Raw genomic sequence first — 57671 nt, 5'->3', positions numbered from 1 at the left:
CTGACTTCTATGAACAGTATCCTCATGAATTTTGGCCGCTGTTTAAAGAAATTTTTCATGTTAAAATGCTGCATCAGTATAAAGCAAATACGGGCCATCGCTTTATTGCTGAACTAGAAGAAGCCAAAACCGTGCATGTAATTACGCAAAATATTGATGGCTTGCACCAAGATGCAGGAAGCACGAACGTTTTTGAAATTCATGGGTCCATTAAGAGAGCTCATTGTCCGAGCTGTAAAAAAGAGTATGACTTAGCGTACTTAAATCAGTCAGCTCTCCCGCAATGTGCAGCGTGTGAGCGCCTTTTAAAGCCAAATGTTGTTCTCTTTGGAGATGCCATTCATCAGTTCGATGAAGCAGTTACAGCAGCGCTGTCATCTGATTTATTCATCGTGCTTGGTTCATCGCTTGAAGTAGCACCGATTAATCAGATTCCGCTGCTTGTGAGCCGGTACAATCGTACAAACATGGTGATGATTAATAAAGAACCTACGCATTATGATTATTTGTTTGATTTGGTTATCTATGGTTCCATTGGACAAGTGGTCGCAAATTTATAAGCGTCTATGCATGGACATAGCGCTTTTTTAGCATTTAGTGATAAAGTGAAGGGATGTATCATATGGTGTAGTACATCATCCATTCGCTAATGGATAGAAGGGATGTTTGCGCATATGAGTGGAGGCTTGAGAGTTTGTCTCTTCATTGTTGGTATTGCACTCAAAGTGACAGCTGTTTTGACTTTGATTTTTGAAATGAATCTTGTCCCTATTCACGGAAGGAGTCTCACTTATTATGCTGAAGCAATAGGTATGAAACTCCCCATTATCTGTTTTGTCCTTGGTTTTTTTTGTGTAGCAGCAAGCTTTTATTTACCTGCTAAAAATCGCCGCACCAGTAAATAGCAAGGGCAGGAGACTAACTAAAACGTTTGACTGCAAAGTTTTTAACATTTAAAATAAAGTCAATAAGTTTAAAAAGAAATAGGATAATTATTCCTTAATCTTTTTAGATATACGGAAATAGAGGTGATTGGATGGGGCAGTGTACCACGTTGGCGAAGTAGCATTATATGCACCAGTGTCAAAGCGTACAATACAGTATTATACAAACCAACATTTGCTTCACGCATATCGCTCTTTATCACATAATCGCTCTTTTAAGACGTTAGCAGACTTTAACTTTATAAAGATTGGAAACTACTAAATTTTTTATAAATGAATGGAAGAGAGAATCAGCGCTGAAGCAACATCATGAAATGAAGCGATGTGAGCCATTGCTTCACATCTAGAACAGCTGAATAAAGAATGACCTGCTACATGAACGAGTGAAACGTGAGATAAGGAAGAAAGACTGGCAGTTTTGCTCCATATAAAAATGTTTATACATTTATCATGTGATTCCTCCTTATATACACTTTTCCAAGTGATCAGTACAGGGATAGAGTTCTTTATCCAAATTTTTTATTTTTTAGGAGGTGAGTCCTTACTCGTTTTTAAACGAGCTAAGGAACTTGATTGGACATATTTAACTTGATTTTACTAGCGGTACTGATTGCATTAACTGCTTTTTTCGTTGCTACCGAGTTTGCGATTATTCGCGTGAGGAGTTCCAAAGTGGATCAGCTTATAGCAGAAGGGAGCAGCAATGCAAAAGCTGCGAAGCAAGTTATTTCAAATTTAGATGAATACTTATCTGCGTGTCAGCTTGGTATTACGATTACTGCGCTGGGAATTGGTTGGTTAGGAGAGCCTACACTTTCGCATCTCCTCTCCCCATTACTTGATCAACTAGGGATAAGCGGAGCTTTAACAAAAGTACTATCTGTTGCGATTTCTTTTGCGGTTGTTACATTTATAAATGTTGTGGTCGGAGAGCTTGCTCCGAAAACATTTGCAATTCAAAAAGCAGAGAAAGTCACTTTATTATTTGTTCGTCCGCTTATACTCTTTTATAAAGTAACCTATCCTTTCATTTGGCTATTAAACAGTTCTTCTCGTTTAATAACAGGGTTATTTGGTCTAAAGCCTGCTTCAGAAAATGAGCTTGCACACAGTGAAGAAGAGCTTCGCATCTTGTTATCAGAAAGCTATAAAAGCGGTGAAATCAATCAATCGGAGTTTAAATATGTAAGTAAAATTTTTGACTTTGATGATCGCGTTGCCAAGGAGATTATGGTGCCGCGTACGGAAGTCGTTTCGATTGACCAGGAAGATACGGTCGAATACATCCTTGAGATGGTCCAAGAAGAACGGTTTACCCGCTATCCGGTCATCGATGGAGATAAAGACCATATTATTGGAATGGTCAATATGAAAGAGATTTTAACCGAGATTGTCATGAACAACAGCAAGGAAAAAATAGATTTAAAACAGTATATCCGTCCTGTTATTGAAGTAATTGAATCGATTCCTATTCATGATTTATTGCTTAAGATGCAGCGTGAACGCATCCATATGGCTATTTTAATTGATGAATACGGTGGAACAGCAGGGATTGTAACAGTAGAGGATATTTTAGAGGAAATTGTCGGTGAAATTCGTGATGAATTTGATGCGGATGAACTTCCATTAATTCAGAAAGTCAAACCCGATCATTATATTGTAGATGGAAAATTATTAGTAAGTGAGCTTAACGAGCTGCTTGGCACAACAATTGATGATACGGATGTTGATACAATTGGAGGCTGGGTCTTGACGGAAAAATATGACGTCAAGCAAGGAGAAAGCCTTAGCTTTGATCAGTATGACTTTACCGTTACAAAAATGGAAGGCCATCACATTCAATATATTGATGTGATCAAAAAACGTCAGGTGCATCAAAGCACAGATGAAGCGGTTAATGTGGCGGACATGAACCAGTCACAGGCTTTATCTTCATAATAAGAAGGCGCATTGCGAAAGAGCAGTGCGTCTTTTTGTTATAGAAAAGTGTGCAGAGAAGATGACAAAGTCATATGATGGAACTATGGGATAATATTACCGCTATGAATCTTGAAATCAATTTGCTTTAATAAAAGTATGAAAACTCTATCAAAACTTTTATTAGTAACATTGTTGTCTGTCACTCTAGCTTTTGGTCTTAATAACACTGCGCAAGCAGCAACCGTACATACCGTTCAATCGGGAGATACGATGTGGAAAATAGCAGTAAAATATCAGGTTGGCGTTTCCGAGCTGATTGAAGCGAATTCTGCTATTAAAAATCCTAATTCAATCTACCCGGGACAAAAAATTACCATACCAACAGATAAAGCGGGAAGTTCATACGAAGAGCAAGTGGTTCAGCTAGTGAATCAAGAACGCGCTAAAGCAGGGCTTAAGCCTTTAAAATCTAATTGGGAAGTAGCTCGCGTTGCTCGCTATAAATCGCAGGATATGATTGATAAAAACTATTTCAGTCATACATCGCCTACATATGGAAGTCCGTTCGACATGATGAAGAAATTTGGTATTACATACAGTACAGCAGGTGAAAATATCGCTGCTGGACAAGCAACTCCAAAAGAAGTGGTTAACGCATGGATGAATAGCGAAGGTCACCGTAAAAACATACTATCGAGTCAATTTACCGAAATCGGAGTAGGTTACGCTAAAGGCGGAAGCTACGGCCATTACTGGACTCAAATGTTCATTTCAAACTAAAAAAGAAAGGAAAAAAAGCTGACTACTAAGTCAGCTTTTTTTTAGCTTCGAGCACTTTCTAGAAATTCTTTTGGATTGCCAGAAAGCTTTCCGTCCTGCTCAACGATGAGTGTGCGCGTAGGGAAAGCAAATTCTACGCCTTCTTCTTCAAGAATGTCCATAATTTCGAAGTTTATATTTTCTTTTACATCTAAATAATCAGCAAAAACGGTTGTATTTGTAAAGAAATACAGATAGATATTTAGACTAGATTCATAGAAGCCGTCAAAATTTACAAGAATCGTTTCATTGTGAATTTCTTCGTGTTCAGTCAGCATCTTTTTAATTCTTGCCACTACGGTTTCTAACTTTTCTTTTGGTGTATTATAATTCAAATTTAAATGAAAGGCAATTTGACGTTTCCCCATTTTAGCCCAGTTAATAATAGGTTCATTAGAAAGAGTAGCATTTGGAACCGTTACGACTGCTTGAGCGAACGTTCGAACTTTGGTGCTTCGAAACGTAATATCTTCTACAACGCCTTCAACACTAGGTGTTTTAATCCAATCTCCAATGGTAAAAGGCTTTTCGGTAATAATTACAATTCCGCCGAATAAATTACTAACGGTGTCTTTTGCGGCTAGGGCAAAAGCAAGACCACCTAATCCAAGACCCGCTACAAAGCCGTTTACGTTAAAACCCCATTCTTCTGCGATGATGGAGATAGAAAGCATAACCACAACGATGCGGATGAACTTTTCAATAAAAGGAATAATGATTCGATCCACTTGGATATCAAAATTTTTGGCAAACGTTGCAAAAAATAAATTGGTAGAAGCAGCTAAATTATACAAGCCCCATCCTGCAAGGCCAACAGAAGCTGAACGAACTAAATGTCTTTCCGTGTCGGCTGTTAAAACATCAAAGGGAAGATAGGGAAGAGCAAGCTTGAAACCAATAATCACAAAAATCCAGCGCAGCGGCTTTTCAAAAGCTTCTAAAACGCTCGTAATTAAATTGATTTTTTTATTTTTGACAAAACCAATAATAAACTTAAACAAATAAGTCGTGAAAAGCTTGCGAAGAATTAAAAAGATCAAAAAGATCCCAATCGCAATCACGATTTTTTTCCAATCATCTAACGATGACAGAGACTTCAAAAAATCCATACAATCCTCCTAGTTACCAAAACTGTGCTACAGTCCATTTATATCCGTCAATTGAAAGCATTTCTATGTAGAGTGTTCTTTACCCTAAATTCATGCTTTTTAAAAGCTTCTTCCCTATTAAAATAGCACAAAAATACCTGTAAATCTATTTAAGTGATAATTATGAATATATCTCTTTTTAGTAAAAGAGACAGGCAATAGTCTGAAAATAAGTTGTATAATAAATAGGTGATATTATAAACGTTAATTTATCTTATTATTTATTTAAAACGTGCGTTGGAGGGAGAAGCTTTGTTAAGTCAATTAAATAGAATGCTAGAAAAATTGATGCCGTTTATTACGCCTGTCAGCTTGCTCATAGGAGTTCTTATCGGTTCGTCCTTAAGTCAGTATACCTTCTTAATTCCATGGCTTTTCGCATTAATGACGTTTGCCGGAAGTTTGAATTCAAACTTTCACCAGTTAAATGCCACGATACACCGTCCATTTCCAATCATTATGGCCCTGTTTGTTTTACATATTTTTATGCCGGCGTGGGCTTGGAGCGTTGGCCAAGTGATTTTTCCACATGATGTATTTACAAGCACGGGTCTTTTGCTAGCAGCGATTATTCCAACAGGAGTGACTAGTTTTATATGGGTCTCGATTTACAAAGGAAGCATTCCTCTTGCGCTATCCATTATTTTAATTGATACTCTTTTAGCCCCGCTTATCGTTCCTTATACGCTTTTATTGGTGGTTGGAGACACCGTGCATTTGGAAGCGCTAAAGTTAGTCAAAGATTTATGTTTTATGATTGTCCTTCCATCTTTGTTAGGCATGTGCTTAAATCAATATACAAAAGGAACAATTAAGCAGACATTAGGACCAAAGCTGGCGCCTGTTTCGAAAATAGGGTTAAGTGTGATGGTTATGATAAATGGGGGAGTGATTGCACCTTATTTAAAACATATTGATAAAAAACTGCTGTTTATTATCGTGATTGTCTTTTTAATGAGTTCAGCTGGTTATTTCTTCAGCTGGATGATTGGCAAATGGCTAAGGTGGGACCGAGCAAAAGTTGTGACGCTTACGTTTTGCGGAGGCATGAGAAATATTAGCGCCGGAGCCGTGTTAGCCGTATCTTATTTTCCAGCTCCCGTTGCTGTACCGGTTGTGCTGGGGATGTTATTTCAGCAGGTATTAGCTGCTTTATCGGGGCGTTTAGTTCAAAACTATTACGAGAAAAAAGACGCTGAATTTGTTTCATTAAAATAAATGGAAGAAGCAAGGGAGGAACCATAGTAATCATAAAGTAAGCACTCTGTTTTAATGACGAGGGATAAGGTGCTTTTACGCTTGCTGCGTTCAAGATAACGAGATGATTAGAAAAAGGAACGGTGTGGCATACTAGAAACAAAAAGGTCGGATATTTTTGCTTATCAATATAGCGCTGGCGTTTGTTTTACCTTGGATTTTTGGAACACTCTATTTACATCCTAAAAATCGTCGTTTACTGCCTTTAGTAGGAACTGCTTTTTGCGTTTTAGCAATCGTTATTAATGAATTAGGGAGCTATTATGGTTTTTGGAAACTCCGCACTTCTTTAGAAAATGAAGCATTAGAAGCGCTGCCTTTTAATTTAGGCGTCTATCCTGTATTGGCCAGCTATATGATTTTTTTAATCCAGCGAATTGGAAAGCCTCATTTTTTTGTTTTTCTTATTGCGCTGTTTACAACATTTTTGGAAGGAACGTATGTGCATATGGAAAGAGTTACATACGGAAACGGATGGAATCTCGGCTGGACATTTTTTTCCTACTGGATTCCGTACGGCGTGATTTATTTATACTATAGGTATTTGGTTAGTCTTAGACTGCTTCACTAGAAGAAAGAAAAAGAAGTAAATTTGCACAATAAAAAAAGCCGTGAATATTCACGGCTTTTTTTATTAGATTGCTTCTTTCGAGCTAGATTTATCTTTTGAATGATCCCATGCATCAATATTATCAAGTCCAGAAATGCTGTCTTGGTAGAAGACAGGGTCTTTTCCAGCTTTCTTTTGAGCAAGATAATCTTTCAGTGCTGCAAAAGAAATTTTCGAGAGCAAGAGAATCGCGATTAAGTTAACCACTACCATCAAGCCCATAAACAGGTCTGCTAAATCCCATACAAGCTGAATTTGAGAAATAGAACCGAACACAATCATTGCAAGTACAGCAACACGATAAGTCATCAGCCAAGCTTTATTTGTGTTCAAGAACTCAATATTTGTTTCTCCGTAGTAGTAGTTACCAATTAATGTACTAAAAGCAAATAGGAAAATCATAATTGCAAGAGCACCTGTTGCCCAAGAACCAATGTGAGTGCTTAAAGCAGCTTGTGTTAACTCAATACCGCTTAAATTTTTATTTGTATAAGTACCTGAAAGCAAAATGATAAAGGCAGTACTACTACAAATAATAAGCGTATCTGTTAATACACCAAATGCTTGAATCAACCCTTGTTTTACCGGGTGGCTTGTTGTTGCAGCTGCGGCTGCATTCGGCGCACTACCCATACCCGCTTCGTTTGAGAATAATCCGCGTTTAATTCCTTGCATAAGAGCTGCTCCAAGAGAACCGCCGGCAATTTGATCGAAACCAAATGCATTTTTAACGATTAACGCAATAAGAGAAGGCATTTCTTGAATGTTCATGATAATAATGAAAAGTGCTACTGCAATATAGGCAACAGCTAGTACCACAACAATGTATTCTGACATTTTTGCAATACGCTTAACTCCGCCAAAAATAATGGCAGCGAAAGCCACTGTCATAATAATTCCTAACACTAAACGATTTGTTCCGAACGCATTTTCAAACGCAAGAGTAATCGTGTTTGATTGTACAGCATTAAAAATTAAGCCGAATGATAAAGTGATTAAGACAGCAAACAGTCCGCCCATCCAGCGCTTCTTTAACCCTTTTTCCATATAGTAAGCCGGTCCGCCTCGGAAGCCGCCGTCTTTGTCTTTTACTTTGTATATTTGTGCTAATGTACTTTCGATAAATGCTGAAGCTGAACCGATAACGGCAAGCACCCACATCCAAAATACAGCACCAGGTCCCCCTAAAGCGATCGCAATCGCAATACCTGTAATGTTCCCCGTACCAACGCGGGCTGCCATACTGATACAAAACGCTTGGAATGGCGAAATTCCGTCTTTAGAAGAGCTATCCGCACCTTCTTTTAATACACGAACCATTTCTTTTAATAACCGAATTTGTAAAAACTTTGACCTGAATGTAAAAAACAAACCAAATGCAATCAGCATCGCAATCAGTAAGTAGGACCAAAGAAATTCGTTGATTGAACTAACAAAACCTTGAACTACTTCTTGCATAGTTTCACCTCTTCATGAATTATAGTAGAATAATAATAAAAAACGTGAATTTATAGAATTTTCCCTCTATTTAGATAGATCTCCCTATTTCCCCGCTGTTTTTCTTCATTATCCTTGTCGAATCTTGTTGCTAAATCTGAACCTTATATATATATAAAATAATAATTTTGGTCTTTTGTCAACTAACCTCACATGGAAAAATAGGGTGATATGACAAATGAAGCGGGTATGAAAAGGCGATAACAGCAGGATGAAAGAAATTTCAGTTTGTTTTACTTAATTGTTGCTAGAAAATAAAAGTTTTAGGCCAAGTACGCCAAAAACCGTTCCTTTTACATATTTTAATGTGTGCTGAAAGATACGGCTTTTTTTGACTTTTTTCCCAAGGCCAGAAGCAAATAGCGCAATAAGTGAAAAGATGATGAGCGTTTCGGCGATAAAGATGATACCAAACAAAATCATTTGCAAACTTACATGTCCAAGAGACGAATTAACAAACTGCGGTAAGAACGTAATGAAGAAAATAGCTACTTTTGGATTGGTTAAGTTGCTAACAAATCCTTTTCTAAAGTGATGGTGCTGCTGAACGTTTTCTGTTAATTCCAACGGACCGCTTTTCTCGCGAAACGATTGGTAGGCTAAAAACAGCAGGTACAGAACACCTACAACCTTTAGAATCGTAAAGGCAATAATTGATTTTTGAAAGATAATTGATAGCCCCACTGCGGCTAAAAGAGTATGTACAAATGTTCCCGTAATAGATCCTAATACGGTTTTGATGCCTGCTTTGACGCCTGAAGCAATACTTTGTGTCATTACGAAAATCATGTCTTGTCCTGGTATTAAGACAATGATAAGTGACACGGCTATGTAAGGTATAAGCCAAGAAAATGTCATGATGATTCCCTCCCAACAGAATTTTAACCATTTCGACAAAAAGTTCTCAAGAGTGTGTGCTAATGAATTAATAGATTAATGGAGTAAAGTTAAGAAGGTGTAAAAGCGTAAAAAGAGGTTATTCTCCTTAATAAAAATCAATAAAAGGTGTAGGAAAAAAATAGGTGGTGTTGTATAATAATTCGATATACTTAATTTTTATAGAAAGAGGGTAAAAATTTATGAAGTACTGTTTAGCACAGCCGGAGGACGCTGCTACAGTTCACGATCTTATGCTACAAGCCTTCTCCGTCTATCGCGATTCTGTCCCACCATCCAGTGCTCTTGATGAAACAATCGAATCTATTATGCAATCGTTAAAGCACGAAAAAGAAGCTGTCATTTTATACGTCGAAAATAAGCCGGTAGCGATGGCGCGTTTTACGCTAGAAGAAACGAGCTTATATTTTTACCGGTTGTCTGTTATTCCTGCTTTTCAAGGAAAAGGAATGGCTAAACAGCTTATTCAATGGTTAGAGATATATGCCAAAGAGTGTGGCAAGGAAAGTTTATCATGCAAGGTGAGAATGAGCGTTTCTCGTAATATAGCTTTGTATGAATCAATCGGCTTTTACATAGAGGAAAAAGAAATCGTACATAGAGACGGAGTGAATATTCCCGTAGTAAATATGAAAAAAGAGATTTTAAAAGGAGTCATGGCATGAATAAATCAACTCTTCCTTTACCGCCTCCTGTCTTTCTTTTAATCGGTGTATTAGCCGTTTCTTTTTCTTCTATTTTAATTAAATGGTCGGACGCGCCTGCTTCTATTTTAGGAATGTATAGACTGCTGTTTACGGTCCTTTTATTTTTACCGTTTTTACCATGGAGGAAAATGAAAATTCTTTTTAAAAACAGCACGGTAAAAGAATGGCTAATGCTAGCTGTATCAGGCGTGTTTTTAGGGCTTCACTTTCTGTTTTGGATGGAGTCTTTTTCACATACAACAGTTGCTAGTGCTATGATTTTGACTGCGCTTGAGCCGGTCTTCGTAGTGATAGGAGCTTATTTTTTATTTAAAGAAAAAACAAGCAAAGTAGGAATCATCAGCATTTTAATTGCTGTTAGCGGCTCGGTAATTATTGCATCGGGAGATATCGGAGTATCTAAAACGGCTCTTTACGGAGACTTACTTTCTATTTTAGGTACAGTAGCTGTTTCTGTTCATATGCTTGCGGGGCAAGAATTATGCAGGAAAATGCCTTCAATCATCTATAGCTTCGCCGTTTTTTTAATCGGTGGCCTGGTTCTATTTGTCTACAATATTTGTACAAACGTATCGCTGACTCATTATGACCCAAAAGATTGGTGGATTTTTTTGCTTTTAGCGCTTATTCCTAATATTTTTGGTCATGCCTTATTTAACTGGCTGTTAAAGTACGTAGGTGCTACGACAATTTCAATGGCTATTTTAGGAGAGCCAATTGGTGCCATCATTCTCGCTTATTCCTTGCTTGGAGAAATGACAACTGTTTCTCAGCTAGTAGGAGGGATGATTGTGATGATTAGTGTGATGATCTTCTTAAAGTACAAAGCAGAAGAGCCAGAAAAAGTCATGGCTCTTCAAGAAAAGTCCAATATCAGCTAATTGGATAGGCAAGCAGCACCGAGTATGATACAGTTTATTTATCATTATTTATCATTATTTACCATTTGATAAAGAGGCTTTTATTAAACTACATAAAGCGGGTGTAAATATGCTGAAAAAACTAACGGACCATGTTTATTACTTTCCTCATTCTCAAGAAACGGATCGGCCGGTGCTCGGGCTTATATGCGGGGAGAAGTATAGTTTCATCGTAGATGCCGGGAATTCTCCTGGTCATGCATCATTATTTTTAGAAGAAGTTGGAAAAATGGGCGTCCCTCCAATCAAAGGAGTAGCTATTACGCATTGGCACTGGGATCATACATTTGGCATTCATGCCATGAACAAGTATACAATCAGCCATCATCTAACGAAGAAAAAGCTGGCTTATTTAAAGACACTGCGCTGGGACGATGATGCCTTGGATAAACGTGTTCGGGAAGGTGAAGAAATCGAATTTTGCCGGGACATGATAAAGAAAGAAATGCCTAGTCGAGAGACGTTAATTTTACAGGAGCCGGACGTAACGTTTCATCATCATATGGAAGTTGACCTAGGTGGAATCACTTGTTGCATTCAGCATATTGGCGGAGTACACGCGCAGGACTCGTCCATTGTCTACATACCCCAAGAAAAAGTCCTGTTTTTAGGTGATTGTCTATGTCCAGATTTTTATAGCGGTGACTGGAGTTATGATAAAGAAGACTTTGAGCGGATTCAAAGAGAGCTTGAAAAATATGATGCGCAGTATTATCTCTCATCTCATTTTGACCCTGAAACTCCTGAGGAACTTTGGCGAGATTTAAACCAATTGAGTGCGATTGGAGAAATTGTAGGAAATGAAGTCGATTTAGAAAAAGCATGTTTTCAGTTTGAATGTGAAACGTATAAGAAGCCAACAAATGAGCAAAAAGAGAGAATACAGTATTTTGTTAATGGAAATGTCAAACGCAAAAGCAGAGAACTGTTTTGATAGTTTATGCCTAATGATAAATAAGCCCGCCTGTTCATACTATGTTATGAGCAGGCGGGCTTATTCAATTGGTTGTGCAGTGATATAAGTTTTAAGTTATGATAGTAAAATAAATAACTTGACGAAATAAAGTTATAAAAATATAATGAGTTACATAAAGTAAGTTGATTAAAAAATGATATATTCAAAAGGAGAAATAATCATGAACTTTCACCGTGCACCTCATGTATTTGTTGGGAAAGTAAATTTAAAAGTAGAAAATTTAGAGCGTTCACTTGCTTTTTATCAGCAAATAATCGGGTTTAAACTTTTAGGGAGAAAAGAGAACAAAGCTCTGTTAACAGCTGATGGACGCACGGCGCTGTTATCGATTGAACAGCCGGAAAACGTTACAGCAAAACAGCCTCGTACAACAGGCTTATATCATTTTGCTCTATTGTTGCCCACTCGTTCTGATTTAGGAAGTATACTGCAGCATTTGTTAAATAGCGGTTATCCGCTTCAAGGGGCGTCTGATCATCTAGTGAGCGAAGCGCTGTACTTGGCAGATCCAGATGGAAACGGCATAGAGATTTATCGAGATCGTCCGTCAAGTACATGGGAATGGAATGACAGTGAAGTAGTAATGGCTACAAAACCTTTAGATGCAGAAGCGATATTAGCTGAAGGAAACGGTAAACCATGGACAGGATTACCTTCTGCTACCTTAATGGGACATATTCATCTTCACGTTTCTGAATTAGAGCAAACGGAAAACTTTTATCGAAATGGATTAGGTTTTGAGGTTGTGAGCAATTACCATAATCAAGCATTGTTTATTTCAACTGGGCGCTATCATCATCACATCGGACTAAACGTTTGGAATGGAATTGGAGCGCCTAGTCCTCTTGAAAGCAGCGTTGGTTTAGCGTCATTTACACTTGTTTTTCCAGCTGAAGAAGAAAGGGAGCAGGCAATAAATAAGCTTCGTGAAATCGGAGCAGCTGTGTCTAAAGAAAACCAAGATTTCATCACAAAAGATCCATCAGGCAATATAATTAGATTAGTCCTTTAACATAAAAGCTGCCGCAATTGGCAGCTTTTATTTATCGCAATGTTCGTCAAAATAGGAAAGAAATGTACACTTTTTTCTCAAATAGTAAGATGATAATGGCGAAAACGGTGTTATTTTCAGGGAAATAAACGAAGAGTCTTACGTTTAAAAAAGTTTGTAAACAAGCGGGCGTGGGAATAAAATACATATCAAGCATCATTTCTTATCGTTATTGAATTTTTATATAAAGTCTTTTCATATAAAACCTTGAAAGAAGGGAGCGGAAACCTGTGAGATATAAAGTGAAACATTGGCTTAGATTAACTTCAGACGAGCGCTATCTTGTATTGTTTGCTACTGCTGCTTTGCAAAAAGAAAAGCGATAAAAGAGTTGTTAATAGTAAGGAAAGTAGCTTTATATGCTAACGAAAAGGTAATAAAAGGCCTGAAAATAATATATTTATTTTCAGGCCTTTTATTGTTTTCAAACCTTTTTTAAGTCAACTGTTGAGAGATAGCTTCAGCCGTTTGTTTGCCGTTTGTTATACACGCTGCAATGCCTACTCCATAGTAAGAACAGCCAGCTAATGTAATAGCGGGGTGCTTGTCATGGAATTTTTGAGTCAAGCTGCGTACAAGTTCACCGTGTTTAAGGTGATAGGTAGGCATCAATTTATCCCAATTGGTTACGTCGCTTTCAATAGGCTCCTCTTTGATTCCTAAGCTGTTTTCAATGTCCTTTTGTGCCACTGCTAGCAGCTCTTCTTTTGACATCGTCCGCAGGCTGTCAAAGTGGTGACTCGTACTTTTATAAAACAGGCGAACTAACAAATTCCCTCGCTTAGAAGTGTGAGCCCATTTTTTGCTCGTCCACGTGCAGGCATTGGCGATTAAGTTGCTTGATTGAGAGGCAATAAACCCGGTGCCTTCAGCGGGAAGGTATTCGTCTGGAACGTCATAGCCGATGTATACGCTAATGAGAGAAGAATCTTTTAACTGCTCAAAGTCTTCGTTTAATTCGGGATCGTTCAACAGGTGCTGAGCAGCCGTGTGCGGTGTAGCTAACACCACATAATCTGCTGAATAGGCTTGTCCCGGCGTACTGATTTGGTAACGTTCACCGTTCCGTTTTATGCTGGTGGTTGGCGTATCTTTTAAAATTGTTACATCAGAAAGCTCTTCTTCTAAGCGGTGAATAATCGTTGATAAACCTTGTTTAAACGAAATGAATTTTTTATTTCCTGCCGTTTTAAATTTTTTTTCATTGGCTCCCATTCCCTTGATGATGCTGCCGTACGTGTTTTTATAGTCGAGCAGATACGGGAGAGTCGAAGAAATCGTGAGTTTGTCTAAATCGCCAGAGTAGACGCCCGATAAAATAGGTGCAATTTGCTTTTCTACTAGCTCTTCTCCTAAAAAATGTTTTAAAAAGAGTCCGATTGAGCTGTCTTTCGTAAACGTTGTATTTTTAGTAATTAAGTCTTTTAAAGCTGTAATTTTAGCTTTTGAAGAAATCAGCTCGCTTTTAAAAAGAGATTCCACGCTTCTTGGAATACCGAACATGGTATCTTCAGGAATTGGAAGCAGCTCATTAGCAGAGTAAATAAACGATTTGCCCGTTTCGTTATAGACTAAATCGTTTGTTAAGTACAGCTCTTCTAGCAGGGGCATAACGTTTTCTTTTCGAGCTACAATAGAATCCGCCCCTGTTTCCATAATAAATTCCCCAGCTTCACGCGTATTGATTTTCCCTCCTAGATGGGCATGTTTCTCTAGTAATAATAATTTAAGCGGGAGATTACGTTCTCGTTTTAGTTTCTGCAAATAGTACAGAGTGGTTAAGCCCGTAATTCCTCCTCCAATAACAGCGACCGTTTTCAAAATATTCACTCCTACATTTTCAACAATTAGTCTGTAATATACGAAAATCATACCACTATGACTAGGAAAAGTGTAATGAATTGATTGTGAACATAGTGTGTGCAAACACGAAAAGAAATATTGAAACTATACGATTAGATATTTTGAAATTACATAAAATAAAAGCTCATACACGTAGAGAAAATGACTGAGACGCAGCAGTGAAGAAAGGAGGAAGCATCATGCTCGGCGGTTTTATGGAAACGCTGAAAAAAGACTGGCTCGCTTTAGTATTAATAAGTGTTCTTATATGCGGTATTACCTTAAACGTACGAGCCGAAGAGAAGAGCGGACGAAGCGGATACATCGAACCAAAGCTAGTTTTTCCTGTGATCAGTGATGTTCATATTAAGGAAACAGGAACGCTTGATTTGCGTACTTTTCAACATGCATTAACGCAATTAAATGAACAGGCACCGAAACAAGATGCATTTGTAGTAGTAGGAGATTTGGCTGATACCGGCGCGTTAAAAGAATACGACCGCTTTTTTTCTATTTATAATCAAAATAAACAGCCGCAGGCCGTATCTCTTTTTACGATTGGTAATCATGAATACCGGGACAGTGTAACCAATCAGCAAGCGCAGCAGCGTTTTTTATCTAAAACCAAAATGAAAGCTCTTTATTTTCATCAGGTGATAAAAGGATATCATTTTATCATGCTTGGAACAGAAAGCCGTCTGACCGCCGGTGATTATTCAGTCAAACAAATTAACTGGCTTGCTGAACAGCTGAAGATAGCAAAGCGAGACGATCCTAAAAAACCGATTTTTGTCTTTATTCATCAGCCTATTAACAATACACTGTACGGGAAAAACAGATGGGGGATAGAGGTGAATGAACAGCTTCTTTACAATACGTTAAAACCTTATCCGCAAGTCATTACATTTTCTGGTCATACCCACCATCCGTTGGACGATCCTCGTACTATTTTTCAAAGAGATTTTACATCTCTTGCAACGTCTTCTGTTCGGTATATATGGCCTGGTGCCGGATATTTACAAGGTGAACTTCCTCCTGGCTACCGAGATGTGAGTCAAGGTCTTCTTGTAGAAGTTTATAATCGAAAAGTAGTCGTTAAAAGGCGGGATTTTCACGCAAATAAGTGGACGGGAGAAGCGTGGGAAATTGACATACCTGCAGATGCAAAAAAGTTTCACTACACGAATGAACGAGATTTAGTAAAACCGATTTTTCTTCCAAGCTCTACTATTTCTGTTATACAAGAAAAAGCTTCATCAAATCAGCTTTATATCCAGTTTACGCAAGCTGTGGATAATCTGATGGTTCACTCTTATCGCATTACCGTCAAAAATAAAGAAACTGGAGAAGTGGTCAAAACATATAATGCATTTTCTCAATATTACAGCGATCCTGTTCCGGATGTTCTAAGTCTTCCATTATCGGGTTTGGAGCCCCATACTGCGTATCAAATAGAAGTAGCGGCAGTGGATGCGTTTGACAATCAAAGCGACCAAAAATTAATCATTGAAGGCTCTACTAAATAGCTAAAAGAATCCCGATTTTTATTGATTCTTTTAGCTTTTTTTCATCTGTTTTTAATGTTATTTTCATTAGATTTTTAAGTGGAGTTGCTACACTGAAACTGTATTTAAAGTCATAATATGTAATTTTCATGAAAGTATTAAAATCAAAAGGAGTTTGTATGAAAGGATCTTTTGTACGTTTTTTAGTAGTGGGACTGGTCAATACAGCAGTAGGTCTTTCCATTATGTATGTGCTGCTTCATATTTTTCATCACTACTGGGCAGCAACGTTTATCGGAAACGCAGCAGGAGCAGTCGTCAGCTACGTGTTAAATCGAATATTTACGTTTAAAAGCGGAGTTCATTTATCTACAAGCATACTGCGTTTTATTTTGGTTATTGGCGTTTGCTACGGCTTGTCTTACTATATTGGACTGCAGTTCTCCAGCTGGTTGTTGCATCAACTTCCTGCTGCTGTGCATCCGTTCAAAAAAGATGTCGGTATATTAATCGGAACAGGTCTGTATACGCTTTTAAATTATACGGGTCAAAAATACTTTGTATTTAATGCAAAAAAAGAAGCAGTCGTTGTACACGATTAGCTTTTAGTAATTATGAAATGGAAATAGGTGTTAACAGATGAAGAAAGAAACAGCTATGAATAAAGAAAAAACATTGCTTATTATCGCTTTCCTTTTACTGCTTGCGTATGTATCCCCTATGTTTTTGCTCGGGGAAAACTCACATATACGCGTGCATGATAATTTAGACTCAAATATTACGTGGTATAAAGTTCTGCATCGAAGCGGAGAGCTGTTTGGCTCCAGTCATGCCGTATTGCCTCAAATCATTAACGGATTGCCGAGGAATACGTTTGGAACAGAATTCAGCGGTATTCAGTGGCTGTATGGTTTGTTTCCTACCATGCTGGCGTACAGCCTCAGCCAAACGATTACGCGTGTATTTGCTTTAATTGGAATGTATTTATTATTAAAAAAGCACTTTATTAAAAGCGAGGATGCTTATGCGATTCGAGTGCTTGTATCACTTGCTTTTGCACTTACGCCTTTTTGGCCTTCGGGCATGCTGAGTACATTAGGACAGCCGCTGGCGCTGTGGGCATTTTTAACCATTCGAAACCGCGAAGGAACGTGGAAGGAATGGCTTACACTTTTACTGCTTCCGTTTTACGCGAGCTTTGTGCTAGGATTTTTCTTCTTTTTAACGGCGATGGGGCTGCTATGGCTAAGAGATGCGGTGAAAAAACGAACGTGGAATATTCCTTTTTTAAACAGTATTGCAGCGATGACCGCTGTCTTTCTGCTCATTGAATACCGGCTTGTTGATTCTCTTTTATTTCCAGAGGCCCCGACGAGTCGAAATGAATTTTTAAGCTCTACTCTAAGCTTTGGACATTCCGTTCGCCTTGCTTTTAAGAACTACACGCTTGGGCATACGCATGTAATGACGCTTCATACTTTTGTCATTTTGCCGCTTTCTTTTATTGTACTGTGGATTGTTGCTCGGAATCAGAAAGGAAAGCTTGAAAAAACGTTTTTGCAGTTATTTATTTTTAATCTACTACTGTCGATTTGGTATGCGTTTTGGTTTTATAAAGGATGGGAGCCGCTAAAAGAAAAATATCAGCTTTTTAATACATTTAACTTTGCTAGATTTCATTTTTTACGCCCGCTCATTATTTATTTGATGTTTGCCGTTGGCGGCTATGTTTTATGGAAAAGGGGCAAGGCGTGGAAAAAGTTTGTGTGGGTGTGTTTGGTTTTACAGCTGCTTGTGTTGTTTATAGCGAATCCTGAACTTTATTATCGCTACAATCACGAGCCGTCAGTCAAAGAATTTTATGCTGTCCATCAATTCGATGAAATCAGCAGATATATAGGGAAACCTCAATCATCTTATCGGGTAGCAAGCATTGGGCTTCATCCATCAATTGCTCAGTATAACGGCTTTTATACGCTAGATACGTATAACAACTTCTATCCGTTAACGTATAAACATGAGTTTCGCAAAATCATTGCCAAAGAGCTTGATAAAAATAAAAAGTTAGAAAGTTACTATGATCACTGGGGCAACCGCTGCTATGTGTTTGTTAGCGAGCTAGGGAAAAAATATGATTACCGAAAAGACTCAACGAAAAAAATCCGTCATTTGCAGCTTAATATCAGCCAATTTAAAAAAATGGGCGGTCGCTATATCTTTTCAGCTGTGCCAATCGAAAATGCTGAAAGTGACGGTTTGCACTTTTTAAAAGCGTTTAACGATAAACAGTCCGCTTGGAAAGTGTATGTATATGAAGCAAAGTAAGGGGGCAATAACATGAACAGACCTATTTTAACAATTGTTGTTCCATGTTACAACGAAGAAGAAGTATTCACAGAAACATCTTTTCAATTAACTACTGTAATAAAAGAACTGATAAATGAACGTCTTGTATCAAGTGAAAGTACCATTTTATTTGTAGACGATGGAAGCAAAGACAGCACGTGGTCGCTTATTGAAAAAGAAAGCTGCAGCAATTTGTTTGTAAAAGGGTTAAAGCTAGCGCGGAATGTAGGACATCAAAATGCTTTGCTGGCAGGACTAGAAGCAGCCCATAAGCAATCTGACTGCGTCATTTCCATTGACGCAGATTTGCAAGATGATATCAGCGTTATTCGTACTTTTGTAGAGAAATATTGGCTCGGGTATGAAGTCGTATATGGTGTTCGAGACAGCAGAGAAACCGATACATTTTTTAAACGAACCACGGCAGTAGGGTTTTACCGTTTTATGAATAGGCTAGGAATTCAGCTCGTTCAAAATCACGCCGATTTTCGTCTCATGAGCAAACGTGCTCTTGGTGAACTTATGAAATATAAAGAAGGCAACGTCTTTTTACGAGGCCTTGTACCATTAGTAGGATTTCGCTCCACGGAAGTCACATATGACCGCAAAGAACGGACAGCGGGCGAATCAAAATATCCCCTAAAGAAAATGCTTGCTTTTGCATTCGACGGGATTACATCTTTTAGCGTAGCGCCGATACGCTTATTGACGCTGCTTGGAGGAGCTTCTTTTCTCTTTAGTATTGCGTTTGGTATTTATGCGCTGATTCAAAAATATTTAGATCATACGCAAATCGGCTGGACGTCTCTTATTTTATCGATTTGGCTTGTAGGCGGCCTGCAGCTAATGGGAATGGGTCTTGTCGGAGAATATATTGGCAAGATTTTTAACGAAGTGAAACAGCGTCCTAAATATGCGATTGAAAGAGATTTATATACAAAACACTCATTAGACAAACAAAAAGATTTGCTTATGCATTAATTTAAGAAGCTTCTCCTAAATGGAGAGGCTTTTTTGTTAAAGCGTTTATCATAATTTTTAAGTGAACAGGAAATGCTACTACTAAAATTTCTAAGGAGATCAGAATCTATGAAAAGACTATTTTATACAGTCAGCACTTTTTGTTTTGTTTGGCTTGCTTTTGCAGCCATTCATGTCAGCGCTCTTTCGATTGAGAAGCTTCCAATGAAGAAATCATCTGAACAATGGTCAGTTGAACTCACAAAAGCGAGCATGACGGGAGATAATCAGCTAAAGTGGAAAAATAACGTCTATCATACATATGGATTAACCGTTGAAAACATTGGAAAAGACGTAGAGCGCGTGCAGGTCCAAGCTTTTCGGCACGAAGGAAAAAATAAGGCGAAATACAGCTTGTTTTCTCCTATTGAACGGTCTAACTTAAGCAAAAGCGGTCAGCGTTTTCGCTATGCGAATTTTGCTGTTCCTGGAAAAGCGGCAGGTTTAGACATTATGATTAACTGGACGGACGAACGAGGCAATCATCAAGAACATTTTGAATTTAAATAAAAGTCTTCGCTTAGGCGAAGACTTTTTTTGCAGGAATTTATCCTCGTATGTGGAAAACGAACACGAAAGGAGAGATCGTAATGATTGCAAAAGCTACTGAAGAAGAAATACAAGAAATTCGGAAAAAATCTGCTGATGCGCTGTTTGAAGGAACAATGAAGCAGTTTCATCCGTCAGCAGAACGCGTAAATGAACTAGTTGGTAGTGCCCTTGAAAAAGGCTGTTATTATTTAGTTTCAAGACAAGAAAATAAACTCGCAGGCTGGGTTCTTATCGGCCCATCTGCCGACTTCTTTTCAAAAGAAGAAATTGGCTTTATCTACGAATTATATGTTGTACCGGAATACCGCGGGCAAGGTCTAGCCAAGCCGTTAATGCAAAAAGCAATTGATGAATTGTCTATCAAAGGATACCCTGAAATCAGACTCAGCGTTCATGCTGGGAATTTTGCACAGCATGTGTATCGTGAACTTGGCTTTGTAGATAAACAAATATCAATGAGCTTCCAAGTGGCAAAACGTCCGTAACGTTGATGAATGTCAGCGAGTCCATAAAACATAAGATGTTATACATGCGATGAGGTTCGGTAATGAAAGTAAAAGTAAATAAGTAGCCCAAACGGAACCTTTATCTAGTACTTCAACGGCTCCTCCACCTGTATTGTCTGAAGAGGGGGGATCTTCAAGCGCGTTCATAATCAAAGCCGCCGCTGCTAAAATAATCCCTCCAATGCTTCCGGTTGTTTTGACAATTGCAATATGGAAAGTAGATGAAAAAGCAATAGTAAGAAGCAGCAGCAGGCTTCCCAAAAAAGCAGATAACAGATATCGTTTCATGTGCTCACCATCCTTTATGAAAGCATACCATATTTTACTTCTTTTTTCTTTTTATTGAAAAGCTATTGACGTAACCTACAAAACATATTAGAATAGTCAGAAATAATTTAAAAACGAAATATTCTTATCTAGAGAGGTGGAGGGACTGGCCCTTTGAAGCCTCAGCAACCACAATTATTGAATGGTGCTAATTCCAGCATAGCCTAGCTCTGATAGATAAGGAGAGGAATCTTTTTCTATGATGAAACCCTCTTCTTAGGAAGAAAAATTTCGTGTGGAAAAGGTGATGACATTGAACAATAGACAAACAACGTTAAGCACTGATGATTATTTAGATCTATACTTATTAGCCAAAGAAATAAAAGACGAAACGTGGCAGCAGGAAATTTTAGCTGCGCTAAAAACGCAGCAAAATCGTTCATTTGAAGACAAACAATCCGCCCTCGTTCAAGAGATATGGGAAGATTTTAAACAGTTAAATGAAGATATTTCTTTTACGTATCGCTTGATTCAAGAAGAGCCAACTAACGAACAATTTCAGGCTAAATTAAGCCGCTTGAGAGAACGGCGGATCACGCTGAGCCGTGAGTTATATTTAGCTAAAAAACAGTATGTTGAACACACGCAATAAAAAGATCCGCTTGAGAAACAAGCGGTTTTTTTGCGTGTGAATGTTAGAAGCGCTATATTTCGGGTAGTAAATAGATAAGACAAGCAAAGGAGGGATAACAGTGGCCCAAGGTGTATTATGTGAAGTGAATGAGTGCATGTATTGGAAATCGGGAAACAAATGCAGTGCAGAGTCCATTTACGTTGTGAGTCCTGAAAGTAGTCACCATGTTTCTGATATGGAAGAACCTGGCTGTAAAACTTTTGAACCCGCGAGATAAATGCTAGTTTTTATAAAAAAGCATAAAATGAACGATGCGCTGACGGAGTTGAGTCGGCGTTTTTCTATTTTTTGAAAATACTATTACTTAAGTGCAATAATAAATACATAGTAAAAAAGCAGTGCCTATGTCTAATTGTGCGTTTAAACAAAATGATAAGATAATTTTTTTGTTTTTCGACAAAAGAAAAGTGAGAGAAAGGTGATAGAATACAAATATACAGCCTAGCTGTCTTTTAGCACAAACTTATATGAAAGCGCTAACAAAAAGGCTGTGTTCATCTCGTTTTGACAGATTGGAAAAAGGGGAGACGTTTATGCAGGGGAAAACTCAGGGGAAAGAATTGAAACGCGGGTTAGAAGAAAGGCATGTGACGCTGATGTCCTTAGGAGCAGCCATAGGGGTAGGGCTGTTTCTTGGATCTGCATCTGCTATTAAATTAGCAGGGCCAGGAATATTATTGGCGTACGGATTTAGCGGAATGATTATGTTTTTTATTATGAGAGCACTTGGAGAAATGGCGATTCAAAAACCTGTTGCAGGTTCATTCAGCAAGTACGCACGCGACTATTTAGGGCCGCTTGCTGGTTATTTAACAGGTTGGAACTACTGGTTTTTATGGGTTGTAACATGTATGGCTGAAATTACAGCCGTTGGTATTTATATGGGATATTGGTATCCGGATGTACCAAACTGGATTTGGGCGTTATCGGCGCTTGTCATCATGACAACGGTTAACTTCTTAGCTGTTAAGGCATATGGTGAACTGGAATTTTGGTTTGCACTTATTAAAATTTTAGCGATTGTGTTAATGATTGCCGTTGGATTATTAATGATTGTGTTTGGAATCGGCAACGGCGGCGTTGCGACTGGTATTAAAAATTTGTGGGACAACGGCGGACTGTTCCCGAACGGATTCAAAGGTATTTTGCTGTCGCTGCAAATGGTCATGTTTGCGTATTTAGGAATTGAAATGATCGGCGTTACCGCGGGAGAAGTGAAAAATCCGGAAAAATCTCTAGCAAGAGCGATTGATTCTGTCTTTTGGCGTATTCTGATTTTCTACGTCGGTGCGTTATTTGTCATTATGTCGATTTATCCGTGGCAAGAGATTGGTTCACAGGGAAGCCCGTTTGTATTAACATTTGAAAAAATCGGCATTCCAGCGGCGGCTGGTATCATTAACTTTGTTGTACTAACAGCAGCTCTTTCTTCTTGTAACAGCGGTATTTTTAGTACAGGCCGTATGCTGTTTAACTTAGCAGAACACGGAGAAGCGCCAAAAGGATATGGCCAGCTTACAAAAGGCGGCGTACCGGGAAAAGCTGTTTTAGCATCAGCAGGTGCGCTATTAGTCGGAGTAGCGTTAAACTACATTGTGCCTGCCAAGGTATTTACGTGGGTAACAAGCATTGCAACATTCGGTGCGATTTGGACATGGGGAATTATTTTGCTTTCTCAAATTAAGTATCGCAAAACGTTAAAAACAGGTGAAGAGGCAAAGCTGAAATATAAAATGCCTTTATTTCCGTTAACATCTTATGTGTCACTTGCGTTCCTAGCGCTGGTAGTGGTTCTCATGGCATATAATCCAGATACAAGAATTGCAGTTGTCATCGGACCATTATGGTTTATCGGTCTTATTATCGCGTACTACGCAAAAGGATTTCATAAACGAAGTCAAGGTTCAGCTGAGACTGAGCAAAAGCTAGTGAAATAAAAGAAAAGACCTCTTTCTTGGAAAGAGGTCTTTTTTCATTAGTTTATGTGCGAATGATTAGTTTATTTTAAGGGATTATTGGTACGGATAAATAATGTAGAAAATATTCTATTTATTCTGTACTATTTAGTTAGAGAATTCGTTAATGATTAAACGGTAATTGAAAGTGGATGAGTATGTTAGTTTTATGCTTTTTAACGCCACACAGAGCATCGAAAAGTTGGGAGGACATATGCAGAAATGATTGAGACATTTAGTGAAAAAGACATAAAAGGTTTGCTGCTGTTATCGCAGCTGGAAAAATGGGATTATAGTGAAGCAGATTTACATACGATTTTTTCATCTGGAGACGTATTTGGCCATAGAAATGAGAACGGAGACATCGTATCAAGTGTGGCCGTAATTTCGTACAAAAATCAGTCAGCTTTTATAGGAATGGTGATTGTGAGAAAAGATTACCGAAAACAAGGGTTAGCCGGGGAGCTCATGAAGCACTGTCTGCAAGTTCTTTCCCCTGAGATGAATGCCTACTTAATTGCGACAAAAGAAGGTAAGCACTTATATCAAACAGCAGGGTTTAAAACCGTGGACTATGTAAGTAAATACATAAGCAGTGAATACACACCAAGAGCCTTTAAAGTTTCAGGATTTTATACACGATCCTTAAAGAGAAGTGACTTCAAAGGGATTGTCAAGCTTGATGAAGCAGCATTTGGAGATAATAGAAAGCTATTTTTAAAAAGTAGAATTCAGCAAGCTGAAAAAGCAGTTGTTTTACAAAACGAACAAAATAAAATGACGGGCTATGGTTTAGCGGTTCGTACGCCGAGCAATATCGTGATTGGTCCCGTAGTTGCTCCAAACGCTGAAGCAGCGATGCTAGTCATTTATGAACTAGCGAAGAATTACAAAGAAAAGCTGAGAATTGACCTGTCTTCTCATGAGGAAACGTTAAAGAAACTTGTGGAAAATCACGGATTTCAGCTTCAAAATGAGCCTCCTGTTATGGCGTATGGTGTCAATCCTCTCCCTGCTAGACAGGGCAATCTTTTTGCTATAGCAGCTCAGGCGTTTGGATAAAAAGAAAGGAGAAGCTCCTTTCTTCGCGTCTACCGAATTCTCCCAATTTTAAACCCATTATCAATTTGATGAAAGCCGACTTTTGGATAGTAGTTCATAGCAGAAGGAGCTGAAAGTAAAATCAGCGCGGTTTCTTCGCCGATTTCTGATTGAACATGTTTGATGAGCTGTGTACCGATTCCTTGCTTTTGATAGTCTTTTACAACAGCTAAATCCGATAAATAGCAGCAGTAGCTAAAATCTGTTAACGCTCTGGCTATGCCAATGAGTTCGCTGTCGTTCCAAGCGGTAATAGTAAGAGAAGCGTGATCAAGCATTCTTTGAATACGATCAAGATTTTGTGCAGGACGTTTAATACCGGAATGTACAAATACTTCAGCAGCTTGTTCCGCACGGATTGAGACGTTAGTTTTATAAGTGATAGTCATTGCGTCATCTCCTTAATTTATAAGATATAGTCCAGTATATGAAGAATCTGAACTGAGAGTAAGTGTCAGAAACAGCGAATTTAATAGTATCAGTTAGAAAGGAAAGAACACTATGTTAGAGCTAATGCCTTTGCTTGATAAAAGAAAAGCAGATCCCTTGTACATGCAGCTTTATATCTACATAAAACAACAAATTCAAAAAGGTACCATTCCGCCTCATGAAAAATTGCCTTCTAAACGAAAGCTAGCTCTTCATTTAAGCATTAGCCAAAATACGGTTGAAGCGGCTTATGTACAGTTAGAAGCTGAAGGTTATATCGAGATACTAGCCAGGAAAGGAGTATTTGTAAAAGAGATAAAAAATGAAGTTGTGCTTCAAGAACTGCCTCCAGCCTATGTCTCTTTACCGCAAGAAGACCGGAAATCAACTGTCATTGACTTTAGCCATGGAAAGGTAGACGTAGAAAAATTTCCGTATAACACGTGGAAAAAGCTAACGGTTCAAACTATTTATCATGATGAAAGCCAGCTTTTTTATAGCGGACATCCACAGGGCGAACATCTTCTTCGTCAAGAAATTGCAGCGTATCTTTATCATTCAAGAGGAGTGCGCTGTACGGCGGAGCAAATTGTGATAGGTGCAGGTACGCAGTATCTTATGTGGCTGCTTTCTGTCACGCTGGGGAAAGAAAAAATAATGGGGTTTGAAAATCCGGGTTTTCACCGAACGAGGCACGTTTTTCAAGAACAAGGCATGTCAGTTATCCCTATTTCTCTCGATAATTTTGGCTTGAAATTGAAGGAACTGAAAGAAAGCGGAGCGGATGCGGTGTACATTACGCCGTCTCATCAATTTCCTATTGGGATGGTCATGCCGATTGCAAGAAGACTTGAACTACTAGAGTGGGCGGCAGAAACGAACAGCTATATTATAGAAGATGACTATGACGGAGAATTTCGCTATAAAGGAAAACCGATTCCCGCGCTTCAAGGATTAGATCAAGACGATCGCGTTATTTATACGGGTACGTTTTCAAAGTCTTTGATGCCTTCTCTTCGAATAAGCTATGCCGTGCTGCCACACCGGCTTCGTACAAGCTATATGAAGCACTGTGGACTTTTTAAACAGTCTGTTTCAAGACTTCATCAGCATACGCTTTTTCTGTTTATGAAAGAAGGGCACTGGGAACGTCACTTGAATAAAATGAGAACAGCATACCGCAAGAAACAAGCGCTGCTGCTAGATTGCTTGACTACTACTATGGGAGAACGTGTAGATGTTATTGGAGAACATTCTGGGTTGCATATTCTTCTTAAGGTGAAAAACGGAATGAGTGAACAGAAACTAATTGAAGCAGCTGCCAAGCAAGGGGTAACGATTTATCCAACGTCCATTTATTATCATAGTGCCGGTGACAACAACACGCCTTATGTATTGCTTGGGTTTGCCGGACTGTCTGATGAAGAAATAAAAACAGGTGTAAACCTGCTGTTTAAAGCTTGGTTTGAACAGCAGGATTGAGAGATATGCTAGGGGGGTTTTTATGAAAGTAAAGCGAAAATTATTTGGTTTATGGACAGGAGAGCTTACGGCAGCTTTAGTGTTTGCTGCGCTGTGGGTAGGGTACTTAAATGAGTTTTCTCATCTAAGTTTTTACTTAACAACATTTTCTAGTGTGTATGCTTTTATCATACTTGAGTTTATCTTGTTTCAAGGAAGCTTATACTGGTTTATGAAATGGAAGCGAGTGAGGCGAAAAGAAGATTCTCATTTGCCCTCTAGCTACATTCAGCTGTTTCTGCTTTTTAAAAAAATGAATAAAATTCTTCTTGCGTTAGGTTTAGGTGTACTCGTGTATCACTGTGTGCAGTTAGGGATTAACGGGCTTGCTTTTTTTCTGGGCCTTTACGCGTTTGCTTGGCTTGAATATATTAACTACTATGTGATTAGGCTTTCTTATCAAAGTCCAAGTGAAATCAAGGAGTTTTTTGAGCAGAAAAGATTTAAACGGTCTATTTTAGCAAGAGAAATAGATAAGAACCAGCGCGTTTGATTATACAGACTGCGCTGGCTTTTTTGTCTAGAAATCAAGGAACAGGAAAGAGTTGACAAGTTAGTGAACTTGAAAGTAAAGGAAAGTTTGATAGGAAGAAGAGGCTTCTTGTAAGGAAGATACAAATGTATAAAAAAGCGGCGTGACATTCATACGGTTGTTTCTGGACCAGTCATGATTTGCGAAAAATGATTTCCTTAGTTCTGCTGTGAGTTCAAGCTGTACGCCGGCTTTTAGCAAATTATCATTCACAATATTTTGCTCGCTTGTTCCGGCTATCTCAGAAGGGGCGTCACGGACGGTAAAGCCGTGTTTGCGCAGCGATTGATTCACCAGCTCTTTATAAAGCTGATTTTTTCCGCCTATGTATACGATAGGCTGGCTGCCGCTGTATCCGTGAATCGTCATCACGGACATACTTTGCTGAGCCATTCCTCTAGCAATCGGTTCATCAAAATTTTCTGAGGTTATGTGTAGAACTCCGTTGTTAGTGGACTTGATGCCTTCAAATAAATAATAAGAAGCGGAAAAGCGATCAGCAAGTTCTTTGGCAACTTCTGATGTGCCCGGTTCAATTCCTCCGCCGTGAATGGCCATAATGGATAGGTAGCTAAAGCGCTGTTCGTAGCGAATATCGTAGTCTTGATGGAGAATCTCGTGCTGTTGCAGTTCTGCATAGGAAGAGTAAGAGTCACCGCTTGCATAAGAGGGAAGGGGAATCAAAAAGCAGTACATCAAACATAGCAAAGTGCTCGTACTCCATTTGAATAAACGGTTCATCAATAATCACCTCTATTTATCCTATGATAGGTAGAGGTGATTATTAGTATTTCCGTCCGATATAGAGTAAATGAGAAGAAAGTCCAAGGTGATAAGAACTTGATGCTTGTTGGATAAGCAGTTGAACGATGCTGTCCATTTCTTCAGGAGACTTTTCTTTCCAGTAAGTCCATTCCTCAGAATTAACGGACGAAGCAACGTTAGAGGCAATCAGCTCAATGCATTGAAATCCATGCTTCTTTAAAAAAGGAATAATATCCTCAATATTAGCATAATAAGCGTGAGTAAACCGGCCTTCTTCGGCATGATTAAAGCAGCCTGATTCATAAAAATCATGAAGCGCTTTTGCCGTGTTGTTTGGTTTTAAACGCTCCGGGGATGTTAAAGAAGAAATGACGTGCTGGACGCGCGGCATAAACGAAATAAAGACAGTTCCGCCTGGCTTTGTGACTCGATACAGCTCTCGGACAGCTTGAATGCGATCTTGTTTCTTCTGCAAATGATACATTGGTCCAAGCATTAGTGCCGCATGAAATTGGTCATCCAGGCAACATTGAAGGTTCCGAGCATCTGCCACGTGAAAATCACGAAATGCATTGTATACTTGCCGTTCTAAAGCCTTTTCCTTAGCTGTTTGAACTAAATGAGGCGTCAAATCAGTTAGAGTTACTTCGTAGCCGTTTTCTGCTAGTTTTAAGGCATATCTTCCAGGTCCAGCACCGTTATCTAAGATATGTCCGCTGGGAGGAAGGTGTTTTTTTATAAAATGCCAGTTTACTTGAAACTCAATAGGCTCCCGTTCTAATCTTCCCCACTCATCAAACCTGCTGTAATAATCGATAACTTTATCCACTTTAATTAGCCTCCACTTCAAAAATTAGTTAGAGTAAATTATAACAAAAATAGAAATATTTAATAGGTCCATTTATAAAAAAGTGAAGAGAAAGGAGGGGGGAAATGACCGCAGCTTTTATTAGTCGTCTCGCGCTATCAGGTTTGTTAGGAGCTTTGGTTGGTTTAGAAAGAGAGTTTAGAGCAAAAGAAGCGGGTTTTCGCACTCATTTTTTAGTTGCTGTCGGTAGTACGCTCATTATGTTAATTTCGAAATACGGCTTTTCAGATGTGCTTCATCAAGATCATATGGCTCTTGATCCGAGCCGAGTTGCCGCACAAGTAGTAAGCGGTATTGGTTTTTTAGGAGCAGGTATGATTATTATTCAAAAGCAGCATGTTAGAGGGCTCACAACAGCCGCAGGCGTATGGGCAACGTCGGGAATTGGTTTAACCATTGGGGCGGGTATGTATACAGTCGGCATTAGCGCAACTATATTGGTGCTGATTGGATTAGAAATATTGAACGTAATGTTTACATCTCTTTCTACTCATTCCCTTTTAATTAAGTTTCGTGCAGCGAATCAAGAGGATATTTATGAGCTCCTTGATAAGATTGAAAGGGGAAATATTATGATTTCATCCTATGAAATTCACCAGGATCATCATCAAGGTGAACTGCTTTATTTTGTTGAAATAAAAGGAAAGGCAAAAAAGAAAGGGAATAAAGTAGAATTGATTAAATCCATTCACTCTATGGCTCACGTGTTATTTATTGAAATTGAATAAGCACTTATTTATTTTTTGTCAAAGAGATTAAGACATAACTAAATTAATCTAAAATCGAACAAATGGATAAAGGGGCCAGTATGATCGTTTAGTACACCACGGCTGATTTCCGTGCAAGGCTTCGCTTTCCGCGGGCGGCCGGTGAGCCTCCTCGTCGCTTGCGCTCCTGCGGGGTCTCACTTATTCTGCTTTTCCCGCAGGACCTCCAATCAACCGCTAGAAGTACCTCCATATATGAAACCTACGTTTGGATCTTTCTTCAGCTAAAAAACTTTCGTTTCAGCCTCTTTATTCGTTCTCTATCTTGCTTAAATCGTTTCGCAGTGTTTTAGCATAGCAAAAAAAGGCTATTACCTAAATATAGAGAATTTTACTGGAGGTTATAAAATGAAAATTGGAGTCGTAGGTGCTACAGGAAAAGCAGGAAGTTTTATCGTGAAAGAAGCTTTAAATCGCGGCCATGATGTAACGGCAATCGTACGTGATGCGAGCAAAGTAGACGAACGAGATGTTCGTACACTGGAAAAAGACATCTTTGATATCACGGCAAAAGATATCGAAGGCTTGGATGCAGTAGTGAATGCGTTTGGAGCTCCTGAAGGAAAAGAACATCTGCATGTAGAAGCGGGACAGTCGTTAATTCGTGTATTTAAACAAGCTCCGGACGTTCGTCTTCTTGTTGTAGGAGGAGCAGGCAGTTTGTTTGTCGATGAAGAGAAAACGACGCGTCTAGCAGATACGCCTGATTTTCCAAAAGAGTATAAAGCGACAGCTGACAATCAAGCTCAAAATTTAAAAGATTTAGAAAGTACAAGCGATATTAATTGGACGTTTATTAGCCCAGCAGCATTTTTTAATCCTTCAGGAAAACGAACGGATGCTTATAAAACTGGGAAAGATCATGTTATTTTAAACTCAGAAGGAAACAGCCATGTCAGCTATGCTGATTATGCCATTGCTGTCATTGATGAAATTGAGCGAGGACAGCATGTAAACGAACGCTTTACCGTTGTATCCGACGCTAGATAAAGGAAAAGCCGCTTTATGCGGCTTTTTTTGTGCATGTTATACTATGGGAAAAGGAGTAAGGTATAGAATGGATAATAAAGTAAACGTAGAACTAGCGTTTTATAGTGAAGCCTACGAGTCATCTATACATAGCTATACGCTGCCTGAAGCGCAGCTCATTTATACGGCACTTCCCGCTGAAGCCTTAGCTAAGTGTGAGCGGGAAAAGGACAGAACGCCTGTTTTGATTTTGGCAGAAAACAAACTAGCCGGCTTTTTCGTGCTCGACGCAGGGAAAGCTGTTAAAGAATATACTAAAAGCTCCGGCGCGCTTTTAATACGGTCGTATTCCATTCATCCTGATTATCAAGGAAAGGGAGTTGGCAAAAAGTCATTGAAACTTCTTCTTTCTTTTATCAACCAGCACTTTCCGACTAAAAATGAAGTGGTGCTAGGCGTGAACTATAAAAACACGGCCGCGCAGCAACTGTACAAAAGAAGCGGCTTTATCGACACAGGCGGGCATATTTTTGGAAGCCAAGGAAAGCAGTTTGTTTATGAGATGGACATAAAAAAAGCTTGAACAAGAGTTCAAGCTTTTTTCTTATATAACAAGTAGGAAGCTAGAGCAAATAGGCAGTGCTACAAGGGACGTTTTTAATACGGGAGCAGGGACGCGATTTGTGAATTTTGCTCCAATATATGAACCGACCATTGTGCCGACTACTACTTGGATCAACAGTGGAATATCTAAAAAGCCCTGCTGATAATAGCCCATTCCTCCGCCGATGGCAATCGGAATAATAACGAGCATTGTCGTTCCGGCTGACTGACGAATAGACAAGCCTAACACCATCATAAGGCCAAGCTGGATAAATGGAGTTGATCCAATTCCAAACATTCCTGATAGAGCGCCCGTGATTAAGCCAATTAGTAAAGAGTAGACGACAAATTTAGCTCCTGTTGGAATCGTACGTTCTTTTTGCTGACGGGAAAATAAAAACATACGCAGCCAAAGTAAAACACCAGATAATAAAAGCATACCGGCTGTTAGCCATTTTAGCTCGCCTTCTGGGATAAAGGATGAAAGGTTAGACCCAATCCAAGCGCCTAATGCACCGAGGATACCAACAGAGATACCGGATTTTAAAGATACGTTACCTTCGCGGTAATGACTGACTGCGCCAGATAAAGAAGAGAAAATCATTGCGGTAAGAGCCGTTGCGAGTGCAACGTGTACAGATACGCCGTACAGCAGCGTTAAAATCGAAATAATAAAACCTGATCCGCCTGCTCCGACAAATCCTAAGATTAGTCCGACGGCTAACATTGTTAAAACAATTGAAACATCCATAAACTAATTCCTTCTTTCAACACTTATTCTACGCAGACACATAACATTTTTAGCAAGTGCTACGTTCTTCATTTAAACATGAATTTTTTATGACGTCCAATGTATAATTTATATGAAATTGATAGTATTATGTAATAAGTAAAGGATGTGAAAAAATGGAATGGCAGCAGCTCGAATATTTTAATATTGTAGCTCAAACGGAACATTTCACAAAGGCAGCGGAAAAATTATCAATCGCACAGCCTACGCTCAGCCGCTCAATTTCTAAATTAGAATCAGAGCTTGGCGTGCCGCTATTTGAACGAAAAGGAAGGCAAGTTATTTTAAATCGATATGGACGGCTTTTTTATGAACGAACGGTTAAAGTATTAAACGAAATGGAAGAAGCTAAACGTGAGCTTTCAGATTTGATTCATCCTCACCGCGGCAGTATTTCGTTTGCTTTTTTAAAATCATTAGGCGCTTCGTCCGTCCCAAAACTAGTTCATGCTTTTTTACAAGAGTATCCGAACGTTCAATTTCAAATTTTTGAGAACGCCACGAACATCATGCTTGATCAGCTTCAAACGGGTGAAATTGATTTTTGTATGTCTTCTGTAACGGAATCTAGGGCAGGAATTCAGTGGGAATATTTATGGAAAGACGAGCTGTACGCGTATGTCCCTGATACGCATTCTTTTGCCTCAAGGCAAGTGCTTTCGATTTCAGAGTTGGCTCATGAATCGTTTATCGCGTTAAAAAAAGGATACGGAAGTCGAACAATTTTTGATCAGCTGTTTGAAGAAGCGGAGATTGTCCCAAATATTACGTTTGAAGGAGAAGAATTTTTGACGGTGATTGGTTTTGTAGCGGCTCATTTAGGAGTTGCCTTGCTTCCTGAAATAAAGGGAGTGGACTTACGAGGCATTAAAAAAATAAAGCTCAAAGAAGACACAGCTTCAAGAGTAATTGGGATTGCGTGGAACAAGGATAAATATTTAACTCCTGTTGCGAAAAAGTTCCAGGAATTTTTAATTCAGTATTTCAAAGACCATCATACAGGAGGAAAACGATGAAGAAAATTGCTTGCCTGCACGCTCATCATTCGAACATCTCTTATATAGAAAAAGCGCTGCCGTTTGCGAACTGTATGCATTTCGTAGACCCTGGACTTGTACATCGGGTAACAATCGACCCTAAGTTTGCAGCGGAGTCAGCAGCTGCAAAAGTAGAGAAGCAGTTAAAGTGGATGGAAGAATGTTCAGCGGATGCCATTTTACTTACGTGTACGAACTACATTGCTCTTTTACCAGAAGCATTTACAAGCGATATTCCAATTATTAAAATCGATGAGCCTTATTTTCGCCGAATATGTGAAATAGAAGAACCGCAGCTTATCGTGTTTACAAATCCGGAGACCGTAGAAGGAACAATGAAGCGCCTAGACGAATTTGCATTTTATCAAAATGTAAAGATAAAGGTTCGTCCTGTTGTGATAGAAGGTGCTTTTGAACTAGTAATGACTGGGAACCTAGAGAAGTATAAACAGAAGGTAAAACATGTCTTACATGAGCTAGTAAAAGAGCATAACACTGTTGTTTCAGTAGCGCAGCTCTCGATGGTAGAAGCGGCGGAGGAGGTAAGCGACCGTATTATTACGCCTCTTCAACCGTTAGCGGAAGAAGTAAGAAAAACAATTATTAGGTCATAAGAAACGAAAAAAAGAAAAAATAAATGGTAAAATATTCACTTTATTTTGACAAAAATTTCATTTCCTTATATGATAAGTAGTGTTATAGAAACCACTTATTATATAGGGGAGGCATCGTTTTGTGAAAAAAGCAAATGCACGCGATAAGATTTTAGAAACAGCATCGCGGCTTTTTCAGCTGCAAGGCTATCATGCAACAGGATTAAATCAAATTATTAAAGAGAGTGGGTCGCCAAAAGGGTCTCTTTATTATTATTTTCCAAAAGGGAAAGAAGAACTGGCGATTCACGCTGTTCAATATACGAATAAATACGTCCAAATCCAAATTAAAGAAAGTTTAAATAAATCTTCTGACGCAGCCCAGGCTATTCAGTATTTTATTGAAGAATTGTCCAAGCAGTTTGAACACGAAGAAAGTATTGCTGGTATGCCTGTTGGACTGCTGGCTGGAGAAACGGCGCTTATTAATGAACCGCTGCGCGAAGTCTGCTACGCAGCGTTTCAAGATTGGGAAAAACTTTTTAGAGAAAAAATGATAGAGAGCGGATTTCAAGAAAAGCAGGCAGGAGAGCTTGCAGTTGTGATTAACTGCATGATCGAAGGAGGAATCTTGCGTTCGTTAACAGAGAAAACAAGCGCTCCTTTGCAGCAGATTCAGCAGCAGGTTCCAGTTCTTGTTCGTAAATAAAAAGTGAGGCTGGGACATCACAAAATGAATCTAAAGACTAACAATCGGGATACATGAGCTGGACTGCTTGTGACCCTGCTGTTGATTTCCGTGCAAGGCTTTGCTTTCGGCGGGAGGCCGCTGAGCCTCGTCGTCGCTTGTGCTATTGCGGCGTCTCATCTGTACCGTTTTTCCCACAGGAGTCTTCGCCTTGTCCTCCAATCAACAGCTAGAAGTAGCTACCTACATAAAACCTACGTTCACCATAATCATAAAAAACACGAACTATTCATCCTTTGTGATAGATAGTTCGTGTTTCACTTTAACTAGACTACTTTGTCCTCGACTCTTTTTTATAGATTGACGGAATTTGGCATATATTGATAAAATTTAAAATATATTTTCTGGAAATTCTATTTCTTGCAAAGAGAAAGAAAGGAGTAGCTTGTGATTTTTACTATTATTCAAGCTGATGATACGTGGGCACTATGGGGAATTCTAGCGATTTGGGCTTCTGTTAGTATTTTTCTCGAACAAAAGTATAAGTGGGCTTCTTTTCTGTCAGGAGCTATTATTGCGCTAGCAGGAGCGCTTATCCTATCAAATTTAAAAATCATTCCAACAGAGTCTCCGGTTTATGATGCGGTTTGGGCGTATCTAGTACCGCTTGCCATTCCATTATTGTTATTTCAAGTCAATATGAAAGAATTATTTCAAGAAAGCCGGAAACTGCTTTTTATTTTCTTAATCTGTGCAGTAGGAACGGTTATAGGGAGCACGGCAGGCTTCTTGTTATTAAAAGATTATATTCCGGAACTAGCAAAAATTGCAGCAGCTATCGGCGCTTCTTATGTAGGCGGAGGGGTTAACTTTGCTACCGTTACGGCTAAATTTGAACCATCAAGTCAAATGGTTTCGGCGACGGTAGTTGCTGATAATATGGTCATGGCTTTACTGTTTGCCGTGTATATGTTCGTTCCTTCTATGAAGTTTTTTAGAAAACATTTTAAGACGCCTCATATTCAAGAAGTAGAGGCTGGGCAATATGGAGAAAATGATCGTCATACGCTTGCAGAAAAATATTGGGCAAAAAAAGAAATTTCGTTAAAAGACGTTGCGGCTTCAATTGGTACATCATTTTTTCTAGTGGTTACATCGTTTAAATTAGCCGAATGGTTTGGAACAATCATTCCAACCGGTCCAAATGTTTCGGTAGTTCAAACATTATTACATACTATTTTGAGCGAAAAATACTTATTGCTTTCCACACTTACGTTTCTTGTCATTTATCTGTTTCCTTCTTATTTTAAAAACATTAGCGGAAGCCAAGAAATCGGCACGTACTTCATTTATATTTTCTTTGTTGTCATTGGAGTACCGGCGTCTATTCCATTAATTGTTGAAAAAGCACCTCTTTTGATTCTATTTGTGCTCATTGTGGGAATGAGTAATTTAATAGTGGGACTTATTCTAGGAAAAGTATTTAAAATTGATTTAGAACATATTTTACTAGCGAGCAATGCAACGGTAGGAGGGCCTACGACAGCAAGTGCAATGGCGATTGCTAAAGGATGGGGAAGTTTGGTTGGTCCTATCTTGGTAGTAGGAACGCTTGGGTATATTATTGGTAACTATATCGGTTTTGCACTTGGCTATTGGTACTTAACATTTTAAACAAAAGAACGCCCCCTCTGACGATTCAGGGAGGGCGTTTTTTTATTTAGCGTGCTTGACTGCTGATGATCGATAAAAGCGGCCTTTAAAGATATACGTAGCTGTAATAAATAAATAGATAGCTAGTGTAATAGTCGTAATAACAACGGAGGTTGTACAGATAACACCAATTAAAATAGCGCTTAGTGCAATTAGGGCAGCCCACGTCGTATAAGGAAACCATTTAACAGAGTAGCTGCTCGATGCTTCTGGCTGAACTTTGCGGGACTTTAAGTGTGCGATCGCAATAATCAACCAAATAAACAACACGGTATATCCTAAGGAGCCCATCAAATAATCAAATGTTTTACTTCCTGCAAATAAGGAAATCAACACGCCCACATAAAGGGATGATGTACACATTAAGATTGCATAGACAGGAACTTTGTTAACAGAAAGTTTCGAAAATACCTTCGGCACTCGACCGTCTACTGCTTGCGTATACAAAATACGTGATGAACCGTAAAGTCCTGAGTTCATTGAAGAAATAACGGCTAACAAGATCACGGCATTCATAATATGATCTGCTCCGGGAATTCCAATCATTTTAAATACCATTACAAAAGGGCTTTGAGAAACGCCGTTCACTTCATTCCAAGGAATCAAGCTCACGATGATAAAAAATGGGAACAGATAAAAAGCAATGATGCGCGTTAATGTGCTGCGCACGGCTTTTGGTACTACTTTTTCAGGGTTTTTTGTTTCAGCTAGCGTTACCCCGATGATTTCAGTTCCACCGTAAGAGTAGATGACAACTAGCATCGCTGTAATTAACCCAGTTGGTCCTTTAGGGAAGAAACCGCCGTGATCGCTCAAGTTTGAAAAGCCCGCTGCGGTATGGTGACCAAATGATACAAATAGTAACAGAAGTCCAGCGATGATAAAGATTACAATGACCGTAATTTTAATTAATGCTAGCCAGTATTCCGTTTCAGCAAATGCTTTGACCGAAAGCAAGTTAATAACTGTGACAATAACGGATACGCCTAAAGCAAGCATCCAAATTGGATAATCAGGAAGCCAGTACTGAATAAAAATAGCTGCTACAACAGCTTCAGCTGCAATGTTTAACACCCACATTTTCCAGTAAATCCAGTCTAAAAAATAAGCGGGGTAGCTTCCTAAAATCGACTGAACTAAATCACGAAACGTTCGTGCGTCACTGTTTCGAACCGCCATTTCAGCAAGACCTTGCATAATGAATAGTAAAATAATTCCGCCAATTAAATAAGCAATGATAACTGATGGTCCTGCCATATCAATAGCTGAGCTGCTTCCTTTAAATAAACCAGCGCCAATTGCTCCACCTAGCGCCATCATCATAATGTGACGTGAAGTCATTGTTCGCTGCAAACCTTGGTTGTCCTTCTTCATGACTTTTCCCTCCACTTTTTTATAAAATAAAAAAAGCTTATCGTCTCCTACCTCATTATCAAATGAGAGAAGAGACGATAAGCTTTAGCTAACCGCGGTACCACTCTTGTTGGCTCTTAAAGAACCCTGCTTAAAACCTGATAACGAAGGTTAGACGTTAAAACTTAGAGAATACTTCTGCATTCTTTCTGAATTACCACTCCTGGGCGAGTTCAAAGTATTATTGGACTACGTTACACCAACCCGTAGCTCTCTTGACCGAATAATAAGCTTCTACTACTCCCAATCGCTGTGTTTTTGATTAAAATCTGAAAGTTCTTGATGAATAACCATTACTATACGTGCTTCTTTTTTCTTTGTCAACAGCTATTTTCTAAAAAATAAAATGATGGAACTTTGTTTTTTATAGAACTCAGGACTGGTTATTTTGGTAAAAAAACCAGTCGTTTCACCTAATTTTCACCAACTCTGCTTACATTAAGAAATATGAAAAAGAGGTTGTTTTGACAAATACATAGCTGAGGAGAATGAATAGAGTGAAAAAGATGATGTACGTCCGATTCGGACTGGATCTTTTAATGGCCGTTACGTTTGTTTTATTTTTTAACAAACAAGTATTGGGAGGGTTAACGTTTCATGAAATTGCGGGGCTAGCGATTGCCGTCGCGTTTTTTACCCACGTGCTGCTAAACTGGCAGTGGGTAAAGAAAGTTACGGTTAAATTATTTGACCGCAAGCTTCCGCGCAGAACAAAGTTCGGTTACTTTTTAAACATCATGCTGTTGATTACGATGTCATTTATTATGATTAGCGGTATTTTTATTTCAAGAGTAGTATTTCCGAATATTAATGTTGGCAATGAACAATGGTTTAAGGTTTCGCATATTTCGGTATCGTTTTTAGTGTTAATTTTAGTAGCTGCTCACATAGGCCTTCATTGGCAATGGGTTATAAATGTATGCAAAAATATGACGAAATTCAAAAAAACAAAGAAAAGCTTGAGCATAGCTGCTAAGCTTGCAACCGTTGCCCTGTTAGTCGTTGGCATATACGAAATAAATGAGACGAGTTTTCTTGGAAAGCTTGGAGGAGTAGTGAGAGTGCTGGATTTAAGTTCCTCAGATATACCGCAAAAAGGCAGTGGGAAGCCGGATTTTGATCGCCATTCATTTAGCGAAAACAAATCTCCTGCGACGGCATCTGCTGGTCACAAACGCCCGAACTTTGATCATGATGGCCAAGGTTTTGAAAGAGGGATGAAAGGAAAAGAAGGCGGTTTTGAAAGTCCGAATCCTTTTATTGTAATCGGTACTTATTTTGCTATTATGTCGGTTTTTATTATTGTTATTTATTATATTGAAAAAATATTAACAGGAGTAAAAAGACGCAAAAAAATGGCGGGTCCGGCTGCAGGAATTTAAAATAAAAAAACTCTCTATTTCACTGTTTTTTCATCGTACAGAAGTAAAATCATTTATGTAAAAGCGAATGCTTTGCAAAATTAAAATGAGATAAACTTAGGTGGTGGAAATGGTGAAACAACACACACAGCCTGAAACGGAACATAAGAAAAATTGGTTTATTAATGCGCTATTGAATTTTGGTATTTATAAAAAAGGAAATCGGCACCTATACGAACTGACACTTCAAGAGTTAGAAGCTCAATATGTAAAAGTAAAAGCATTCATGTATAATCAGGGACCTCTTTCGCAATGATAAAAAAGCACTCAGTATATGAGTGCTTTTTTATATGAGAAAGTCTTATTCTTTGACAGGCGAAACTGTACAGATTAAAATCACAGTATATTTTAAAGTTACAGTTTTAAATGACACATATTATAAGAAGGAAAAACAGTTTCTACCTATAATATGCCAATATTTTTGACCGTATCATTTTTGGAGGGAAACAAAATGACAAATAAAAAGTATGAGCCGCTTTTACAGCCGTTTACTTTTTCAAATGGCATCAAATTAGATAACCGCGTTATTCTTGCGCCTATGACAAATTTTTCATCAAATGAAGATGGAACAGTATCAAATGCAGAAGTAGACTACTATGTACGACGTTCAAACGGTGTTAGCATGGTCATTACAGCATGTACATACGGAACGCCGAACGGCAAAGGATTTCACGGAGAGTTTGCTGCAGACAGCGATGAAATGATTCCTAGCCTGCGCCGTTTAGCAACAGCCATTAAAGATCAAGGAGCAAAAGCAGTTCTTCAAATTTTTCACGGAGGCCGCATGTGTCCGCCTGAGCTTGTTCCAAATGGAGAGGTTGTTAGCGCAAGTGCTGTTGCTGCAGAACAAGAAGGAGCACCGGTGCCTCGAGAGTTAACAAATGAAGAAATCGACGGCATTATTCATGATTTTGGTGAGATGACGCGCCGTGCTATTGAAGCAGGATTTGACGGAGTTGAAATCCACGGAGCAAATAACTATTTAATTCAGCAGTTCTTTTCTCCGCATTCTAATCGCCGCGAAGATAAATGGGGTGGCAGCGTAGAAAAACGATTAACATTCCCGCTAGCAATCGTAGACGAAGTAAAGCAAGCCGTTTCTAAACATGCAAAAGAGCCATTTTTAGTAGGCTATCGCTTCTCGCCAGAAGAGCCTGAAACGCCTGGAATTACAATGGCTGATACGTTGAAGTTAGTTGATGCACTAGCAGAAAAAGACCTTGATTACCTTCACGTATCGCTAATGGAATTCTGGTCAAAACCTCGCCGAGGCGTGGAAGATACTCGTTCACGTATTGAGATTATTCAAGAGCGCGTAGGAAGCCGCGTACCTGTGATGGGCGTAGGTTCTATTCATACAGCAGACGAAGCAGCAGCAGCTCTTGAAACCGGCATTCCACTGCTTGCGATTGGCCGTGAATTAATTATGGATCCAGACTGGGTTCAAAAAGTCAAAGAAGGCCGTGAAAATGAAATTGTGACAACATTAAGCAAAAAAGATCAGGAAAAGCTTGTGATTCCTGACCCGCTGTGGCAAGCCGTTATTAACACACCAGGCTGGTTTCCGGTTGAAGATTAAAAGAAAGACAGAAAAGCGCAAAGACGATGGGACTGACCCCGTGTCTTTGCGCTTTTTGCTTATTCATGGAACAGAGCTTATGAACCATTAATTTACAAATAGACTTCTTTATGTTTGAATAGTAATAGTTTTCTGAAAGTGAGGTGGAAAAATGAAAGCAGGCCCAATGGTAAAAATGATGGTTTCAATGAGTATTTTTGGTTCAATTGGCTTTTTCTCCACACAAACTGGACTTCCTTCTTTTGATTTAGTATTTGTTCGCTGTATTTGTGCAACGCTTTTTCTCGGAATGTGCTGGTTTGTAACCGGTGAATATAAAAGAGAGAAATGGAATGCCAAAGAAATAAAGCAGATTTTACTGTGCGGCATATTCCTTGTGTTTAACTGGGTGTTTCTATTTAAAGCATTTGAAATGATGTCCGTTACGGTAGCTATTTCTATTTATCATCTTGCACCCGTCTTAGTATTGCTTCTGGGAAGCTTTATCTTTAAGGAGAAATTAACAGTTCTTGGCGTTATGTCTATTTTCACTTGTTTTGTGGGAACACTTCTGATTATTGGGGTGAAGGAACTTACGATTGATGGCTTCATGTCTTCAGGAATACTGTGGGCGCTTTTAGCCGCTTTGTTTTATGCATGCACAACGCTGCTTGGCAAAGGAATTATTCATACGAGTGCTTACGCTGTTACATTTATTCAGACTTTTGTAGGGATTTTTCTATTATTGCCGTTTGTTCATTTTAGTGATTTTCATTTCTTAACAGCGGCCAATTGGACAGCTATTTTGGTAACGGGCTTTGTACATACTGGTTTAGTGTATTATTTGTTTTTCGACAGCCTGCGCTATTTAAAAACTCAGGTGATTTCGGTTCTAGTGTTTTTAGATCCAGCCGTTGCTATTTTATTAGATACAGCATTCACGGGATTTCGCCCGACGCTTTTTCAGCTGGCAGGCATTGTTTTGATCTTTTTAGGAATGCTTTTTACTTTGAAGCCAAAACCTTCATCTAAAAAAAGTATTTCCAATAGCAAGATTAAAAAAATCACATAGAATTTCTATTTCAACTGCAGGTCTTCATTTATTAGAAAAAGGGGAGCTAGTCATGAAAGTCAGTAAGCAAAACGCAGAACACTACGTGTGGGGAGGAAAATGCGATGGGTGGCACCTAGTGAAAAATAAAGACGTAAGTATTATTCATGAGCGCATGCCTCCTCATACGAAAGAGGTAAGGCATTATCACACGAGAGCACAGCAATTTTTCTTTGTGCTAAAAGGAACAGCTGCTCTAGAAGTAGACGGAATTATTTATGATGTAAAAGCACATGAAGGAATAGAAGTGCTTCCGTTCATTCTTCATCAAATGATGAATCGTTCGAACGAAGAGATTGAGTTTCTAGTTATTTCACAGCCCTTTGCACACGGAGACCGCATAGCTGTTGATGAAGATAAAGACTAAGCATAGATCAGTCTATTTTTACTAGTCCTAACAGCAAGCGAAGAATAACGTCCAGTACAATAGTACCTTTTCATTCAGTATGTGAAATATTATGCCTAATAAAATAAAAATACTTTTATTGCAGAGCAGAAATGTGGTAAATTAATATGTATGCAATATAGGGAGAACAAAATTTACAAATTAACAATTGTGTAATATTAACATCACGATAAAAAATAAGAGATTACAAGTTGAAATGTAAATTTTGTAGATGACTAAAAAAAGAGATGAAGATGATATTGTTTGACAAATTGAATCATTTTCAGGTAATCTTTTGCAGGACGTAACCGTTACGATTTAATGTAGGGGACTTTCCTGAGGTTAGCTGAACATGAAATCTCTACTTTTTAGTGAAAGGAATTTGAAAATGAAAAAACTATTTTCAAAGCCGTTGTTTTACTTTTTTATAGCGGTTTTATTCATGTGGATCAAGTCTTACATGTCTTACAAAGTGGAGTTCAACTTAGATATAAGTGACTCAATGCAAAAAACGTTATTGTTTATTAATCCAATTAGTTCAACTTTGATCTTTTTAGGGTTAGCATTGTTTGCAAAAGGGAAAAGAGCCATCGTTTGGACGCTTATCCTTAGTACAATCATGACGGTCATTTTGTACAGCAATATTTTATATTATCGATTCTTCAATGACTTTGTGACATTGCCTACTTTAACGCAAACAAGCAATGCGGGTCATTTAGGAGGCAGTATCGCTGATTTAGTAAAAGCTCACGATATTTTTTACTTTGTAGATATCGTTTTACTGATTGCGCTATTGTTTGTTAGAAAAATCGAATGGCCAAAAGCACGCCTTAAATTCCGCTATACGTTCATGGTACTAGCGGCAGGAGCTATCGCTTTTGCAATTAACTTGCACTATGCTGAAAAAGATCGCCCTGAATTACTAACAAGAACATTTGATCGCAACTACCTAGTGAAATATTTAGGAGCATACAACTACACGGTGTATGATGCAGTTCAAACGTTTAAAAACTCAAAGCAGCGAGCATTCGCAAGCAGTGATGACTTAACAACAGTGAAAAACTTCAGTACAAGTCACTATGCAGCTCCAAATATTGAGTATGCCGGTAAAGCAAAAGGAAAAAACATTATTAAAATTCATCTAGAATCATTTCAGTCATTCCTGATTAACTACAAGTTAAACGGGCAAGAAGTAACGCCGTTTTTAAACTCATTAGCAAATGGAAATGAATTTATGTATTTTGATAACTTCTTCCATCAAACAGGACAAGGTAAGACAGCTGATGCAGAGCTTATGATGGATACATCATTATACGGCTTGCCTCAAGGATCAGCATTTAGCTTAAAAGGCCGCAACACGTACCAAGCAGCACCAGCGATCTTAGATCAAGAGGGCGGCTATACAAGTGCCGTTTTACACGGAGACTATAAAACGTTCTGGAACCGTAATGAAATTTATAAACAGTTCGGTGTGGATAAATTCTTTGACGCAAGTTATTACAATATGACTGGTGATAACAAAGTAAACTATGGATTAAAAGATAAGCCATTCTTCAAAGAATCTATGCCAATGCTACAGTCATTGAAGCAGCCTTTCTATGCGCATATGATTACATTAACAAACCATTTCCCATTTGTCCTTGATAAAGGCGATGCTAGCATTGAGCCGGCAAACACAGGAGATGGAACGGTAGACCGTTATTTCCAAACGGCTCGTTATTTGGATGAATCACTGCAAGAATTCTTTACAGAGCTAAAAGCTTCAGGCTTATATGACAACTCAGTTATTATGATTTACGGTGACCACTACGGTATTTCTGAAAATCATAACAAAGCAATGGAAAAAGTTCTTGGCGAGAAAATTACGCCATATAAAAACGCTCAGCTTCAACGCGTACCGTTCTTCCTTCACGTACCAGGCGTAAAAGGTGGAGTGAACCATACGTACGGCGGTGAAATTGACGTAGTACCTACGCTTCTTCACTTAGTAGGAATTGATAGTAAAGAGTATGTTCAATTCGGTACAGATTTATTATCAAAAGACCATGATCAGGTAGTAGCATTTAGAAACGGTGATTATGTTTCTCCGAAATACACGTCAATTGACGGCAAGTATTACGATACAAACACGGGAGAAAGAATCACAGCAACAGACGAAGCGAAAGCTTATAAAAAGAAAGTTGGAAGAGAGCTAGAACTTTCTGATAAAGTGTTATACGGTGATTTATTACGATTTAATAAATTAGATGACTTCAAACCGGTCGATCCATCAAAATACATGTATGGAAAAGACCAGGAAACAGAAAAGTAATGTAAGCTTTCAACCATACAATCCAAACAAGCAAGTAGAGGAGCTTTTTAAAAGCTTAGCTACTTGCTTGTTTTATGAGAACTTCATTGAAAAAGAAAGCTGGTGACAGAAACGTGGAGCGAACAAGACGCAAAAGAAGAAGAAGAGTTCGATGGGGCAGAGTGTTCTTTGCTTTGTTGTTTCTTTTTCTTATCATTGGAGGCATATACAGCTATTTCCAATATAAGCAAGGGCTATCGATGGCAAGCGATGGTAAATTTGCGGATGACGGCACGACATTTGAACAGTTTCAAGGCAGTCTCCCAAATAACGGAGAAGTAAATATGCTGCTGTTAGGAAGTGACTCGCGCGGGGAAAAGCATTCTCGTACAGACTCTATTTTAATTGCTCACTACGATTCTAAAAGCAAACACCCGAAAATTGTTTCCCTTATGAGGGATATGTACGTGGATATTCCAGGACACGGCAAGCAAAAGCTGAATGCTGCTTACGCGTTCGGAGGTCCTGAGCTGCTGCGTCAAACGATCAAACAAAATTTTGATATCGATATTAACTATTATGCAGTTGTGGACTTCGAAGGGTTTTCAAAAATTGTAGATACGATTGCACCTGATGGCATTAAAGTAACCGTGCCTCACGATATGTCTTCAGGAATTGGTATGACGCTTCACAAAGGTACCCAAGTTTTACACGGTGAACAACTGCTTGGCTACGTGCGTTTTCGTCATGATAACATGAGTGATTTTGGACGCGTTCAGCGCCAGCAAGAAGTCGTTTTAAAGCTTAAAGAAGAAGTAGCAAGCCTAAACAGCGTGTTTAAAATACCGAAGCTTCTCGGCGTAATGGATCCTTATATCGATACAAATTTAGATACAAAAAGCATGATGCTTCTGGCTAAAGATGTGGTAACAGGAAACATGAAAGATGTTCAAAGCCTGCGACTGCCGTTAGACGGATCGTTTGAAAACAAAACGTATAGCGGTGTGGGTATGGTGCTTGATATTGATTTAGACAAAAATAAAGAAGCGCTGCAAGAATTCTTAAATGACAAATAAAGAAAAGCCTCGAGATGCATTTCTCGAGGCTTTTTCCTTATACATAGACGATGATGCGTTTGAATGACGTAATTAAACTGGTCACTATACCGGAGCATACAACAATGAATAATGAATAAATAGCTGTATCGTTTTGAAGCAGTAAAATACCTGAAATAATAATAGATGCGTCAATCACTAAAATAATGATGCCGGGGTTTAAAGATAACCATTTCGCAAGTATCAGAGAAAATAAGTCGACCCCGCCTTGACTTGCGTGCTGCCGGAGCATGATGCCGGTTCCAATTCCGTTAAAAACACCTCCAAGGCAAGCGCTTAAGATAATGGGAAGGTGAAAAATCCCGTGAAGCGGAAACAACAAATCAATCATAACGGCTGAGAGAACCATGCCATAGATAGCATTTAAAAAATAAGAGCGGTTAAAACCTAGGGCGAGAAGGTAAATCGGCAAGTTCAAGCAAAAAATCATCACACCTACTTTATAGCCGAGTAAATAATTAATGATTAAACTAATTCCCGTAATGCCTCCTGTTACAAGCTGAAGCGGAAGAATAAAAACGTTAATTCCAATACTAACAAACACACTGCCAATTCCAATTGCAATCAATTTTTTATACATGCTGTCTCATCCTTGTCTATGAATCTCTTTATATGTATATGAAGACAAGCAGAGTTTCAGCACAAAGACCGCTTTAGAAACCATAATGAACGGATTAAATATATGCAAAGGAAGCTGTTTGAAAATGCAAATGTGTTGCATAAACATGGTTCACCATAGACAATAAGAACTAACGAAGAAGGTAAATGGAGGAGAAAAAATTGATCGTTCGAAAAGCTAGAGAAGAAGAAACATCATTTATTGAAACAGTGACGCTTGCTGCTTATGAGCAGTATGCAGCTGTAAAATCAGAAGCACACTGGAAAAGATATCGAAAGGGAATTTTACATACCCTGAGTGAAGAAAAGAAATTTGAGTGCATTGTAGCTGAAATCGATGGAGAAATGGCAGGAAGCGTTTTGTTTTATCCGCCGAATACGGATGTATACGGAGGATTGTTAAAGCCATTTCCATGGGCCGAAATTCGTCTGCTGGCAGTTGCTCCGTCTCATCGCCGAAAAGGAGTCGCCAACGCGCTTCTTGAAGCGTGTGAAAAAAAATCTCGGGAGCTAGGGTGTTCTTATTTAGGTTTACATACAGATCATTCAATGGAACATGCCATTAAGCTGTACACTAAAAGAGGTTACGTTCGCTTTCCTGATAACGATTTTTATCCGGTAAAAGATTTGCATGTTATGGCATTTAGAAAATCCGTTTAATAAAAAAGCCTTTGAAATCATTGATTTCAAAGGCTTTTTTGAGATTCTGAATTTAAAATGACAAAAGCGAGAAAAAGAATAGCAGAAGCTAGCCAAACTGCTTTTGTCCCCAGGGTAAAAGTAGAAATAGAACCTAACAATGCACCGCTCAAAAAAGAGAGGATAATGGCGGTAAAACGAAGGCACTGATAAGCAGCGTTTTCATCGCGTTTGAATATAGCATAGTATGCTGCTTGAGAAGCAGTACGAAGGTTTCCGGTTGTCATGGTTGTATTATATGACCATTTTATCAAAGTTCTAAATGAAGAAACTTGAAGAGCAGCAACAAATGAAATTGTTACTGTAACCAACATATTAGAAACACTAGACGGTAAAAAACCAACGATAATGAGTACGACAATTTCTAAAAGCAATACGATACGAGAAGTATCAGGGAGTACAGATACAAATCGCGGCTGCTTAAATGTTTCGGTTACAGCAATACCTAGGATAAAGGCTACAATAGGGGGGATATGAAGAAAAGCTTCTGTCCATTGACCTTGTGCTGCCTTTACACCTAATAAGACGATATTTCCACTTTGTGCATTTGCGAATACTCCGTTTCTGCTTATATACGTATAAGCATCAAGAAAACCTCCCACAATAGCTAACAAAATTCCAAGGATAACTGAATTTGCCGTTGCAGCTTTTTTGAATCGTTTCGTTAATTGTAAAAAGTAAGATGATTTATTTGTGAGCATGTCTTCTTTCTGCCTCCTGAAAATCTAAGGTGCATTATCTAGTATAAGCAAAAGAGAAGCTTTTCTTCAATTACTGCGATTTCATAGAAAAAAGATAGGGTAGGTCCCTATCTTTTTTGTCATTTATATAACGTGACGATTCCAGTGGCGGTGAGCTGAAATAGCTTCAATAAATTCATCTGTAAAGCGTGTAGTTTCTCCAGTTACGACACCGGGACTGCTATCTAAACTAGCAGCTTTTAGCCACTTAACACCTTCATCCGTCGCGCCAATTGGTTTAAAATGCTCGAATGCTTCTTGAGCAAACGTCAGTGCTTCTTTACGAAACTTCTCATCAGCCGAGGCGTTTCCGACAACATAAACCGCATCGAATAAAACAGAATCACTTGTTAAGAACGTGTGCTGTACTTCAAGTTCTGACCCGTCTGTTCCTTTTACGTTTTGGAGGGTTGTGCTTACAATTTCAGGCTGAATGCCCTGTTGTTTTAAACTGTTTAACACTTGTGGTAGGTCACTGCTAAAGTCATTCGCTACAATGACAGCTACTTTACGCGTATTCGGCTTTTGAATCGTCTGTTCCTGACTAAGAGCCGGAGATGACTTGGTCACTGGCGCGTCTGTTCCTGATGGAGGCGTTGCACCAATCGCTTGTGCTACTTGTTTAGCTAGCACTGTACTGACGTTGGCAAACATATCAACAACTTGCTGCTGAACAGACTTGCTTTTCACTTTTCCAAGCTCAAAGCTAAAAGCACTAATAATATGCTCTTTTTCAGTGTCGCTCATGCTATTCCAAAATAGCGTTGCCTGTGAAAAGTGGTCTTTAAAACTTTCGCTTCGGCTTCGAACTTTTCTTCCTTCCACTTTTTCTTGATAGTGAGCATAACCGCCCTCTGACTCTGGTACAGGAGCCGGGGTATTGGATGCTAGAGAGTTTCTGTGATAGCTGACAGGCCCTTTGTTAATCGTTTGACGTCCGTAACCGTCTCGTTGATTGTTATGAAACGGGCATACTGGACGGTTGATTGGAAGTTCGTGAAAATTCGGACCACCAAGACGAATAAGCTGGGTATCCGTGTATGAAAACAATCTTCCTTGTAAGAGAGGGTCATTGGAAAAATCAATTCCCGGTACCACATGCCCCGGATGGAATGCGACTTGTTCCGTTTCGGCAAATACGTTGTCTACATTTCGATTTAAGGTCATTTTTCCAACCAATTTGACGGGAATGTCTTCTTCTGGCCAAAGCTTAGTTGGATCGAGAATGTCAAAGTCGAACTTAAATTCATCTTCTTCATCTATGATTTGAATACCTAGCTCATATTCAGGATAGTCCCCGTTTTCAATCGATTCCCATAAATCGCGGCGATGAAAATCAGGGTCTTTCCCAGAAATTGTTTGAGCCTCGTCCCAAACAAGGGAATGCGTTCCGAGCACAGGCTTCCAGTGGAATTTGACAAAATGAGCTTTTCCTTCTGCATTAACTAAGCGAAAAGTATGTACGCCGAAGCCTTCCATCATACGCAAACTGCGTGGAATTGCACGGTCTGACATTGACCACATGACCATGTGAGCAGACTCTTGGTTATTGGCGACAAAATCCCAAAACGTATCATGTGCTGAAGCTGCCTGCGGCATTTCATTGTGTGGCTCAGGCTTAACAGCGTGAATTAAATCTGGGAATTTGATCGCATCTTGGATAAAGAACACGGGAATGTTATTTCCAACTAAGTCATAGTTTCCTTCTTCTGTATAAAATTTTGTTGCAAAACCACGGGCGTCGCGCACCGTTTCAGCTGAACCTTTAGAACCTGCTACAGTAGAAAAACGGACAAATACAGGTGTTTTTACAGACGGATTCTGTAAAAATTTAGCTTTTGTATATTCACTGAGCGAGTCATACAGTTCAAATTCTCCGTGAGCAGCAAAGCCTCGTGCATGAACGATGCGTTCAGGAATGCGCTCGTGGTCAAAATGCGTCATTTTTTCACGGAAATGAAAGTCTTCCATAAGGGTTGGACCGCGTTCACCTGCTTTTAAAGAAAATTCATCTTCGGAAAGCTTTAACCCTTGATTGGTTGTGAGCGCTTGGTTTCGATCATCTGTTTTAAACTGCTCGAGCTGTTCTTGCTTGCTTTTTTCATTTACAGGGTGCTTTTTTGTCATACATGTCTTCCTCCTTGATCTTCAGTTAATAATCATTACAAAATGTGTACCCTATCAAAAGTTGAAGCAAACAGAAATGTTGGAATTTTTTCGTAGGAAATCCGTTATTTTCTTGTTATGATTATGAATAAGTATTCATAAATACAAAAATAAAAGGAGAGGGGATACATAGATGAAAACACGGGTAACAGATTTATTAGGGATTCAATATCCAATTGTACAAGGAGGTCTTGCGTATTTAGCGTACGCAGAACTTGCGGCTGCTGTCTCAAATGCAGGCGGGCTTGGACAAATTACGGCTATGACGCTCCGAACGCCTGAGAAACTTCGAGCTGAAATTAAAAAAGTACGTTCTTTAACTTCGCGTCCTTTTGGCGTTAATTTTGCTGTTGGAGGTCAAACAGAAGGTTCTTATAAAGAACTTCTCGACGTAGCAGTAGAAGAAAGTGTGCCGGTTGTTTCCATAACAGGAGCAAATCCCGCACCTATTTTTGAGAGATTAAAAGGAACGGGAATTAAAACGCTCGTACTGGTAGCCAACGTGCGTCAAGCTCAAAAAGCTGAGAAGCTGGGAGCAGATGCTGTCATGGCAGTGGGGCAAGAAGCAGGAGGACATATCGGACGTGAGGATCTAGGCACAATGGTATTAATTCCTCGAGTAGCTGCGGCTGTGTCAATTCCGGTCCTAGCAAGCGGAGGGATTGGAAACGGACAAGGATTATTGGCAGCGTTATCATTAGGCGCTGAAGGGATAGAAATGGGAACACGTTTTATTGCGACAAAAGAATGTGTAGATGCCCATGATGCGTATAAACAAGCCATTATAGAAGCGAAAGAAACGGATACTGTGGTTATTAAACGTTCGTTCGGAGCACCTGGACGCGTATTGAAGTCCCACTACACTCTTGACATTATTAAGCGTGAGGAGCAAGGAGAGAGGTACGAAGAGTTAAAAGACGTCATTAGCGGAGGGGCAAACTGCAGGTATATTTATGAAAATAAAATTGATGAAGGCTATGGATGGGCAGGCCAAATCGTTGGACTGATTGATAGTATCCCAACGGTGCAAGAGCTTTTTGACAGTATGAGAGAAGAAGTAGAAGCCGGTTCTGAACGACTGCTGAGTATCGTAGAAAAGAAGTAGAGATACAAGCCGTCATACTGCAGCAATTATTCGCATATTTATAATCTATATCTCTAAATGAGGTGAGAGAATGAAAAGGATGCGAGCATTTGCTATTATGACGTTTTTAGTAGTAGGTTCAGGGTATGCAGTTTTCACTAAAAAAGAAGAAGTTTTCAAGACTCAGCAAGCACAAGTGTACGAAGAAGCAAAGCCTGTTATTAAACAAATGGACAAACTGGATATTTGGCATAAAATCAGCAGCGGTTTAACTGAAGCGGGCTATGAATCAAGGGGCGTGAATTCTTCCCTTTATTCAAAAGACAGAGTAGAGCTGGATGTGTATATGGAGCCTTCCGTTTCAGCTGATGCCAAAACGCAAGAAACGATTAAACAAATGGTATATAAAATACTCGAAGAAAATAAGTTTCAGCAAAAGGCCTTTCATGTAACAATTAAATTCCTGCCCGAAAAACAAGCAAAATAGACTTGTCTCGGCCAGGAAATTTTTTTGTTAAATTGCTTTTTCATTGGCGGCTGGAATACTCTCTGGGAGAGAAATTTCAGCATTTTTGGGCTGATACGCAATTTTTCCGTCCAGCACATCATTTGCTTTTTGTAGATCTAATAAATTTTCCCATTGTGCGATAATAAAAGCAGCTACTGCATAACCAATAATATTAACTGTGGTCCGGTAATTACCCATAAAGCGATCAGGAGCGAGCATCAGAGCAACGGCTGCTACGGGAATGGATCCGGTTGCTGCTGCAGTAGCAGAGAGAGCAACAAAGGCTGAGCCTGGAATGCCAGCCATTCCTTTAGATGTAAGAAGAAGAACACCAAGCATTAAAAGCTGATCAGTGAGGCTCAAATCCACGCCCGTTGCTTGTGCTAAAAAGACGAGGGCGAGAGACAAGTAAATGGAAGCACCGTCTAGATTAAACGAATAGCCCGTAGGTACAACAAGGCCAACGACTGCTTTGTTGCATCCTGCTTGTTCGAATTTATCCATGAGCTGCGGCATAACGGCTTCAGTGGAACCCGTAGCAAATGCCAGCATAATTTCTTCTCGTATATATAGAATGACTTTCCACAAACTTAATTTTAAATAGATTCGTAAAATAACAGCTAAAACGAGAACAAATGCGAGACAAGCAATTGTCATAGCGATAAATAGCTTTCCGAATGCAGCAAGTGTTCCAAGACCGTACTGACTAACTGCAAATGCCATGGCACTAAACGTGGCAAGAGCCGTTAATTTCATAATGTATCCCATAATTTTAAACAACACATCATTTACTTTTTCCAATACATTTAAAAGGGTCTCTGCTGTTTTTCCACCTATATGGACAAGCGCGATGCCAAACAAACAAGAAATTAAAAGTACTTGAAGCATGGAGTTGCTTGAAAAAGCACCAACTGCACTGTCTGGAATCATATTAAGAAAAAAATCACCTTCACTCGGAAGTTCGGAGCCGTTAGTCTTCGCGTCTACTTCGCTTGTGCTTAAGCTTGAAGGATCAACATTCATACCGGTGCCGGGATTCATTACGTTTGCTACTAATAGACCGATCAATAGAGCGAATGTTGTGACAATTTCGAAGTAAAGAATGGTTTTTCCGCCGATACGCCCAACTGTTTTAATGTTTCCAACCTTGGCAATTCCAACAACTACTACTCCAAAAATAAGAGGAGCAATCAGCATTTTGATAAGCTTAATAAAACCGTCTCCAATCGGTTTCACAGCATTTCCAAAGCCTGGCCACAGATATCCTACGGCTATTCCAAGTACAATTGCCATCATAATTTGAAAGAAAAGACCTTTATAAGAAGGTTTTTGCTTACTTTTTGCCGCTGCTTGTGTCATGTGTTCTCCCTTCGTCGTACAATTTTTAAAATATCACAATAGATGTAATGTTTTTTTACATTTTAACGTAAGGTTGTTTGGAGTGTCATTGGTCTCTTTGACTAAAATTCAATAAAAATATTAGTTGAAGTGTATAAGAAGGGAAAGGAAGTGGTTTAAAACATTATTATTTTTAATGCAGATCTTTAAAAAAACTAATAAAAAGCACATGCAAAGGCATGTGCTTTTTATTAGTTAAATTAATTTAATTCCGCTAATTAGAATGATGGTTGCCATAATGGCTTGAAGCGGTCTTGAAGGCACTTTCGTTGATAAACGGCTTCCGATTAACACACCTGGAATAGATCCAGTTAATAGGTTAGCAGTCAACATGTAATCCACGCTTCCAAAGCTTGCATTTAAAATACCAGCCACCGTAACGAGAAGAAACGCGTGTGCAATATCAGTTCCAACCAGCTCAGATGTTTTGAGCTTAAATAAGTACAGCATCGCAATCGCAAATAATGAGCCCGACCCAATCGATGTTAGTCCGACAATGAATCCAAAGACTACGCCAATTCCGATTGTTAATCCTTTTTTCTGATTTAAGTCCATTTCTTGAAACCGATTTGGACGAATTAATTTATCAAAAAAGACGCGAAAGATAATTGAAATGGCAACCAGTGTCATGACGTATCCAAGAGCGTGCTTAATAATCGTTTCTTGATGCTCGTGAAAAGATGGAAATGCATGAAGTGTGACAATAGCCAGCACAGCGCTCGGAATACTTCCGAAGGCTAAATATTTTGCTAATTTAAAGTTAATGGTTCGCTGTTTGTAGTGCTGAGCGACTCCGAATAATTTTGTGATAGAATTGTAGACAAGATCTGTTCCTACGGCAATGGAAGGGTTAATGCCGAGAACAATCAGTAAAGGTGTTAATAAAGCGGCACCTCCAACCCCCGTTAAGCCTACAAGGGTTCCAACGAATAATCCCATTAAGGTAATTGATAGTTCCATATTTCGTCCTCCTACTCTCAAAACCAAGTACATTGATCTGATTATAGAGCATTGTAGCTCATATGTAAATAAAATTCTGAATATTTTTAGTGAAGTTGAAAAGGTTTTCTTAGCCTTCACTATTTTAGGGAACGGACGATAAAGTGATAGGAAGTTGTAAAAAAGTAAATAGAATACGTTTATTTATCTATGATTACGCTCTAATTTGTGTTACAAATGTAAATGCAATAAAAGAGTTTATTTTTATCTCATTTGAAAGACCGGTGAATGCATGAGTTTTGTCACGAAAGATTTGTTAATTAATTTTTTATTTATTTTATTGGCGCTGTTTTTAGTACAGATGTTTTATTTAATCAAGTATGCTAAAAAAATTCATTGGTGGAAAGATCGTTATATCGCGGTATTTCCGATTTTAGCTATTACCTTCTGCCTTTTGTTTCCGGTTAACGGAGCTTATGTCCCGGATGACTATCGAATGGATCTTCGAAGAATTCCTTATATTTTAGGAACGTTATATGGAGGCTGGCCGCTAGGAAGCTTGCTTTTTGTCTTTATTTTACTGCTGCGCTTGCTAATTGGCGGGTATGATGTAGGGTTTTTATCAACATTAATTGCTCTTCCGATTTTATCCATTCCTTTATTTTTCCTAACAAAATACTTTTTACATTTCTCATTAAAAAATAGAATTATCGTGAGCACCTGTCTTAGTATAATCGGTTCTTTATTAGCTATGCTTGTATCTATTTTTGTCTTGCACGTCACAAGCATTCCTATTAGCGTGTGGGTTCAATTCGCGATTTTAGATGTAGCAGGCATGTTTGTAATTACCATACTGTGGGAAGCGATACGGGCAAATTTACTAGTGCTGCAGCGCCTGATGAAAGCAGAGAAACTAGAAATTGTCAGTCATTTAGCTGCCAGCATCTCTCATGAAGTACGAAATCCTCTAACGGCAAGCAGAGGATTTATGCAAATGCTGCAAGAAGATGAAAAAGAACCTGCTAAAAAACGCTACATTTCCATTGCGATTAATGAACTAGACCGCGCAAAAGAAATCATTGATGATTACTTGCTGTTTGCCAATTCTGCACCAGAACGAAATGAAAAAATGAATATTTCAGAAGAGATCCATCACGTCACCCATATTATGACTCCTCTTGCTAATATGAATGGAGTCGCGATTGATTTTACATTTGATGAAGAAGTGAAGTGCTTCGTAATGGGAGAAAGAAGAAAGCTTCAGCAGTGTTTAATCAATTTATTTAAAAATAGTATTGAAGCGATGCAAGACGGAGGCACGTTAACTATTAAAGTAGGAAAAGAAGGCGGAGCTGTTATTGTGGATATTATTGATACGGGCTGCGGCATGACGCAAGAACAAATCAACCGGCTAGGTGAACCGTATTTTACAACAAAAGAAAAAGGTACGGGACTTGGAACGATGGTATCTTTCAGCATTATTCATTATATGAAGGGAAAAGTGAGTGTGTCTAGCGTAAAAGGAAAAGAAACGTGCTTTTCACTTGAGTTTCCACTTTGTGAATAAAAAGGTCGGGACAAAAGTTATTTAGTTGAAGGAAGATCCGAATGCGTTTGATTCTTGAGGGAGAATCAAACGCATTCGGATTTTTTCATTGGCAGGGTAAATGTAGGTTTCATCTATTTAGTCGCTTCTAGCGGTTGATGGGAGGGCAAGGCGAAGACTCCTGCAGGAAAAGCGGCACAGGTGAGAGCCCACAGGAGCGTACGCGACGAGGAGGCTTACCGGCCGCCCGCAGAAAGCGAAGTCTTGCACGGAAATTAACTGCGATGTCTCAAGCGATTCAGCTCATGTATCCCATTTATTCGACTTTAAATTGGAATGATTTAGTTACGTCTTAATCTCTTTTTAATGAAGTTCACTCACATACTGATCAATCATCGTCTGTAAATCCTCTAGCGTTGTCTTACTTTCGTCGACAGACAGCTGCTCTAACGATTGAAGGGCACTATCAACAACAAACTTGCGGGGATTTGATTGTTTAAACAGCTCTTCTTCAATAAAACTAATAAGCTCTGTGCATTTTTGACGTTCGAATTCATCCGTAAATTGTTTGTGAACCTGTTTTTTTAAATCGATAAGTGCTGCGGAAATGTCCTGTTCTATTTGATTTTTAGTATTCGGGCAAGATGGAAGCCATTCTTTAATCGTTTGCGGATCGAGCAAAATGTCTCTTGAATTTGCTACTTCGTCTACAAGAGGAAGCAGGCGCTTGACACTGTAGCTTATGATCTCATGCGGGTCAGTATTTGTGCCGTTAACCATAAAATTATAGTGAAAGTTGCGATGAAGCATGCCAAGAAACATAATTGCACAATCTAGCAGGTACGGTTTCTTTTCTTGTCCAAATAAATCAATGAACCGCTTGTAAACCCAGTTTACTTCAACAAACTGGGTTTTTTTTATGTATGCTTTTAAATCGGGATCATTGGAAACAAATACTTCTTCAAGTAATGTGAAAAATTTATGTTTATGATGGTTTTTCATCTGTGCATCAATCTGTTTAACAAATACATCTACATCGGTCAGGCTTTTACCAACCAGCAGCTGATTCCGCTCTTGTTCAATTGTTGTATGAAGCCAGGTGAAAACAGCGATTAATAATTCATTTTTTGAAGAAAAATAGTTGTAGAATGTTCCTTTCGAAATGCCGCTATAATCAATGATGTCTTGAATAGATGTAGCTTGAAATCCTTTTTCAACGAAGAGATGGTGTGCATTTTTTACAACTTGCTCTTTTCGGTTATTCATTATTATCACCTGAATGTAAAATTAGACTCATGGTCCAACTTTATGATACATGATTTAAAACGTTTACACAAATGTTCTTTTCAAAAAATGGACGATATCACGACAATATATTGATATAAAAGGATTATAGAACTGAAAAAGTCGATAAAATAAAGGACATGAACGCAAGATTTTTCGCTTGCATAAATTGAACTCACAGTATAATATACTCTATGTAGAACATGTGTCTAAAAAAATGAACTTATAGTATAAGGAGGTACAATAATGAGTCAATCGATAAATCAAATGGAAAAGCCGCCTTATGGCATAATTGCTATTTTGTTAATTGGCGCTTTTATCTCATTGTTGAATGAAACGTTATTAAATGTGGCGCTTCCGTCTATTATGAAAGACTTAGATGTGACAACGTCAACTGTCCAGTGGCTTTCTACTGGTTATATGTTAGTGAATGGTATTATGATTCCAACTACCGCTTTTTTAATTCAGCGCTATTCTGTCAGAGGCTTATTTTTAACGGCGATGACTTTATTTACAGCAGGAACAATACTTGCCGGTGCTTCGCCCGTATTTTCGGTCTTGTTAACCGCTCGTATTATCCAAGCATCAGGTGCAGCCATTATGATGCCGCTTTTAATGAACGTATTGCTCACAAGTTTTCCGTTAGAAAAACGCGGAGCTGCGATGGGGATTTTTGGTTTAGTTATGATTTTTGCTCCGGCAATTGGCCCTACCTTATCAGGGTGGCTAATTGAACACTATGAGTGGAGAATGCTGTTCCACCTTGTTACGCCAATCGCTGCAATTGTATTAATAGGGGCTTTCTTTCTATTAAAAGACAAAAAAGAAAAAGTGGAAATCAATTTGGATTTTTTATCTCTTTTGTTATCTACAATTGGATTTGGAGGACTTCTATACGGATTTAGCTCGGCAGGGGATAAAGGCTGGGATTCTGTGGAAGTGTACGGCACGATTATCGTAGGAGCTGTGGCTCTGATTTTATTTATTACGCGTCAGTTCAAGCTTAAAACACCTATGCTTGAATTCCGCATTTTTAAATATCCAATGTTTGCTTTATCATCAACGATTTCAATGGTGATCACAATGGCATTATTCTCAGCCATGCTGCTAATGCCAATTTATGTTCAAACGGTACGAGGCATTTCTCCGCTTCATTCAGGATTACTAATGCTTCCAGGTGCGCTGCTAATGGGCGTGATGTCACCGATTACCGGGAAATTATTTGATAAATTCGGAGCGCGTGCACTAGCTGTAACGGGTCTAACGATTACAGCCGTTACGACGTATTTCTTCAGTAACTTAGAGCTTGATACGACGTATACAACGCTCATTACGCTTTACACGCTTCGCATGTTCGGAATGTCTATGGTGATGATGCCGGTTATGACAAACGGATTAAATCAGCTGCCGCAGCGCTTTAATCCTCATGGTACTGCGATGAATAACACGCTTCAACAAGTATCGGGAGCTATTGGTTCGGCTCTTTTAGTAACGGTGATGTCAAACCGTACGGCTACGCATGCAAAAGAGCTCGCTCAAGATGCAATGAGCGGAGCGGGAGCAGCGAATGCAACCGCAGCCGGGGCA

Annotated in this window: 59 protein-coding genes, 1 riboswitch and 1 other annotated feature (2 of these 61 running past the window's edge); of the genes, 42 read left to right on the top strand and 17 right to left on the bottom strand. The window is 38.9% G+C overall.

Features of this window, described 5'->3' with window-relative positions; all coding sequences use genetic code 11:
- The 4 genes from ACFX40_RS07520 to safA all read left to right on the top strand — a co-directional run.
- Positions 1-560: the 3' portion of an NAD-dependent protein deacylase gene (locus tag ACFX40_RS07520; protein WP_377254748.1), read on the top strand. The gene continues 160 nt to the left of window position 1, outside the view; the window shows 560 of its 720 coding nt (coding positions 161-720); its start codon lies off the left edge, out of view; the stop codon is at positions 558-560.
- Between the two features lie 114 nt (positions 561-674).
- The gene (locus ACFX40_RS07515) at positions 675-905 is read left to right on the top strand and encodes a YuzI family membrane protein (protein ID WP_016765278.1); all 231 of its coding nucleotides are present in this window, start codon (positions 675-677) and stop codon (positions 903-905) included.
- 612 nt (positions 906-1517) lie between these two features.
- Positions 1518-2882 carry a hemolysin family protein gene (locus tag ACFX40_RS07510; RefSeq protein ID WP_028410931.1) on the top strand — a complete coding sequence of 455 codons (1365 nt, stop codon included), beginning with the start codon at positions 1518-1520 and terminating at the stop codon, positions 2880-2882.
- 138 nt (positions 2883-3020) lie between these two features.
- A complete protein-coding gene (safA, locus tag ACFX40_RS07505) occupies positions 3021-3644 on the top strand; it encodes a SafA/ExsA family spore coat assembly protein (RefSeq protein ID WP_353749675.1) in 624 nt (207 codons plus the stop codon).
- A 41-nt stretch (positions 3645-3685) separates the two neighbouring features.
- On the opposite strand, the gene ACFX40_RS07500 is transcribed toward safA, so the two are convergent.
- Positions 3686-4792, bottom strand: a complete 1107-nt coding sequence (locus ACFX40_RS07500; protein WP_025750169.1) for a mechanosensitive ion channel family protein — start codon at positions 4790-4792, stop codon at positions 3686-3688.
- A 291-nt stretch (positions 4793-5083) separates the two neighbouring features.
- Between ACFX40_RS07500 and ACFX40_RS07495 the strand changes: the two genes are divergently transcribed.
- The gene (locus ACFX40_RS07495; RefSeq protein WP_028410933.1) at positions 5084-6049 is read left to right on the top strand and encodes a bile acid:sodium symporter family protein; all 966 of its coding nucleotides are present in this window, start codon (positions 5084-5086) and stop codon (positions 6047-6049) included.
- A gap of 157 nt (positions 6050-6206) precedes the next feature.
- Complete coding sequence (locus ACFX40_RS07490) at positions 6207-6659, top strand: CBO0543 family protein (RefSeq protein WP_028410934.1); 453 nt, start codon at positions 6207-6209, stop codon at positions 6657-6659.
- A gap of 63 nt (positions 6660-6722) precedes the next feature.
- Here ACFX40_RS07490 and ACFX40_RS07485 read toward each other — a convergent pair whose 3' ends face one another.
- Positions 6723-8156, bottom strand: coding sequence for an alanine/glycine:cation symporter family protein (locus ACFX40_RS07485; RefSeq protein ID WP_060747121.1), 1434 nt, complete (start codon positions 8154-8156; stop codon positions 6723-6725).
- 276 nt (positions 8157-8432) lie between these two features.
- Positions 8433-9053 (bottom strand): LysE family translocator, encoded by a 621-nt coding sequence (locus ACFX40_RS07480; protein ID WP_013058667.1) that lies wholly within the window; start codon positions 9051-9053, stop codon positions 8433-8435.
- Between the two features lie 221 nt (positions 9054-9274).
- Here ACFX40_RS07480 and ACFX40_RS07475 point away from each other — a divergent pair, with 221 nt between their 5' ends.
- The 4 genes from ACFX40_RS07475 to ACFX40_RS07460 all read left to right on the top strand — a co-directional run bounded on the left by ACFX40_RS07475 (position 9275) and on the right by ACFX40_RS07460 (position 12707).
- The gene (locus ACFX40_RS07475; RefSeq protein WP_028410936.1) at positions 9275-9757 is read left to right on the top strand and encodes a GNAT family N-acetyltransferase; all 483 of its coding nucleotides are present in this window, start codon (positions 9275-9277) and stop codon (positions 9755-9757) included.
- A complete protein-coding gene (locus ACFX40_RS07470; protein ID WP_028410937.1) occupies positions 9754-10680 on the top strand; it encodes a DMT family transporter in 927 nt (308 codons plus the stop codon). Before ACFX40_RS07475 ends, ACFX40_RS07470 begins: the two co-directional genes overlap by 4 nt.
- A gap of 109 nt (positions 10681-10789) precedes the next feature.
- Positions 10790-11653 (top strand): MBL fold metallo-hydrolase, encoded by an 864-nt coding sequence (locus tag ACFX40_RS07465; protein WP_028410938.1) that lies wholly within the window; start codon positions 10790-10792, stop codon positions 11651-11653.
- Positions 11654-11855: 202 nt separating this feature from the next.
- Complete coding sequence (locus ACFX40_RS07460) at positions 11856-12707, top strand: VOC family protein (RefSeq protein ID WP_098334032.1); 852 nt, start codon at positions 11856-11858, stop codon at positions 12705-12707.
- Between the two features lie 474 nt (positions 12708-13181).
- Here ACFX40_RS07460 and ACFX40_RS07455 read toward each other — a convergent pair whose 3' ends face one another.
- Positions 13182-14567, bottom strand: coding sequence for a protoporphyrinogen oxidase (locus ACFX40_RS07455; RefSeq protein ID WP_377254744.1), 1386 nt, complete (start codon positions 14565-14567; stop codon positions 13182-13184).
- A gap of 221 nt (positions 14568-14788) precedes the next feature.
- Between ACFX40_RS07455 and ACFX40_RS07450 the strand changes: the two genes are divergently transcribed.
- The 6 genes from ACFX40_RS07450 (at position 14789) to ACFX40_RS07425 (ending at position 20496) form a co-directional block, all read left to right on the top strand.
- On the top strand, positions 14789-16114 hold the full coding sequence (locus tag ACFX40_RS07450; protein WP_272766991.1) for a metallophosphoesterase: 1326 nt from the start codon (positions 14789-14791) through the stop codon (positions 16112-16114).
- Positions 16115-16272: 158 nt separating this feature from the next.
- Complete coding sequence (locus tag ACFX40_RS07445; RefSeq protein ID WP_028410941.1) at positions 16273-16695, top strand: GtrA family protein; 423 nt, start codon at positions 16273-16275, stop codon at positions 16693-16695.
- Positions 16696-16732: 37 nt separating this feature from the next.
- Complete coding sequence (locus tag ACFX40_RS07440) at positions 16733-18418, top strand: DUF6044 family protein (protein ID WP_272766992.1); 1686 nt, start codon at positions 16733-16735, stop codon at positions 18416-18418.
- Positions 18419-18430: 12 nt separating this feature from the next.
- On the top strand, positions 18431-19420 hold the full coding sequence (locus ACFX40_RS07435; RefSeq protein ID WP_028410943.1) for a glycosyltransferase family 2 protein: 990 nt from the start codon (positions 18431-18433) through the stop codon (positions 19418-19420).
- A 108-nt stretch (positions 19421-19528) separates the two neighbouring features.
- Positions 19529-19969 (top strand): hypothetical protein, encoded by a 441-nt coding sequence (locus ACFX40_RS07430; RefSeq protein ID WP_060747130.1) that lies wholly within the window; start codon positions 19529-19531, stop codon positions 19967-19969.
- 80 nt (positions 19970-20049) lie between these two features.
- Positions 20050-20496 (top strand): GNAT family N-acetyltransferase, encoded by a 447-nt coding sequence (locus ACFX40_RS07425; protein WP_098334035.1) that lies wholly within the window; start codon positions 20050-20052, stop codon positions 20494-20496.
- Positions 20497-20508: 12 nt separating this feature from the next.
- Here ACFX40_RS07425 and ACFX40_RS07420 read toward each other — a convergent pair whose 3' ends face one another.
- Positions 20509-20805, bottom strand: coding sequence for a hypothetical protein (locus ACFX40_RS07420; protein WP_028410946.1), 297 nt, complete (start codon positions 20803-20805; stop codon positions 20509-20511).
- A gap of 121 nt (positions 20806-20926) precedes the next feature.
- Positions 20927-21028: riboswitch (SAM riboswitch) on the top strand.
- 69 nt (positions 21029-21097) lie between these two features.
- Here ACFX40_RS07420 and ACFX40_RS07415 point away from each other — a divergent pair.
- The 4 genes from ACFX40_RS07415 (at position 21098) to ACFX40_RS07400 (ending at position 24495) form a co-directional block, all read left to right on the top strand.
- On the top strand, positions 21098-21436 hold the full coding sequence (locus ACFX40_RS07415; RefSeq protein WP_377237857.1) for a hypothetical protein: 339 nt from the start codon (positions 21098-21100) through the stop codon (positions 21434-21436).
- A 100-nt stretch (positions 21437-21536) separates the two neighbouring features.
- On the top strand, positions 21537-21695 hold the full coding sequence (locus ACFX40_RS07410) for a DUF1540 domain-containing protein (RefSeq protein ID WP_081085322.1): 159 nt from the start codon (positions 21537-21539) through the stop codon (positions 21693-21695).
- Positions 21696-22011: 316 nt separating this feature from the next.
- Positions 22012-23415 carry an alanine permease AlaP gene (gene alaP, locus ACFX40_RS07405; protein WP_377237856.1) on the top strand — a complete coding sequence of 468 codons (1404 nt, stop codon included), beginning with the start codon at positions 22012-22014 and terminating at the stop codon, positions 23413-23415.
- Between the two features lie 240 nt (positions 23416-23655).
- The gene (locus tag ACFX40_RS07400) at positions 23656-24495 is read left to right on the top strand and encodes a GNAT family N-acetyltransferase (protein ID WP_377254739.1); all 840 of its coding nucleotides are present in this window, start codon (positions 23656-23658) and stop codon (positions 24493-24495) included.
- Positions 24496-24524: 29 nt separating this feature from the next.
- Here the strand turns inward: ACFX40_RS07400 and ACFX40_RS07395 are convergent, their stop codons facing one another.
- A complete protein-coding gene (locus ACFX40_RS07395) occupies positions 24525-24923 on the bottom strand; it encodes a GNAT family N-acetyltransferase (RefSeq protein ID WP_075419372.1) in 399 nt (132 codons plus the stop codon).
- 112 nt (positions 24924-25035) lie between these two features.
- Here ACFX40_RS07395 and pdxR point away from each other — a divergent pair, with 112 nt between their 5' ends.
- Together pdxR and ACFX40_RS07385 are read left to right on the top strand one after the other, a co-directional pair.
- A complete protein-coding gene (gene pdxR, locus ACFX40_RS07390) occupies positions 25036-26445 on the top strand; it encodes a MocR-like pyridoxine biosynthesis transcription factor PdxR (RefSeq protein WP_098331960.1) in 1410 nt (469 codons plus the stop codon).
- 22 nt (positions 26446-26467) lie between these two features.
- Positions 26468-26977 (top strand): hypothetical protein, encoded by a 510-nt coding sequence (locus tag ACFX40_RS07385; protein ID WP_098579868.1) that lies wholly within the window; start codon positions 26468-26470, stop codon positions 26975-26977.
- A 60-nt stretch (positions 26978-27037) separates the two neighbouring features.
- Here the strand turns inward: ACFX40_RS07385 and ACFX40_RS07380 are convergent, their stop codons facing one another.
- Positions 27038-27757 (bottom strand): poly-gamma-glutamate hydrolase family protein, encoded by a 720-nt coding sequence (locus ACFX40_RS07380; protein ID WP_272801124.1) that lies wholly within the window; start codon positions 27755-27757, stop codon positions 27038-27040.
- 43 nt (positions 27758-27800) lie between these two features.
- Positions 27801-28610 carry a class I SAM-dependent methyltransferase gene (locus tag ACFX40_RS07375; protein WP_028410953.1) on the bottom strand — a complete coding sequence of 270 codons (810 nt, stop codon included), beginning with the start codon at positions 28608-28610 and terminating at the stop codon, positions 27801-27803.
- A gap of 104 nt (positions 28611-28714) precedes the next feature.
- On the opposite strand from ACFX40_RS07375, the gene ACFX40_RS07370 reads away from it, so the two are divergent.
- On the top strand, positions 28715-29377 hold the full coding sequence (locus tag ACFX40_RS07370) for an MgtC/SapB family protein (protein WP_028410954.1): 663 nt from the start codon (positions 28715-28717) through the stop codon (positions 29375-29377).
- A gap of 88 nt (positions 29378-29465) precedes the next feature.
- Here ACFX40_RS07370 and ACFX40_RS07365 read toward each other — a convergent pair whose 3' ends face one another.
- Positions 29466-29609: a hypothetical protein gene (locus ACFX40_RS07365; RefSeq protein WP_176526448.1), complete on the bottom strand. Its 144-nt coding sequence runs from the start codon at positions 29607-29609 to the stop codon at positions 29466-29468.
- 155 nt (positions 29610-29764) lie between these two features.
- On the opposite strand from ACFX40_RS07365, the gene ACFX40_RS07360 reads away from it, so the two are divergent.
- Both ACFX40_RS07360 and ACFX40_RS07355 read left to right on the top strand, forming a co-directional pair.
- Positions 29765-30406: an NAD(P)-dependent oxidoreductase gene (locus ACFX40_RS07360; protein ID WP_377254732.1), complete on the top strand. Its 642-nt coding sequence runs from the start codon at positions 29765-29767 to the stop codon at positions 30404-30406.
- Between the two features lie 67 nt (positions 30407-30473).
- Positions 30474-30968: a GNAT family N-acetyltransferase gene (locus ACFX40_RS07355; RefSeq protein WP_028410956.1), complete on the top strand. Its 495-nt coding sequence runs from the start codon at positions 30474-30476 to the stop codon at positions 30966-30968.
- 21 nt (positions 30969-30989) lie between these two features.
- Here ACFX40_RS07355 and ACFX40_RS07350 read toward each other — a convergent pair whose 3' ends face one another.
- Complete coding sequence (locus ACFX40_RS07350) at positions 30990-31739, bottom strand: sulfite exporter TauE/SafE family protein (protein ID WP_014458620.1); 750 nt, start codon at positions 31737-31739, stop codon at positions 30990-30992.
- Between the two features lie 155 nt (positions 31740-31894).
- Between ACFX40_RS07350 and ACFX40_RS07345 the strand changes: the two genes are divergently transcribed.
- The 4 genes from ACFX40_RS07345 to ACFX40_RS07330 all read left to right on the top strand — a co-directional run bounded on the left by ACFX40_RS07345 (position 31895) and on the right by ACFX40_RS07330 (position 35770).
- Positions 31895-32794, top strand: a complete 900-nt coding sequence (locus ACFX40_RS07345) for a LysR family transcriptional regulator (RefSeq protein ID WP_377254728.1) — start codon at positions 31895-31897, stop codon at positions 32792-32794.
- A complete protein-coding gene (locus tag ACFX40_RS07340) occupies positions 32791-33429 on the top strand; it encodes a hypothetical protein (RefSeq protein WP_377254725.1) in 639 nt (212 codons plus the stop codon). The genes ACFX40_RS07345 and ACFX40_RS07340 overlap by 4 nt, the downstream gene beginning before the upstream one ends.
- A gap of 121 nt (positions 33430-33550) precedes the next feature.
- Positions 33551-34117: a TetR/AcrR family transcriptional regulator gene (locus ACFX40_RS07335; protein ID WP_098331967.1), complete on the top strand. Its 567-nt coding sequence runs from the start codon at positions 33551-33553 to the stop codon at positions 34115-34117.
- A gap of 426 nt (positions 34118-34543) precedes the next feature.
- Positions 34544-35770: a DUF819 family protein gene (locus ACFX40_RS07330; RefSeq protein ID WP_377254722.1), complete on the top strand. Its 1227-nt coding sequence runs from the start codon at positions 34544-34546 to the stop codon at positions 35768-35770.
- Between the two features lie 42 nt (positions 35771-35812).
- Here the strand turns inward: ACFX40_RS07330 and ACFX40_RS07325 are convergent, their stop codons facing one another.
- Complete coding sequence (locus ACFX40_RS07325) at positions 35813-37183, bottom strand: amino acid permease (RefSeq protein ID WP_116514596.1); 1371 nt, start codon at positions 37181-37183, stop codon at positions 35813-35815.
- A gap of 67 nt (positions 37184-37250) precedes the next feature.
- Positions 37251-37482 (bottom strand) — a binding site (T-box leader).
- 237 nt (positions 37483-37719) lie between these two features.
- Here ACFX40_RS07325 and ACFX40_RS07320 point away from each other — a divergent pair.
- From ACFX40_RS07320 to ACFX40_RS07290, 7 genes are all read left to right on the top strand, one after another.
- Positions 37720-38604: a DUF4405 domain-containing protein gene (locus ACFX40_RS07320; protein ID WP_377254718.1), complete on the top strand. Its 885-nt coding sequence runs from the start codon at positions 37720-37722 to the stop codon at positions 38602-38604.
- Between the two features lie 109 nt (positions 38605-38713).
- Positions 38714-38899 carry a Fur-regulated basic protein FbpA gene (locus ACFX40_RS07315; RefSeq protein ID WP_057234040.1) on the top strand — a complete coding sequence of 62 codons (186 nt, stop codon included), beginning with the start codon at positions 38714-38716 and terminating at the stop codon, positions 38897-38899.
- Positions 38900-39094: 195 nt separating this feature from the next.
- Positions 39095-40222 carry an NADH-dependent flavin oxidoreductase gene (locus tag ACFX40_RS07310; RefSeq protein ID WP_253351755.1) on the top strand — a complete coding sequence of 376 codons (1128 nt, stop codon included), beginning with the start codon at positions 39095-39097 and terminating at the stop codon, positions 40220-40222.
- A 151-nt stretch (positions 40223-40373) separates the two neighbouring features.
- On the top strand, positions 40374-41273 hold the full coding sequence (locus ACFX40_RS07305; RefSeq protein WP_060747147.1) for a DMT family transporter: 900 nt from the start codon (positions 40374-40376) through the stop codon (positions 41271-41273).
- Positions 41274-41325: 52 nt separating this feature from the next.
- Positions 41326-41679, top strand: a complete 354-nt coding sequence (locus ACFX40_RS07300; RefSeq protein WP_377254715.1) for a cupin domain-containing protein — start codon at positions 41326-41328, stop codon at positions 41677-41679.
- A gap of 406 nt (positions 41680-42085) precedes the next feature.
- Positions 42086-44008 carry a lipoteichoic acid synthase gene (gene ltaS / locus ACFX40_RS07295; protein ID WP_028410968.1) on the top strand — a complete coding sequence of 641 codons (1923 nt, stop codon included), beginning with the start codon at positions 42086-42088 and terminating at the stop codon, positions 44006-44008.
- Positions 44009-44082: 74 nt separating this feature from the next.
- Entirely contained in the window at positions 44083-45063 is a 981-nt protein-coding gene (locus tag ACFX40_RS07290; protein ID WP_176524065.1) for an LCP family protein, read from the top strand.
- Between the two features lie 37 nt (positions 45064-45100).
- On the opposite strand, the gene ACFX40_RS07285 is transcribed toward ACFX40_RS07290, so the two are convergent.
- On the bottom strand, positions 45101-45682 hold the full coding sequence (locus ACFX40_RS07285; RefSeq protein ID WP_013058630.1) for a YitT family protein: 582 nt from the start codon (positions 45680-45682) through the stop codon (positions 45101-45103).
- A 200-nt stretch (positions 45683-45882) separates the two neighbouring features.
- Between ACFX40_RS07285 and ACFX40_RS07280 the strand changes: the two genes are divergently transcribed.
- A complete protein-coding gene (locus ACFX40_RS07280) occupies positions 45883-46380 on the top strand; it encodes a GNAT family N-acetyltransferase (protein ID WP_028410970.1) in 498 nt (165 codons plus the stop codon).
- Positions 46381-46406: 26 nt separating this feature from the next.
- On the opposite strand, the gene ACFX40_RS07275 is transcribed toward ACFX40_RS07280, so the two are convergent.
- Positions 46407-47120, bottom strand: coding sequence for a YoaK family protein (locus ACFX40_RS07275; protein ID WP_377254712.1), 714 nt, complete (start codon positions 47118-47120; stop codon positions 46407-46409).
- Between the two features lie 123 nt (positions 47121-47243).
- Entirely contained in the window at positions 47244-49286 is a 2043-nt protein-coding gene (locus tag ACFX40_RS07270; protein ID WP_377254709.1) for a catalase, read from the bottom strand.
- Positions 49287-49458: 172 nt separating this feature from the next.
- On the opposite strand from ACFX40_RS07270, the gene ACFX40_RS07265 reads away from it, so the two are divergent.
- Entirely contained in the window at positions 49459-50430 is a 972-nt protein-coding gene (locus tag ACFX40_RS07265; RefSeq protein WP_377254706.1) for an NAD(P)H-dependent flavin oxidoreductase, read from the top strand.
- Between the two features lie 70 nt (positions 50431-50500).
- Positions 50501-50896 (top strand): hypothetical protein, encoded by a 396-nt coding sequence (locus tag ACFX40_RS07260; RefSeq protein ID WP_013058625.1) that lies wholly within the window; start codon positions 50501-50503, stop codon positions 50894-50896.
- Positions 50897-50923: 27 nt separating this feature from the next.
- Here the strand turns inward: ACFX40_RS07260 and ACFX40_RS07255 are convergent, their stop codons facing one another.
- Both ACFX40_RS07255 and ACFX40_RS07250 read right to left on the bottom strand, forming a co-directional pair.
- A complete protein-coding gene (locus ACFX40_RS07255) occupies positions 50924-52276 on the bottom strand; it encodes a cation:dicarboxylate symporter family transporter (protein ID WP_377254703.1) in 1353 nt (450 codons plus the stop codon).
- A 234-nt stretch (positions 52277-52510) separates the two neighbouring features.
- Positions 52511-53275: a sulfite exporter TauE/SafE family protein gene (locus ACFX40_RS07250; RefSeq protein WP_025750122.1), complete on the bottom strand. Its 765-nt coding sequence runs from the start codon at positions 53273-53275 to the stop codon at positions 52511-52513.
- A 271-nt stretch (positions 53276-53546) separates the two neighbouring features.
- Here ACFX40_RS07250 and ACFX40_RS07245 point away from each other — a divergent pair, with 271 nt between their 5' ends.
- Together ACFX40_RS07245 and ACFX40_RS07240 are read left to right on the top strand one after the other, a co-directional pair.
- Positions 53547-54821: an ATP-binding protein gene (locus ACFX40_RS07245; protein ID WP_028410975.1), complete on the top strand. Its 1275-nt coding sequence runs from the start codon at positions 53547-53549 to the stop codon at positions 54819-54821.
- A 137-nt stretch (positions 54822-54958) separates the two neighbouring features.
- On the top strand, positions 54959-55156 hold the full coding sequence (locus tag ACFX40_RS07240; RefSeq protein WP_240717348.1) for a hypothetical protein: 198 nt from the start codon (positions 54959-54961) through the stop codon (positions 55154-55156).
- 7 nt (positions 55157-55163) lie between these two features.
- Here ACFX40_RS07240 and ACFX40_RS07235 read toward each other — a convergent pair whose 3' ends face one another.
- Positions 55164-56066, bottom strand: a complete 903-nt coding sequence (locus ACFX40_RS07235) for a TetR/AcrR family transcriptional regulator (protein WP_098433247.1) — start codon at positions 56064-56066, stop codon at positions 55164-55166.
- 264 nt (positions 56067-56330) lie between these two features.
- Between ACFX40_RS07235 and ACFX40_RS07230 the strand changes: the two genes are divergently transcribed.
- On the top strand, positions 56331-57671 hold the 5' portion of the coding sequence (locus ACFX40_RS07230; RefSeq protein WP_028410977.1) for a DHA2 family efflux MFS transporter permease subunit. Its footprint extends 183 nt past the window's final position; only the first 1341 of its 1524 coding nucleotides appear in the window; the start codon lies at positions 56331-56333; its stop codon lies beyond the right edge, outside the window.

The sequence above is a fragment of the Priestia sp. YIM B13552 genome, assembly GCF_042787775.1.
GTDB lineage: Bacteria > Bacillota > Bacilli > Bacillales > Bacillaceae_H > Priestia > Priestia megaterium_E.
This window is presented reverse-complemented; position numbering and strand designations above follow the sequence as displayed.

Excerpts from the sequence above, each read along its gene's own strand:
- ACFX40_RS07515 (WP_016765278.1), top strand. The coding sequence starts at position 675 with ATGAGTGGAGGCTTGAGAGTTTGTCTCTTCATTGTTGGTATTGCACTC.
- safA (WP_353749675.1), top strand. The coding sequence starts at position 3,021 with ATGAAAACTCTATCAAAACTTTTATTAGTAACATTGTTGTCTGTCACT.
- ACFX40_RS07500 (WP_025750169.1), bottom strand. The coding sequence starts at position 4,792 with ATGGATTTTTTGAAGTCTCTGTCATCGTTAGATGATTGGAAAAAAATC.
- ACFX40_RS07485 (WP_060747121.1), bottom strand. The coding sequence starts at position 8,156 with ATGCAAGAAGTAGTTCAAGGTTTTGTTAGTTCAATCAACGAATTTCTT.
- ACFX40_RS07480 (WP_013058667.1), bottom strand. The coding sequence starts at position 9,053 with ATGACATTTTCTTGGCTTATACCTTACATAGCCGTGTCACTTATCATT.
- ACFX40_RS07475 (WP_028410936.1), top strand. The coding sequence starts at position 9,275 with ATGAAGTACTGTTTAGCACAGCCGGAGGACGCTGCTACAGTTCACGAT.
- ACFX40_RS07470 (WP_028410937.1), top strand. The coding sequence starts at position 9,754 with ATGAATAAATCAACTCTTCCTTTACCGCCTCCTGTCTTTCTTTTAATC.
- ACFX40_RS07465 (WP_028410938.1), top strand. The coding sequence starts at position 10,790 with ATGCTGAAAAAACTAACGGACCATGTTTATTACTTTCCTCATTCTCAA.
- ACFX40_RS07460 (WP_098334032.1), top strand. The coding sequence starts at position 11,856 with ATGAACTTTCACCGTGCACCTCATGTATTTGTTGGGAAAGTAAATTTA.
- ACFX40_RS07450 (WP_272766991.1), top strand. The coding sequence starts at position 14,789 with ATGCTCGGCGGTTTTATGGAAACGCTGAAAAAAGACTGGCTCGCTTTA.
- ACFX40_RS07445 (WP_028410941.1), top strand. The coding sequence starts at position 16,273 with ATGAAAGGATCTTTTGTACGTTTTTTAGTAGTGGGACTGGTCAATACA.
- ACFX40_RS07440 (WP_272766992.1), top strand. The coding sequence starts at position 16,733 with ATGAAGAAAGAAACAGCTATGAATAAAGAAAAAACATTGCTTATTATC.
- ACFX40_RS07435 (WP_028410943.1), top strand. The coding sequence starts at position 18,431 with ATGAACAGACCTATTTTAACAATTGTTGTTCCATGTTACAACGAAGAA.
- ACFX40_RS07430 (WP_060747130.1), top strand. The coding sequence starts at position 19,529 with ATGAAAAGACTATTTTATACAGTCAGCACTTTTTGTTTTGTTTGGCTT.
- ACFX40_RS07425 (WP_098334035.1), top strand. The coding sequence starts at position 20,050 with ATGATTGCAAAAGCTACTGAAGAAGAAATACAAGAAATTCGGAAAAAA.
- ACFX40_RS07420 (WP_028410946.1), bottom strand. The coding sequence starts at position 20,805 with ATGAAACGATATCTGTTATCTGCTTTTTTGGGAAGCCTGCTGCTGCTT.
- alaP (WP_377237856.1), top strand. The coding sequence starts at position 22,012 with ATGCAGGGGAAAACTCAGGGGAAAGAATTGAAACGCGGGTTAGAAGAA.
- ACFX40_RS07400 (WP_377254739.1), top strand. The coding sequence starts at position 23,656 with ATGATTGAGACATTTAGTGAAAAAGACATAAAAGGTTTGCTGCTGTTA.
- ACFX40_RS07395 (WP_075419372.1), bottom strand. The coding sequence starts at position 24,923 with ATGACTATCACTTATAAAACTAACGTCTCAATCCGTGCGGAACAAGCT.
- pdxR (WP_098331960.1), top strand. The coding sequence starts at position 25,036 with ATGTTAGAGCTAATGCCTTTGCTTGATAAAAGAAAAGCAGATCCCTTG.
- ACFX40_RS07385 (WP_098579868.1), top strand. The coding sequence starts at position 26,468 with ATGAAAGTAAAGCGAAAATTATTTGGTTTATGGACAGGAGAGCTTACG.
- ACFX40_RS07380 (WP_272801124.1), bottom strand. The coding sequence starts at position 27,757 with ATGAACCGTTTATTCAAATGGAGTACGAGCACTTTGCTATGTTTGATG.
- ACFX40_RS07370 (WP_028410954.1), top strand. The coding sequence starts at position 28,715 with ATGACCGCAGCTTTTATTAGTCGTCTCGCGCTATCAGGTTTGTTAGGA.
- ACFX40_RS07365 (WP_176526448.1), bottom strand. The coding sequence starts at position 29,609 with ATGGAGGTACTTCTAGCGGTTGATTGGAGGTCCTGCGGGAAAAGCAGA.
- ACFX40_RS07360 (WP_377254732.1), top strand. The coding sequence starts at position 29,765 with ATGAAAATTGGAGTCGTAGGTGCTACAGGAAAAGCAGGAAGTTTTATC.
- ACFX40_RS07355 (WP_028410956.1), top strand. The coding sequence starts at position 30,474 with ATGGATAATAAAGTAAACGTAGAACTAGCGTTTTATAGTGAAGCCTAC.
- ACFX40_RS07350 (WP_014458620.1), bottom strand. The coding sequence starts at position 31,739 with ATGGATGTTTCAATTGTTTTAACAATGTTAGCCGTCGGACTAATCTTA.
- ACFX40_RS07345 (WP_377254728.1), top strand. The coding sequence starts at position 31,895 with ATGGAATGGCAGCAGCTCGAATATTTTAATATTGTAGCTCAAACGGAA.
- ACFX40_RS07340 (WP_377254725.1), top strand. The coding sequence starts at position 32,791 with ATGAAGAAAATTGCTTGCCTGCACGCTCATCATTCGAACATCTCTTAT.
- ACFX40_RS07325 (WP_116514596.1), bottom strand. The coding sequence starts at position 37,183 with ATGAAGAAGGACAACCAAGGTTTGCAGCGAACAATGACTTCACGTCAC.
- ACFX40_RS07315 (WP_057234040.1), top strand. The coding sequence starts at position 38,714 with ATGGTGAAACAACACACACAGCCTGAAACGGAACATAAGAAAAATTGG.
- ACFX40_RS07310 (WP_253351755.1), top strand. The coding sequence starts at position 39,095 with ATGACAAATAAAAAGTATGAGCCGCTTTTACAGCCGTTTACTTTTTCA.
- ACFX40_RS07305 (WP_060747147.1), top strand. The coding sequence starts at position 40,374 with ATGAAAGCAGGCCCAATGGTAAAAATGATGGTTTCAATGAGTATTTTT.
- ACFX40_RS07300 (WP_377254715.1), top strand. The coding sequence starts at position 41,326 with ATGAAAGTCAGTAAGCAAAACGCAGAACACTACGTGTGGGGAGGAAAA.
- ltaS (WP_028410968.1), top strand. The coding sequence starts at position 42,086 with ATGAAAAAACTATTTTCAAAGCCGTTGTTTTACTTTTTTATAGCGGTT.
- ACFX40_RS07290 (WP_176524065.1), top strand. The coding sequence starts at position 44,083 with ATGAGAACTTCATTGAAAAAGAAAGCTGGTGACAGAAACGTGGAGCGA.
- ACFX40_RS07285 (WP_013058630.1), bottom strand. The coding sequence starts at position 45,682 with ATGTATAAAAAATTGATTGCAATTGGAATTGGCAGTGTGTTTGTTAGT.
- ACFX40_RS07275 (WP_377254712.1), bottom strand. The coding sequence starts at position 47,120 with ATGCTCACAAATAAATCATCTTACTTTTTACAATTAACGAAACGATTC.
- ACFX40_RS07270 (WP_377254709.1), bottom strand. The coding sequence starts at position 49,286 with ATGACAAAAAAGCACCCTGTAAATGAAAAAAGCAAGCAAGAACAGCTC.
- ACFX40_RS07265 (WP_377254706.1), top strand. The coding sequence starts at position 49,459 with ATGAAAACACGGGTAACAGATTTATTAGGGATTCAATATCCAATTGTA.
- ACFX40_RS07260 (WP_013058625.1), top strand. The coding sequence starts at position 50,501 with ATGAAAAGGATGCGAGCATTTGCTATTATGACGTTTTTAGTAGTAGGT.
- ACFX40_RS07255 (WP_377254703.1), bottom strand. The coding sequence starts at position 52,276 with ATGACACAAGCAGCGGCAAAAAGTAAGCAAAAACCTTCTTATAAAGGT.
- ACFX40_RS07250 (WP_025750122.1), bottom strand. The coding sequence starts at position 53,275 with ATGGAACTATCAATTACCTTAATGGGATTATTCGTTGGAACCCTTGTA.
- ACFX40_RS07245 (WP_028410975.1), top strand. The coding sequence starts at position 53,547 with ATGAGTTTTGTCACGAAAGATTTGTTAATTAATTTTTTATTTATTTTA.
- ACFX40_RS07240 (WP_240717348.1), top strand. The coding sequence starts at position 54,959 with ATGGGAGGGCAAGGCGAAGACTCCTGCAGGAAAAGCGGCACAGGTGAG.
- ACFX40_RS07235 (WP_098433247.1), bottom strand. The coding sequence starts at position 56,066 with ATGAATAACCGAAAAGAGCAAGTTGTAAAAAATGCACACCATCTCTTC.